Annotated in this window: 48 protein-coding genes and 1 tRNA gene (1 of these 49 only partly in view); 26 read left to right on the top strand and 23 right to left on the bottom strand. The window is 66.2% G+C overall.

Annotation, left to right across the window (positions count from 1 at the left end):
- Positions 1–210 precede the first annotated feature (210 nt).
- Together ACFSM0_RS08720 and ACFSM0_RS08715 are read left to right on the top strand one after the other, a co-directional pair.
- Complete coding sequence (locus ACFSM0_RS08720; protein ID WP_377389381.1) at positions 211–729, top strand: RrF2 family transcriptional regulator; 519 nt, start codon at positions 211–213, stop codon at positions 727–729.
- 279 nt (positions 730–1,008) lie between these two features.
- The gene (locus tag ACFSM0_RS08715; protein ID WP_377389379.1) at positions 1,009–1,161 is read left to right on the top strand and encodes a hypothetical protein; all 153 of its coding nucleotides are present in this window, start codon (positions 1,009–1,011) and stop codon (positions 1,159–1,161) included.
- A gap of 275 nt (positions 1,162–1,436) precedes the next feature.
- Here ACFSM0_RS08715 and ndk read toward each other — a convergent pair whose 3' ends face one another.
- Entirely contained in the window at positions 1,437–1,859 is a 423-nt protein-coding gene (gene ndk / locus ACFSM0_RS08710) for a nucleoside-diphosphate kinase (protein WP_097070160.1), read from the bottom strand.
- Between the two features lie 247 nt (positions 1,860–2,106).
- On the opposite strand from ndk, the gene ACFSM0_RS08705 reads away from it, so the two are divergent.
- From ACFSM0_RS08705 to ACFSM0_RS08680, 6 genes are all read left to right on the top strand, one after another.
- The gene (locus ACFSM0_RS08705) at positions 2,107–3,966 is read left to right on the top strand and encodes an ABC-F family ATP-binding cassette domain-containing protein (protein WP_377389375.1); all 1,860 of its coding nucleotides are present in this window, start codon (positions 2,107–2,109) and stop codon (positions 3,964–3,966) included.
- 58 nt (positions 3,967–4,024) lie between these two features.
- Positions 4,025–4,960, top strand: coding sequence for a nucleoside hydrolase (locus tag ACFSM0_RS08700; RefSeq protein WP_377389373.1), 936 nt, complete (start codon positions 4,025–4,027; stop codon positions 4,958–4,960).
- A 52-nt stretch (positions 4,961–5,012) separates the two neighbouring features.
- Positions 5,013–6,434 carry a protein adenylyltransferase SelO gene (locus tag ACFSM0_RS08695; RefSeq protein WP_377389371.1) on the top strand — a complete coding sequence of 474 codons (1,422 nt, stop codon included), beginning with the start codon at positions 5,013–5,015 and terminating at the stop codon, positions 6,432–6,434.
- Positions 6,435–6,499: 65 nt separating this feature from the next.
- Positions 6,500–7,402 (top strand): DMT family transporter, encoded by a 903-nt coding sequence (locus tag ACFSM0_RS08690; RefSeq protein WP_377389368.1) that lies wholly within the window; start codon positions 6,500–6,502, stop codon positions 7,400–7,402.
- Between the two features lie 126 nt (positions 7,403–7,528).
- Positions 7,529–8,803 (top strand): phosphopyruvate hydratase, encoded by a 1,275-nt coding sequence (eno, locus tag ACFSM0_RS08685; protein ID WP_377389366.1) that lies wholly within the window; start codon positions 7,529–7,531, stop codon positions 8,801–8,803.
- Between the two features lie 95 nt (positions 8,804–8,898).
- A complete protein-coding gene (locus ACFSM0_RS08680; protein ID WP_377389364.1) occupies positions 8,899–9,327 on the top strand; it encodes a cupin domain-containing protein in 429 nt (142 codons plus the stop codon).
- On the opposite strand, the gene ACFSM0_RS08675 is transcribed toward ACFSM0_RS08680, so the two are convergent.
- Together ACFSM0_RS08675 and ACFSM0_RS08670 are read right to left on the bottom strand one after the other, a co-directional pair.
- Positions 9,324–9,764, bottom strand: a complete 441-nt coding sequence (locus ACFSM0_RS08675) for a DUF4405 domain-containing protein (RefSeq protein WP_377389361.1) — start codon at positions 9,762–9,764, stop codon at positions 9,324–9,326. The two genes, ACFSM0_RS08680 and ACFSM0_RS08675, sit on opposite strands and share 4 nt — an antisense overlap.
- 68 nt (positions 9,765–9,832) lie before the next feature.
- Positions 9,833–10,963, bottom strand: coding sequence for an anhydro-N-acetylmuramic acid kinase (locus ACFSM0_RS08670; protein ID WP_377389358.1), 1,131 nt, complete (start codon positions 10,961–10,963; stop codon positions 9,833–9,835).
- 59 nt (positions 10,964–11,022) lie between these two features.
- Between ACFSM0_RS08670 and tyrS the strand changes: the two genes are divergently transcribed.
- Positions 11,023–12,273, top strand: coding sequence for a tyrosine--tRNA ligase (tyrS, locus tag ACFSM0_RS08665; RefSeq protein ID WP_377389355.1), 1,251 nt, complete (start codon positions 11,023–11,025; stop codon positions 12,271–12,273).
- Between the two features lie 172 nt (positions 12,274–12,445).
- Here tyrS and ACFSM0_RS08660 read toward each other — a convergent pair whose 3' ends face one another.
- Together ACFSM0_RS08660 and ACFSM0_RS08655 are read right to left on the bottom strand one after the other, a co-directional pair.
- Entirely contained in the window at positions 12,446–13,051 is a 606-nt protein-coding gene (locus tag ACFSM0_RS08660; protein WP_377389353.1) for a peptidylprolyl isomerase, read from the bottom strand.
- Positions 13,044–13,550 (bottom strand): peptidylprolyl isomerase, encoded by a 507-nt coding sequence (locus ACFSM0_RS08655; RefSeq protein ID WP_377389350.1) that lies wholly within the window; start codon positions 13,548–13,550, stop codon positions 13,044–13,046. Before ACFSM0_RS08655 ends, ACFSM0_RS08660 begins: the two co-directional genes overlap by 8 nt.
- A 181-nt stretch (positions 13,551–13,731) precedes the next feature.
- On the opposite strand from ACFSM0_RS08655, the gene ACFSM0_RS08650 reads away from it, so the two are divergent.
- Complete coding sequence (locus ACFSM0_RS08650; protein ID WP_377389348.1) at positions 13,732–14,922, top strand: phosphoglycerate kinase; 1,191 nt, start codon at positions 13,732–13,734, stop codon at positions 14,920–14,922.
- Positions 14,923–14,954: 32 nt separating this feature from the next.
- Here the strand turns inward: ACFSM0_RS08650 and ACFSM0_RS08645 are convergent, their stop codons facing one another.
- The gene (locus ACFSM0_RS08645) at positions 14,955–17,498 is read right to left on the bottom strand and encodes a Hint domain-containing protein (protein ID WP_377389346.1); all 2,544 of its coding nucleotides are present in this window, start codon (positions 17,496–17,498) and stop codon (positions 14,955–14,957) included.
- Positions 17,499–17,746: 248 nt separating this feature from the next.
- Here ACFSM0_RS08645 and ACFSM0_RS08640 point away from each other — a divergent pair, with 248 nt between their 5' ends.
- Positions 17,747–18,973 (top strand): glutathionylspermidine synthase family protein, encoded by a 1,227-nt coding sequence (locus ACFSM0_RS08640; RefSeq protein WP_377389343.1) that lies wholly within the window; start codon positions 17,747–17,749, stop codon positions 18,971–18,973.
- Positions 18,974–18,996: 23 nt separating this feature from the next.
- Positions 18,997–19,587, top strand: a complete 591-nt coding sequence (locus tag ACFSM0_RS08635) for a DUF1190 domain-containing protein (RefSeq protein ID WP_377389341.1) — start codon at positions 18,997–18,999, stop codon at positions 19,585–19,587.
- 346 nt (positions 19,588–19,933) lie between these two features.
- On the opposite strand, the gene ACFSM0_RS08630 is transcribed toward ACFSM0_RS08635, so the two are convergent.
- From ACFSM0_RS08630 to ACFSM0_RS08620, 3 genes are all read right to left on the bottom strand, one after another.
- Entirely contained in the window at positions 19,934–20,581 is a 648-nt protein-coding gene (locus tag ACFSM0_RS08630) for an HNH endonuclease (protein WP_377389339.1), read from the bottom strand.
- A gap of 194 nt (positions 20,582–20,775) precedes the next feature.
- Complete coding sequence (locus ACFSM0_RS08625) at positions 20,776–21,438, bottom strand: alpha/beta hydrolase (protein WP_377389336.1); 663 nt, start codon at positions 21,436–21,438, stop codon at positions 20,776–20,778.
- The gene (locus tag ACFSM0_RS08620) at positions 21,435–22,067 is read right to left on the bottom strand and encodes a DNA-3-methyladenine glycosylase family protein (protein WP_377389333.1); all 633 of its coding nucleotides are present in this window, start codon (positions 22,065–22,067) and stop codon (positions 21,435–21,437) included. The genes ACFSM0_RS08625 and ACFSM0_RS08620 overlap by 4 nt, the downstream gene beginning before the upstream one ends.
- Before the next feature lie 64 nt (positions 22,068–22,131).
- Here ACFSM0_RS08620 and ACFSM0_RS08615 point away from each other — a divergent pair, with 64 nt between their 5' ends.
- On the top strand, positions 22,132–23,370 hold the full coding sequence (locus ACFSM0_RS08615; protein WP_377389331.1) for an MFS transporter: 1,239 nt from the start codon (positions 22,132–22,134) through the stop codon (positions 23,368–23,370).
- Here ACFSM0_RS08615 and ACFSM0_RS08610 read toward each other — a convergent pair.
- The 6 genes from ACFSM0_RS08610 to ACFSM0_RS08585 form a co-directional block, all read right to left on the bottom strand.
- Complete coding sequence (locus ACFSM0_RS08610; protein ID WP_377389328.1) at positions 23,367–25,781, bottom strand: plasma-membrane proton-efflux P-type ATPase; 2,415 nt, start codon at positions 25,779–25,781, stop codon at positions 23,367–23,369. The two genes, ACFSM0_RS08615 and ACFSM0_RS08610, sit on opposite strands and share 4 nt — an antisense overlap.
- A 114-nt stretch (positions 25,782–25,895) precedes the next feature.
- Positions 25,896–27,512 carry a glucose-6-phosphate isomerase gene (gene pgi, locus ACFSM0_RS08605; protein WP_377389325.1) on the bottom strand — a complete coding sequence of 539 codons (1,617 nt, stop codon included), beginning with the start codon at positions 27,510–27,512 and terminating at the stop codon, positions 25,896–25,898.
- The gene (gene pgl / locus ACFSM0_RS08600) at positions 27,509–28,180 is read right to left on the bottom strand and encodes a 6-phosphogluconolactonase (RefSeq protein ID WP_377389321.1); all 672 of its coding nucleotides are present in this window, start codon (positions 28,178–28,180) and stop codon (positions 27,509–27,511) included. Before pgl ends, pgi begins: the two co-directional genes overlap by 4 nt.
- Entirely contained in the window at positions 28,177–29,652 is a 1,476-nt protein-coding gene (gene zwf / locus ACFSM0_RS08595) for a glucose-6-phosphate dehydrogenase (RefSeq protein WP_377389318.1), read from the bottom strand. The genes pgl and zwf overlap by 4 nt, the downstream gene beginning before the upstream one ends.
- Positions 29,653–29,817: 165 nt before the next feature.
- Entirely contained in the window at positions 29,818–30,378 is a 561-nt protein-coding gene (locus tag ACFSM0_RS08590; protein WP_377389316.1) for an RSP_2648 family PIN domain-containing protein, read from the bottom strand.
- On the bottom strand, positions 30,378–31,583 hold the full coding sequence (locus ACFSM0_RS08585; protein WP_377389314.1) for an RSP_2647 family RNA methyltransferase: 1,206 nt from the start codon (positions 31,581–31,583) through the stop codon (positions 30,378–30,380). Before ACFSM0_RS08585 ends, ACFSM0_RS08590 begins: the two co-directional genes overlap by 1 nt.
- A gap of 309 nt (positions 31,584–31,892) precedes the next feature.
- Between ACFSM0_RS08585 and edd the strand changes: the two genes are divergently transcribed.
- Together edd and eda are read left to right on the top strand one after the other, a co-directional pair.
- The gene (gene edd, locus ACFSM0_RS08580; RefSeq protein ID WP_377389311.1) at positions 31,893–33,725 is read left to right on the top strand and encodes a phosphogluconate dehydratase; all 1,833 of its coding nucleotides are present in this window, start codon (positions 31,893–31,895) and stop codon (positions 33,723–33,725) included.
- Positions 33,726–33,864: 139 nt separating this feature from the next.
- A complete protein-coding gene (eda, locus tag ACFSM0_RS08575) occupies positions 33,865–34,515 on the top strand; it encodes a bifunctional 4-hydroxy-2-oxoglutarate aldolase/2-dehydro-3-deoxy-phosphogluconate aldolase (protein ID WP_377389309.1) in 651 nt (216 codons plus the stop codon).
- A 4-nt stretch (positions 34,516–34,519) separates the two neighbouring features.
- On the opposite strand, the gene ACFSM0_RS08570 is transcribed toward eda, so the two are convergent.
- Both ACFSM0_RS08570 and ACFSM0_RS08565 read right to left on the bottom strand, forming a co-directional pair.
- Positions 34,520–34,789 (bottom strand): hypothetical protein, encoded by a 270-nt coding sequence (locus ACFSM0_RS08570; protein ID WP_377389307.1) that lies wholly within the window; start codon positions 34,787–34,789, stop codon positions 34,520–34,522.
- Complete coding sequence (locus ACFSM0_RS08565; protein WP_377389304.1) at positions 34,776–37,577, bottom strand: [protein-PII] uridylyltransferase family protein; 2,802 nt, start codon at positions 37,575–37,577, stop codon at positions 34,776–34,778. Before ACFSM0_RS08565 ends, ACFSM0_RS08570 begins: the two co-directional genes overlap by 14 nt.
- Positions 37,578–37,880: 303 nt before the next feature.
- On the opposite strand from ACFSM0_RS08565, the gene ACFSM0_RS08560 reads away from it, so the two are divergent.
- The 7 genes from ACFSM0_RS08560 (at position 37,881) to ACFSM0_RS08530 (ending at position 43,842) form a co-directional block, all read left to right on the top strand.
- Positions 37,881–39,374, top strand: a complete 1,494-nt coding sequence (locus ACFSM0_RS08560; protein ID WP_377389301.1) for an FGGY family carbohydrate kinase — start codon at positions 37,881–37,883, stop codon at positions 39,372–39,374.
- Positions 39,375–39,434: 60 nt separating this feature from the next.
- Positions 39,435–39,508, top strand: a tRNA-Gly gene (locus tag ACFSM0_RS08555).
- An 89-nt stretch (positions 39,509–39,597) separates the two neighbouring features.
- Positions 39,598–40,224 carry a paraquat-inducible protein A gene (locus ACFSM0_RS08550; RefSeq protein ID WP_377389298.1) on the top strand — a complete coding sequence of 209 codons (627 nt, stop codon included), beginning with the start codon at positions 39,598–39,600 and terminating at the stop codon, positions 40,222–40,224.
- A complete protein-coding gene (locus tag ACFSM0_RS08545; protein ID WP_377389296.1) occupies positions 40,191–40,829 on the top strand; it encodes a paraquat-inducible protein A in 639 nt (212 codons plus the stop codon). Before ACFSM0_RS08550 ends, ACFSM0_RS08545 begins: the two co-directional genes overlap by 34 nt.
- A 47-nt stretch (positions 40,830–40,876) precedes the next feature.
- Entirely contained in the window at positions 40,877–42,934 is a 2,058-nt protein-coding gene (locus tag ACFSM0_RS08540; protein WP_377389293.1) for a PqiB family protein, read from the top strand.
- 11 nt (positions 42,935–42,945) lie between these two features.
- The gene (locus ACFSM0_RS08535; protein ID WP_377389291.1) at positions 42,946–43,518 is read left to right on the top strand and encodes a PqiC family protein; all 573 of its coding nucleotides are present in this window, start codon (positions 42,946–42,948) and stop codon (positions 43,516–43,518) included.
- 90 nt (positions 43,519–43,608) lie between these two features.
- Positions 43,609–43,842 carry a hypothetical protein gene (locus tag ACFSM0_RS08530; protein ID WP_377389288.1) on the top strand — a complete coding sequence of 78 codons (234 nt, stop codon included), beginning with the start codon at positions 43,609–43,611 and terminating at the stop codon, positions 43,840–43,842.
- Here the strand turns inward: ACFSM0_RS08530 and ACFSM0_RS08525 are convergent.
- The 4 genes from ACFSM0_RS08525 to pepN form a co-directional block, all read right to left on the bottom strand.
- Positions 43,826–44,311 (bottom strand): YdcF family protein, encoded by a 486-nt coding sequence (locus ACFSM0_RS08525; protein ID WP_377389285.1) that lies wholly within the window; start codon positions 44,309–44,311, stop codon positions 43,826–43,828. The two genes, ACFSM0_RS08530 and ACFSM0_RS08525, sit on opposite strands and share 17 nt — an antisense overlap.
- Positions 44,308–45,270, bottom strand: a complete 963-nt coding sequence (locus ACFSM0_RS08520; protein WP_377389282.1) for a DUF808 domain-containing protein — start codon at positions 45,268–45,270, stop codon at positions 44,308–44,310. The genes ACFSM0_RS08525 and ACFSM0_RS08520 overlap by 4 nt, the downstream gene beginning before the upstream one ends.
- Positions 45,271–45,389: 119 nt before the next feature.
- Positions 45,390–46,907 carry an Asp-tRNA(Asn)/Glu-tRNA(Gln) amidotransferase subunit GatB gene (gene gatB / locus ACFSM0_RS08515; protein WP_377389280.1) on the bottom strand — a complete coding sequence of 506 codons (1,518 nt, stop codon included), beginning with the start codon at positions 46,905–46,907 and terminating at the stop codon, positions 45,390–45,392.
- 187 nt (positions 46,908–47,094) lie between these two features.
- Positions 47,095–49,641, bottom strand: a complete 2,547-nt coding sequence (gene pepN / locus ACFSM0_RS08510; RefSeq protein ID WP_377389278.1) for an aminopeptidase N — start codon at positions 49,639–49,641, stop codon at positions 47,095–47,097.
- Positions 49,642–49,796: 155 nt separating this feature from the next.
- Between pepN and ACFSM0_RS08505 the strand changes: the two genes are divergently transcribed.
- A complete protein-coding gene (locus ACFSM0_RS08505) occupies positions 49,797–51,968 on the top strand; it encodes a malate synthase G (RefSeq protein ID WP_377389275.1) in 2,172 nt (723 codons plus the stop codon).
- An 83-nt stretch (positions 51,969–52,051) separates the two neighbouring features.
- Here the strand turns inward: ACFSM0_RS08505 and ACFSM0_RS08500 are convergent, their stop codons facing one another.
- Complete coding sequence (locus ACFSM0_RS08500) at positions 52,052–52,684, bottom strand: hypothetical protein (RefSeq protein ID WP_377389272.1); 633 nt, start codon at positions 52,682–52,684, stop codon at positions 52,052–52,054.
- A 363-nt stretch (positions 52,685–53,047) separates the two neighbouring features.
- On the opposite strand from ACFSM0_RS08500, the gene ACFSM0_RS08495 reads away from it, so the two are divergent.
- Positions 53,048–54,025, top strand: a complete 978-nt coding sequence (locus ACFSM0_RS08495; RefSeq protein ID WP_377389270.1) for a pirin family protein — start codon at positions 53,048–53,050, stop codon at positions 54,023–54,025.
- Between the two features lie 42 nt (positions 54,026–54,067).
- Here ACFSM0_RS08495 and ACFSM0_RS08490 read toward each other — a convergent pair whose 3' ends face one another.
- A complete protein-coding gene (locus tag ACFSM0_RS08490; RefSeq protein ID WP_377389267.1) occupies positions 54,068–54,691 on the bottom strand; it encodes a J domain-containing protein in 624 nt (207 codons plus the stop codon).
- A 285-nt stretch (positions 54,692–54,976) separates the two neighbouring features.
- On the opposite strand from ACFSM0_RS08490, the gene ACFSM0_RS08485 reads away from it, so the two are divergent.
- Positions 54,977–56,083, top strand: a complete 1,107-nt coding sequence (locus ACFSM0_RS08485; protein ID WP_377389264.1) for a TRAP transporter substrate-binding protein — start codon at positions 54,977–54,979, stop codon at positions 56,081–56,083.
- 91 nt (positions 56,084–56,174) lie between these two features.
- On the top strand, positions 56,175–56,625 hold the 5' portion of the coding sequence (locus ACFSM0_RS08480; RefSeq protein WP_377389261.1) for an SDR family oxidoreductase. The gene runs 320 nt beyond the window's last position; the window shows 451 of its 771 coding nt (coding positions 1–451); its start codon is at positions 56,175–56,177; its stop codon lies off the right edge, out of view.

Here is a 56,625-nt window from a genome sequence, read left to right as displayed (position 1 = left end):
CGGACCGACGCAAGCAACAGCACAGCCGCTGCTTTGTCCGCGTTATAACATTGCGATTTCTGCATACAATAAAAGAAGCATCATTCAGACATATTGACGCAAGGACGCTGTTTCACTGTCAATCTGGCCTGACATGACATATGTCAAAATAGCATCTGAGACATGTCTTACCCCCGCCTCAGCCCACCCCATCGGGAAATCGGAGCCAGCATGCGACTGACGACTCGGACAAACCTGGCGATGCGCACCTTGATGTTCTGCGCCGTGAATGGCGACCGGATCGTGCGCAAACACGAGATCGCCGAAGCGTGCAACGCCTCGGAAAACCATCTCGCACAAGTGGTCAACACGCTCGCCCAACGCGGCTTTGTCGAGACCCAGCGCGGCCGCTCGGGGGGCCTGCGTCTTGCGCGCGACATGGATCAGATTGGCGTTGGCGAGGTGTTGCGCACGTTTGAGGCCTCGCTGCCCTTCGTCGAATGTTTCGATTGCGAGACCAATTCCTGCCCGCTCTCGGAGGCCTGCCGGTTCCGCGACGCGCTTGGCGCGGCGGTTGAGGCCTTCTATTCCGCGATGGACAAGCACACGCTTGGCGACATGGTGCGCGACAATGGCGCGCTTGAGCATTTGCTGCGGGTCGCGGGCGGGCCTCGGGTCGGGCTTTGCGGCAGCCCGGCGCGCAAACGCACCGGATCGGCCTCTGAGCATCCGGCCAATCTCGACGCCTGAGCCCGTCAACGCGCGCCCCGCCCGGACAGGTTGCGGCACGCGCGGGCGCGGCGCCCCCTCCCCCCAGCCATTGTCTGCGGTTTTATTTTCTGACCAAATTGCAATGGTTTGCGCTAACAATAGCTTCGCAACGTGGCTTTTGTGCCGGCCTCACGCGATGTCACGCGTCTGTCATTCATAGTGAATTGACCATGTGTCCAGTTCGGGCTAGCTGCGTCATAGTGTCGCCACAATCTCAGCGCCCCGTGACGGGGCATGGTGACAGGTATGAGGCAAAAAATGCAAGATGGTCTGCAGATGGGCATGAGCTCGACCCAGCGTCAGGACGGCGTTCAGGCGCAACAATCCAAACCCGCTTCGGTGCAGCAACAGGGCGCCAGCACGAAGCCCGTGCAAGCCGGGGTGAAAATCACGGACTGGGCCTCGATCTGAGCCCGTTTCACGGACCCGCTCCCTGCGGGTGTCCGGCGCGCTGTCAAACCAGCGCCGCAAAACGAATGTGAGCTGCACACCACCCAAATCTGGTGTGCAGAATGGCCCGTGCAAAAACGCAACGCAGAACGCAACGCAGGCGGCGGAAAGCCGAAACGCTTTTCCTTTGCGACACAACAAAAGGCCGCCCCGGAGCACCGCGGCGGCCTTTGTAATTGCCTTGTGGTCCGGCGTGCGCCGGAGAAAGGCTGGCGCGGCGCGCCAGCCCTGAGGCCTCAGCCCACCAGCTCGAGGCCGGAGAAGAAGTAGGCGATCTCGACCGCGGCGGTTTCCGGCGCATCCGAGCCATGCACCGAGTTTTCGCCCACGGAGAGCGCGAATTCCTTGCGGATGGTGCCGTCGGCGGCGTTCGCCGGGTTGGTGGCGCCCATCACTTCACGGTTCTTGGCAATGGCGCCTTCGCCTTCAAGCACCTGCACCACGACCGGCTCGGACGCCATGAATTCGCACAGCTCGCCGTAGAAGGGGCGCTCCTTGTGCACTTCGTAGAATTTGCCGGCTTGCTCGAGCGAGAGCTTGATGCGTTTTTGCGCAACGATGCGCAGGCCCGCTTCCTCGAATTTGGCATTGATCTTGCCAGTGAGGTTGCGACGAGTGGCATCGGGTTTGATGATCGACAGCGTGCGTTCGATGGCCATGAGGGAGAGCCTCTTTGGTTGGGGACCGGAAGCGCCCTGAGGGCCCGCCCACCGGTCGGGAAAGGTCTTGCGCCTGCTAGCATGGGGCAGAGGCGTTGAAAACCCCCGTGCGACTGCCGTTTTGGCCAGTCCGTGCGACAATTGCGCAAAGAAATGTGGCTATGGTCAATGAAACGGCCCGCTCCGCCGGGTCCGGCAGATCCACGCCGGCATTGACCTTGCGGCGCGCCTCGGGCACAGGCAGGGAATGCTCACGCTCGACGCCATCACCTATGCGATCGAGGGCCGCCCGCTTTTTGAGGCCGCCTCGGCGCGCATCCCCACCGGCCACAAGGTCGGCCTCGTCGGCGCGAACGGCGCCGGCAAGACCACGCTCTTTCGCCTGATCCGGGGCGAGCTTGCGCTCGAATCGGGCGAGATTTCGCTGCCTGTGCGCGCGCGCATCGGCGGCGTCGCGCAAGAGGTGCCCTCCTCCGCCACCAGCCTGATCGACACGGTGCTGGCCGCCGATACCGAGCGCGCGGAGCTTCTGGCCGAGGCCGAAACGGCGACTGACCCCGCCCGCATCGCCGAGGTGCAGACCCGGCTTGCCGATATCGACGCCTGGTCGGCGGAGGCGCGCGCCTCTGCCATTTTGCGCGGGCTTGGCTTTGATGCAGAGGCGCAGCGCCGCCCCTGCTCGGATTTTTCCGGCGGCTGGCGGATGCGGGTGGCGCTCGCGGGCGTGCTCTTTGCCCAGCCCGACCTGCTCTTGCTCGACGAGCCGACGAACTACCTCGACCTTGAGGGCGCGCTCTGGCTGGAGCAATATCTGGCCCGCTATCCGCACACCGTGATCATCATCTCCCACGACCGCGATCTGCTCAACCGTGCCGTGGGCTCGATTCTGCATCTGGAACACCGCAAACTCACGCTCTGGCAGGGGCCCTACGACCAGTTTGCCCGCCAGCGTGCGGCGGCGCGCGCGAACCTTGCCGCGGCGGCGAAAAAGCAAGAGGCGCGGCGCGCGCATCTGCAAAGCTTCGTGGATCGCTTCAAGGCCAAGGCCACCAAGGCCGCGCAGGCGCAGGCGCGGGTGAAGATGCTCGAAAAGATGGAGCCGATCACCGCCCCGGAAGAGGCGGCAAAACAGGTCTTCACCTTCCCGGTGCCCGAACAACTCTCGCCGCCGATCATCACGCTGGATGGCGCGGCGGTGGGCTATGGGGAAAAGCCCGTGCTGCGGCGGCTCAACCTGCGCATTGATCAAGATGACCGGATTGCGCTTCTGGGCCGCAACGGCGAGGGAAAATCGACGCTCTCAAAGCTGCTCGCCGGCAAGCTCGAAACCTGCGAGGGGCGGATTGCGCGGTCTTCCAAGCTGCGCATCGGCTATTTTGCGCAGCATCAGGTGGATGAGCTCGACCTTGGCGCCACGCCGCTTTTGCACCTGCAACGCCTGCGCCCCGAGGAACATCAAGCCAAGCTGCGCGCCCGGCTTGCCGGCTTTGGCCTGCTTGCCGATCAGGCGGAAACCGAGGTCGGCAAGCTCTCGGGCGGGCAGAAGGCGCGGCTCTCGCTGCTTCTGGCCACGCTCGATGCGCCGCATCTGCTCATTCTCGACGAACCGACAAACCACCTCGATATCGAGAGCCGCGAGGCGCTGGTGGAGGCGCTCACCGCCTATTCGGGCGCGGTGATCCTTGTCAGCCACGACATGCATCTGCTCTCGCTGGTCGCGGACCGGCTCTGGCTCGTGAAAGGCGGCGCCGTCGCCCCCTATGCCGCCGATCTTGAGGCTTACCGGGCAGAGCTTCTGGCGGGCGACCCCGAGGAAAGGGCCGCCGCAAAACCGGCACCGAAGGAAAAGCCCGCCCAGCCCTCACGCGAAAAGATCCTTGCCCTGCGGGCCGAGGCGCGCAAATGCGAGGAGCGCGTTGAAAAGCTCTCCGAGATGCTCGCCAAGCTCGATGAAAAGCTTGCAGATCCGGCGCTTTACGAGACGGAGCGGGCAACAGAGCGCAACAAGTGGCTCCTCAAGCATGCCGAGGCGCGCGAGGCGATGGGCCGCGCCGAAGAGCTGTGGATGGCGGCGCTCGAGGCGCTTGAAACAGCGATGGCAGGCTGAACCGAGTGGTCTGGACAAGCGCCCCCGCCTCGACCAAGGTAGCGCAAAGGAGCCGCCCATGACCCGCAAGATCATCATCGACACCGACCCCGGGCAGGATGACGCCGTCGCCCTGCTGCTCGCGCTCGCCAGCCCCGAGTTGGAGGTGTTGGGCCTCACCTGCGTGGCGGGGAATGTGCCGCTCGATCTGACCGCACGCAATGCGCGCGTGATCTGCGAGCTTGCCGGGCGCACCGAAATTCCGGTCTTTGCGGGCTGCGACCGGCCGATGGAACGCGCGCTCGTCACGGCCGAATATGTGCATGGCAAGACCGGGCTCGATGGCCTCGCCCTGCCCTTGCCGCGGATGAAGCTGCAAGAGCGCCACGCGGTCGACTTTCTGATTGAAACGCTGCGCGCCGAGCCGCCCGGCACGGTGACGCTCTGCCCGCTCGGGCCCCTCACCAATATCGCCACCGCCTTTGCCCGCGCCCCCGACATCAAGGAACGCGTGGCCGAGATCGTGCTGATGGGCGGTGGTTTCTTCGAGGGCGGCAATGTCACCCCGACCGCCGAGTTCAACATCTATGTCGATCCGCAGGCCGCCGATATTGTGCTGCGCTCGGGCGTCGCCGTGGTGATGATGCCGCTTGATGTCACGCACAAGGCGCTCACCACCCGCGCCCGCATCGAGGCCTTTCGCGCCCTCGGCACGCCGGTCGGCCATGCCGTGGCATGCTGGACCGATTTCTTCGAGCGGTTCGACATGGCGAAATACGGCTCGGACGGCGCGCCGCTCCATGACCCCTGCGTGATCGCCTATCTGCTTCAGCCCGACCTGTTCTCGGGGCGCCACATCAACGTGGCCGTCGAAACCCGGTCCGAGCTGACGATGGGGATGACGGTGGCGGATTGGTGGCGTGTGAGCCCGCGCAAGGCCAATGTCCTTTACATGCGCGATCTGGATGCCGCGGGCTTTTATGCCCTCCTGACCGAAAGGCTCGCCCGTCTCTAAGCTCTCCGCGGCGGGCCTTGACCGCCGCCCGTTTCACTCCAGATCCTTTCTTATGCCTCTTCCGTTTGACAATTCCTACGCCCGCCTGCCCGCGCGCTTCTTTGCCGCGCTGCCCCCCACCCCCGTGGCGCGCCCCGGTGCGATTGCGGTGAACCATGCGCTTGCCGCGCAGCTCGGGCTCGATGCTGATTGGCTCGCCGGGCCTGAGGGAACGGCGATGCTCGCGGGCAATCTTGTGCCCGAGGGGGCAGAGCCGATCGCACAGGCCTATGCCGGGCATCAGTTCGGCGGCTTCGTGCCGCAACTGGGCGATGGTCGGGCGATCTTGCTGGGCGAGCTTGTCCCCCCTGCCGGCACGCGGGCAGATCTGGTGCTGAAAGGGGCGGGCCGCACGCCCTTCTCGCGCGGGGGGGACGGGCGGGCCTGGCTTGGCCCGGTGCTGCGCGAATATGTGGTTTCCGAGGCGATGGCGGCCCTTGGCGTGCCCACGACGCGCGCGCTGGGCTGTGTTTTGACGGGCGAGACCGTCTACCGCGACGGCGTGCACAAGCCGGGCGCGGTGCTCGCGCGGGTCGCCTCAAGCCATATCCGGGTCGGCACATTTGAATATTTTGCCGCGCGCGCCGATGAAGAGGCGCTCGCAAAGCTTTGCGATCACACGATTTCGCGCCATTACCCCGAGGATGACACGGCGCTTGACCTGCTCGCCTCCGTCACTGCGGCGCAGGCGCGGCTGATCGCCGCCTGGATGTCGTTCGGGTTTATCCATGGGGTGATGAACACCGACAATTGCGCCCTTTCGGGCGAAACCATCGACTATGGCCCCTGCGCCTTCATGGATGCCTATCACCCGAAAAAGGTGTTTTCTTCCATCGACGCGCGGGGGCGCTACGGCTATGCCAACCAGCCGCAGATCGCGCTGTGGAACCTCGCGCAGCTCGGCTCGTGCCTGTTGCCGCTGATCGGCGCGGGCGAGCAGGCCGTATCCGAGGCGCAGACGGTGCTCGACGGTTTTGCCCCCGCCTATCAGGAGGCCTGGCTCGCCCGGATGGGCCGCAAGATCGGCCTGGCCGCAGCCACGCCCGAAGACCGCCCCCTGATCGAGGCGCTTTTGAACCGGATGGCAAGCGAGGGGGCGGATTTCACTCGCACCTTCCGCGGCCTGAGCACCGGCACCGCCGCGCAGGAATTCACCGATCCGCAGGCGTTCGAGACCTGGGCGCCCGAGTGGCGCGCGCGGATCGCGCGGGAGCACGACCCGGAGGCGGTGATGGCGGCGGCCAACCCGGTGCGCATTCCGCGCAACCACCGCATCGAAGAGATGATCGCCGCCGCTGTCGCGGGGGATTACGCGCCCTTCCACCGGCTTCATGCCGCGCTCGCCGCGCCCTTCACGCCCGTGGAGAGCTTCGCCGATCTTGAGGCCGCGCCGCGCCCCGAAGAGCGCGTGGCGCGCACCTTCTGCGGCACCTGAGGCGATTTTGTGGCGGATACAATCCGCCGCTTGCCCCGGCCCGTGCGCTCGGGCACATCGCCCGCATGGGACATGGTGTAGAAAATCTGCGCGGCAGTCTTTTGATGGTGGCGGCCATGGCCGGCTTTGCCCTCGAAGACATGTGCGTCAAGGCGCTCAGCCGGCATATGCCGGTGGGCGAAGTGCTGGCGCTGATGGGGCTCGGCGGCACGGTGATCTTTGCCGCGCTCGCGCTGCGCAATGGCGACCGGCTCTTCTCGCGCGACCTGCTGAACCCGGCCGTGATCGGGCGCAACTTCGGCGAGCTTGTCGGCACCCTTTCCTTCGTCTGCGCCATCGCCTTCACGCCGCTCGCCGAAGCCTCGGCGATCTTGCAAGCCACACCGCTCGCCGTAACGCTCGGCGCGGCGCTGTTTTTGGGCGAAACGGTGGGCTGGCGGCGCTGGTCGGCGATCCTTGTCGGCTTCATCGGTGTTCTGGTGGTGATCCGCCCCGGCACGGCGGGCTTTTCGGTGCTCTCGCTCTTTGCCGTGGTGGCGGTGATCGGCCTTGCCGCGCGCGACGTGATCACAAGGCGCGTGCCGCGCTCCATCACCTCGATGCAACTTGCCACCTACGGCTTTGCCACCTGCATTCCCGCAGGCGCCGCCCTGCTCGTGCTGCAAGGCCCGCCGGTGCCGCTGTCTCCGGGCGATCTCGCGCAGCTTGGCGCGGCGCTTGTGGTCGGCACGGCGGGCTATTACGCGCTCATCGCCGCGATGCGGATTGGCGAGGTGGCGGTGATTACCCCCTTCCGCTACACGCGGCTGATCTTTGCCGTGGCGATCGGCTGGACCGTCTTTGCCGAACACCCGGATCAATGGACCCTGATCGGCGGGCTGATCATCGTTGCCTCGGGGCTTTACACGCTTGCGCGCGAACGCGCCCGGGCCCGCACCGCCCGCGCCACCGCCGCCCCCCTCGGCTGAGCCAAAATATTCCCGCAAAGTCCGCCGCTAACAGCGCCGTTACCGCTATCATTACCCTTTTCGCAGCGGCAGCATCCGGCTATAGAGAGAACGATTTTTCAATCAACGCCCAATCGGAGCACAGCCATGAGCACGATCATCGACATCCACGCGCGTGAAATCCTCGACAGCCGCGGCAACCCGACCGTCGAGGTCGACGTGACCCTCGAAGACGGCACCATGGGCCGTGCCGCCGTGCCCTCGGGCGCCTCGACCGGTGCCCATGAGGCGGTGGAACGCCGCGATGGCGACAAATCGCGCTACATGGGCAAGGGCGTCCTTGAGGCGGTGATGGCCGTCAATGGCGAGCTGGCCGAGAACCTCGTGGGCGAAGATGTCACCGATCAGGAAGCCATCGACAAGCTGATGATCGAACTCGACGGCACGCCGAACAAAGGCCGCCTTGGCGCCAATGCCATCCTCGGCGTCTCGCTTGCCTGCGCCAAGGCCGCGGCCGATTTCACTGCGCAGCCGCTTTATCGCTACGTGGGCGGCACCTCGGCGCGCATCCTGCCGGTGCCGATGATGAACATCATCAACGGCGGCGAACATGCCGACAACCCGATCGACATTCAGGAATTCATGATCATGCCGGTTTCCGCGGGCAATATCCGCGATGCCGTGCGGATGGGCTCCGAGGTGTTCCACACGCTGAAAAAAGAGCTTTCCTCCGCGGGGCTTTCGACGGGCCTTGGCGATGAGGGCGGCTTTGCGCCGATGCTCGCCTCGACCCGCGACGCGCTCGACTTCATCCTGAAATCGATCGAAAAAGCGGGCTACAAGCCGGGTGAAGACATCTATCTGGCGATGGATTGCGCCTCGACTGAATATTACAAGGGCGGCAAATACGAGATGAAGGGCGAAGGCCTGAGCCTGACCTCCGAAGAAAACGTCGCCTACCTCGAAAAGCTCGTGGGCGACTATCCGATCATCTCGATCGAAGACGGCTGCGCCGAAGATGACTGGGCGGGCTGGAAACTGCTCACCGACACGCTCGGCGGCAAGGTGCAGCTCGTGGGTGACGACCTGTTCGTGACCAACCCCGAGCGGCTTGCGCGCGGCATCAAGGAAGGCGTCGCCAACTCGATGCTGGTGAAAGTGAACCAGATCGGCTCGCTCTCGGAAACGCTCAAGGCCGTCGATATGGCGCACCGCGCACGCTACACCAACGTGATGAGCCACCGCTCGGGCGAAACCGAGGATGCGACGATTGCCGATCTCGCCGTGGCCACCAACTGCGGCCAGATCAAGACCGGCTCGCTTGCCCGCTCCGACCGGCTCGCGAAATACAACCAGCTGATCCGCATTGAGGAAATGCTGGGTGAAACCGCCGAATACATGGGCCGCGGCATCCTGAAATAAGCCAGCGTCAAAGCCATGAGACCCCGCCGGGCCCCCGCCCGGCGGGGTTTTCTTTTGCCTGTGCGCCGCTACTGTGGCGCCAAACGGAGGATGCCATGAGCGACGCGGATCAGATCATCGACCGGCTGCGGCTGCAGCCCCATCCCGAGGGCGGCTGGTATCGGCAAACCTGGGTCGCCGAGGCCGCGCCCGGCACGCGGCCTGCGGGCACGGCGATCCTGTTTTTGCTCAAGGCGGGCGAGGCGAGCCACTGGCACCGCGTCGATGCCGCCGAGATCTGGCATTTTCACGCCGGAAGCCCGCTTGAGTTGCGCCTCAGCGCCACCGACGCCGGCCCCGCACAGGTGCTCCGCCTTGGGCCCGATGTGCTGGGCGGCGAGGTTGCGCAAGCCATCGTGCCGCCCTTCCACTGGCAGGCGGCGCGCACGCTTGGCGCCTGGAGCCTTGTTGGCTGCACCGTCTCTCCGGGCTTCCGCTTCGAAGGGTTCGAGCTGGCCGCGCCGGGGGTCGAGATTCCGGGCTAGGCCTGCCAGAAGCTGCGCTTGAAGAAATCCATCCCGTCGGCGAGCCAGCTTGCGGGCGGCAAATCGACGATGGCAAGGCCGATCAGCGCGGCAACGATGGCAAGCGCCAGCCCCAGCTCCCGGCGGTGGCACAGCGCATGCGCGCGCATCGACCAGACCAGATTGCGGATCACCGACCAGTGCAGCGCAATATGCCACCCCGCGGCAAACAGAAAGAATATCCCGAGCGTCAGGTGCAGGCGCTCCCATTGCACCCGGCTCAGGCCGATGAGCTGCCAGTGCAGGTTGAGCGCAATCCGGCCTGCGGGCGCAACCGCCACGGCGAGGCCGGAGATCACCAGACCAAGGAATGTGAACCCCGCCAGAAAAACCGCACTCGCGCGGCTCGAAAACGGCGGGCAAGGCTTTGTCAGAGCTTCGGAAGCAGGATCACGCATCGCATCCTCCATCGCTGTCCTGATGCGATAGTATAACGCAAACCCGATCCGGTTCCGTCGCTTCGGGCTCAGACCCCCTGCGGCACCGAGACGCGCCCGCCGCCGACCAGCGCCGAGACACCGGTGGTCGAGGGCCCGGTCGTCGGCAACCCGCGCGCCACCCGGACGGCCAGATGCGCGAAGGCCTGCGCTTCGAGCATGTCGCCGTCCAGCTCCAGCTCTTCGACCGGGGCCACCGCGCAGGGCAGGCGCTGCGCGAGTGCAGCCATCAGCGCGCGGTTGTGCCGCCCGCCGCCCGCCACAAACACCGCCCCCGGCGGGGATGGAAAATGCTCCCCCCCCCGCGCCACGGCGGCGGCGGCACAGGCCACCAGCGTGGCGAGCGCATCAGCCTCGGAGAGCGGGGCGACAAGCGCTTGCAAAAGGGCGTGAAACTCGTTTCGGTCGAGCGATTTGGGCGGCATGCGCATAAAGAACGGATGCGCGAGGAACCGCGCCACCGCCGCCGCATCCGCCTGACCAGACAGCGCAAGCGCCCCCCCCGCATCGGTTGCCTGCCCAAGGTGAAGGCGCATGTAATCATCGAGCGGGGCATTGGCGGGGCCGGTGTCAAAGGCCAGCACCGCGCCGGGCACCTCTGGCCCCGGTTCGCGCGGATCGACGTAGGTCACATTGCCAACGCCCCCGAGATTGAGAAAGGCAACCGGCTCTGCAAGCCCGGCCCATTTGGCGCAGGCAAAATGGAAATAGGGCACGAGCGGCGCGCCCTCTCCGCCCAGCTCCACATCCGAGGACCGGAAATCCCACACCACATCGCGCCCGAGCACCTCTGCCAAGACCACGCCATCGCCCGCCTGATGGGTGCGGCGCGGCCCCGCCAGCCCCTGCGGATCATGGGCGAGCGTTTGCCCATGAAAGCCGATCAGCGCGGCCTCCGGGCAGGCCTCCAGAAGTTCGGAGAGCAGTTCGGCATGCGCGGTCTCCACCACCTCGGCGGCAGCCTCCACCCCCGCCTCCCCCGGCCAGCGCCCGAAGGCCGCGCGGATCACGGCGCGTTCCTCAGCACTATAGGGGCGATAGGCGGACGGCCCGAACCCGAGGATCGTCTCGCCATCGGTGAGAAGGGCCGCCGCATCGACCCCGTCGAGCGAGGTGCCCGACATCGTGCCAAGCGCCCAGACCGGTTCCGCTTTCAACATGGCTTCCCCTTTGGTTTTCAGGCCGATATACGCATGGCCAAGCCAGAGGAACAAGCACGATGACCTATCACCCGAAATCGGAATTCCTGCGCATCATCATCGAGCGCGGCTTCCTTGCCGATTGCACAGACCTGCAAGAACTCGACGCGGCCCTCGCGAAGGGGATGGTGACGGCCTATATCGGCTATGACGCAACGGCGGCCTCGCTGCATGTGGGGCATTTGCTCAACATCATGCTGCTGCGCTGGTTCCAGAAAACCGGCAACAAGCCGATCACGCTTATGGGCGGTGGCACGACAAAGGTGGGCGATCCGAGCTTCCGCTCCGAAGAGCGCCCGCTGCTGACCCCCGAAAAGATCGACGAGAACATCGCCGGCATGCAGCGCGTGTTCGCGCGCTATCTCGACTATACCGATGCCGGCAATGGCGCGCTGATGCGCAACAATGCCGAATGGCTCGATGATCTCAATTACCTCGAGTTCCTGCGCGACATCGGGCGGCATTTCTCGGTCAACCGGATGCTGAGCTTTGAATCGGTGAAGTCGCGGCTCGACCGGGAGCAATCGCTGAGCTTCCTTGAATTCAACTACATGATCTTGCAAGCCTATGACTTCCTTGAGCTGAACCGCCGCTACGGCTGTTTGCTGCAGATGGGCGGCTCGGATCAATGGGGCAATATCGTCAACGGGATCGACCTCACGCGCCGCGTCTGCGACCAGGAGATCTTTGGCCTGACCACCCCGCTTCTGACCACCTCGGACGGCCGCAAGATGGGCAAATCCCAGGGCGGCGCGGTCTGGCTCAATGGCGAGATGCTCTCGCCCTATGAGTTCTGGCAATTCTGGCGCAACACCACCGATGCCGATGTGGGCCGGTTCCTCAAACTCTACACCGATCTGCCGGTGGAAGAATGCGAGCGGCTCGGCACGCTCGAAGGCTCCGAGATCAACGGCGCAAAGATCATCCTCGCCAATGCGGTGACAACGCTTTTGCACGGCGCCGAAGCCGCCGCCGCCGCCGAAGCGACCGCGCGCGAGGTGTTTGAAAAGGGCGGCGTGGGCGAGGATCTGCCGACGCTGAGCCTGCCCGCCGCAGAGCTGGCCGAGGGCATCAGCCTTGCACAACTCGTGGTGCGTTCGGGCCTTGCCAAAACCGGCAAGGACGGCAAGCGCCTGATCGCCGAAGGCGGGCTCAAGGTGAATGACGAACCCTGCACCGATGCCGGGCGGATGTTCTCCGCCACCGATCTGGCCCAGCCGGTCAAGCTCAGCGCGGGCAAGAAACGCCACGCGCTGGTGCAGATCGGCTGAGCGGAGAGAGGGGGCGCTGCCCCCTCTTGGCCTTCGGCCAATTCACCCCCGGGATATTTCCACAAAGTCGAAGGGCGCCCGTTTCGGAGCGCCCTTCTGGTTTCGACTTTGCGAAAATATCCCGGGGGGAGTCCGCTTGCGGACGGGGGGCAGCGCCCCCCTCTGTGCCCGGTTATTCGATGGTGGCGTGCACGATATAGTCCGGATCGGCAACGAGCCCGTTTTGCTGCGCCGCGCCTTTCTTGATCTGATCGACCACATCCATGCCCTCGACCACATGGCCAACGATCGTGTATTGGCCATCAAGGTGCGGCGCCGCGTCGAACATGATGAAAAACTGGCTGTTGGCCGAATTCGGATCGGCCGAGCGCGCCATCCCCACCATGCCACGGGTGAAGGAGCGGTTCGAAAACTCCGCCGGCAGATCGCCGTATTTCGACCCGCCCATCCCCGCCATCGACAGATCACCGCCACGCTTGCCAAACTGCACATCGCCCGTCTGCGCCATGAACCCCTCGATCACGCGGTGAAACACCACGTCATCATAGGCATGTTCATTGGCGAGCTGGGTGATCCGCTCGACATGCTGGGGCGCGACATCGGGCAAAAGGTCGATCACGACCTTGCCCGAGGTGGTGCCGCCGATCTCGAGCACGAGGTTCGGCCCCGGCCCGTCGGGCGCGGTGGTGCCGTCCTGCGCAAGGGCCACCGTCGCGAAACCGGTCGCAAAACCGGTCGCGGCGAGCGCCAGAACGGTTGCGCCCAAAAGCTTACGCATCGGCCGCCACCTTGACCGAGATCATCCGGTCCGGGTTCACCGGCGGCTCGCCGCGGGCGATCTTGTCAACAAATTCCATCCCCGAGATCACCCGCCCATAGACGGTGTATTGCCCGTTGAGGAAGTGGTTGTCCTTGAAATTGATGAAGAACTGGCTGTTGGCCGAATGCGGGTTCATCGAGCGCGCCGCGCCGAGCGTGCCACGGTCATGCGGCAGCTTGGAGAATTCGGCCTTGAGATCGGGGTATTTCGACCCGCCGGTGCCCGCACGGCCCGGGTTGTAGTCCTTTTCCATATTCGCGTTTTCGACATCGCCGGTCTGCGCCATGAACCCTTCGATCACGCGGTGGAAGGCGACATTGTCATAGGCGCCATCGCGCGCGAGTTGCTTCATCCGCTCGCAATGGAGCGGCGCGACATCGCTGAGCAGCTCGATCACCACGGGCCCATCCTTGAGGGTGATGATGATGGTGTTCTCGGGATCCTTGATATCGGCCATGGGGCTCTCCTGATTGGTCGAGGCCAATCTAGGGGCTCCCTGCGCAGGAGAAAAGGGCAAAGCGCCGCAAGGTTTTCACGAGGGGGTGCGGCAGGGGGCGTTGACGAGGCCCTCACATCGGGGCAATTTTGCGCGAGCCGCGGGAGGCGAGCCCGCCCGCGCCCAGATCAGGAGAATGCTTATGGCTTGGAAAACGCTCGACCAGATGGATCTTGCGGGCAAGGTCGTTTTGGTGCGCGTCGACATCAACGTGCCGGTGGAAAACGGCGTTGTGACCGACGCGACCCGGATCGTGAAGATCGTGCCGACGGTGAAGGACATTCTCGCCAAGGGGGGCAAGCCGGTGCTGCTGGCCCATTTCGGCCGCCCCAAGGGCAAGGTCGTGCCGGAGATGAGCCTCAAGCCGCTGGTGCCGGAGCTCGAAAAAGCGCTCGGCGTGACGGTGAAATTTGCCGATGACTGCATCGGCGGCCCGGCGAAAACCGCTGTTGCCGCGCTTGAGCCGGGCGAGGTTCTGCTTCTTGAGAACACCCGGTTCCATGCCGGCGAAGAAAAGAACGACCCGGAGCTGAGCGCTGCGCTGGCCGCGCTGGGCGAAGTGTATGTGAACGACGCCTTCTCGGCCGCGCACCGGGCGCACAGCTCGACCGAAGGCGTGGCGCATATCCTGCCCGCCGCTGCGGGGCGGCTGATGGAAGCCGAGCTGAAGGCGCTCGAGGCCGCGCTTGGCAATCCGGTGCGCCCGGTCTGTGCCGTGGTGGGCGGGGCGAAGGTCTCGACCAAGCTCGACCTTCTGGGCAACCTCGTGAGCAAGGTCGATCATCTGGTGATCGGCGGCGGCATGGCGAACACGTTCCTTGTCGCGCAGGGCATCGACGTGGGCAAATCCCTGGCCGAACGGGAGATGGCCGAGACCGCCCGCGAGATCTTGGAAAAGGCGCATGCCGCGGGCTGCGCGATCCATCTGCCGGTCGATGTGGTGGTGGCGCGCGAGTTCAAGGCGGGGGCTGAAAACGAGACCGTGGCCAAGGATGAGTGCCCCACCGATGCGATGATCCTCGATGCCGGGCCGAAATCGGTCGAAGAGATCGCCACCGTGTTCGAAGCCTCGAAAACGCTGATCTGGAACGGCCCGCTCGGTGCTTTCGAAATCGCGCCGTTCGATGCGGCGACCAATGCGGCGGCACAAAAGGCGGCGGAACTCACCAAGGATGGCAAGCTCGTCTCGGTGGCAGGCGGCGGCGATACCGTGGCGGCGCTCAACAAGGCCGGTGCGGCGGAAGACTTCAGCTATATCTCGACCGCGGGCGGCGCCTTCCTCGAATGGATGGAAGGCAAGGAACTGCCCGGCGTGGCGGTTCTGACGAAGTAATCCGACAGGCGGCGGGCCTCCGGGCCCGCCCCTCATTGCGCGCAGCAAAGCGCGCGGGTGGCTGCAGCCCAGCGCGCGCAGGCCGCGGCCGTGACCTCGCGGCGACGCAGCATCGGCCGGGCGCGCGGCGTGTAAACGCTCTCAACGCGCGCCGATCCCAGCACCGCCGGCGCAAGCGCCGGGCACGCGGTGAGCAGATCGCGCAAAGCCGCCGCGCCAAAGCTTGTCCCCCCGATCGGGCCGGGCCAGAAGCTCTCCGCCCACAGCCCCTCGGCGCCAATCAGCGCATGGCGTGCCAAAAGCACGTGAAAATAGCGCGCGCCAGCCACCCCCTCCACCTGCCGCACCCCGCCCCACCCCGACAGGAGCAGATGGCGCGCCCGCACCAGCCGCTCCCCGGCCTCGGTCAAGACCATCACCCCGTGCTGGCCCGAGACCCGCAACGGACGAGAATTGCCAAGCGCGCCCGCGCGGATCTCCACCGGGCGGGTGGCCGGATCTGCCGCGAGCCGCTTCGCCCCCACATGGCGTTGCCCGATCCATATAATCGCGCTTGGCCCGCCATCGCGCGTGATCACCCGATCCCCGGCCCGGAGCCGTTCGACCGGCACCGGCCCCGCCACTGTCTCGATCCGCGTGCCCGCAAGAAAGCATGGAATACCAATGGAGTGCAGCGCGAACTTGCCACTCACCTGAGAGACGCTGACGCCAAGCAAGGTCAGGCTCTCCCCGTTCGGAAACAGCAAGATCGCATTGCCCGTGCCATCACCCACGGTATCGGTGACGGTGACATCGCTCCAGTTCACCGGATCGCCAAGCGCATCGGTGAGGTGCGAGACATCGAGTTGATCGGTGGCATGGCCGGTGTCGGCCCCGGTCATGTCGAAATCGCTCACCGTGTCATGGCCGCTGCCATCGGCGAGTTCGAGCGTGTCGGCCCCGAGGCCCGTGGTCAGGCTGTCATTGTCCGCCCCCCCGATCAGCAGATCATTGCCCGCCCCCCCGTCAAGCGTGTCGGCACCAAGGCCGCCCGAGAGCGTGTCATCGCCCGCCTCGCCATGGATCGCGTCGGTGCCGGCATTGCCGTAAGCGATATCGTTGCCGTCACCGAGCCACATCGTCTCGGCGGCGCTGCCGCCAAAGACGGAATCATTGCCCGCGCCGGTCGCGTAGCTGGACACCGCCGTATTGTCCTGGCCCGCCGCGTCGATCCAGTCGCCGTATTGCGTGCCGGTGATCGCATCGACCCCGGTCGCGGTGCCAAGCTGGACGGGCGCCCCGGAGGTGCTCCACCAGCTGAAGGCGCCCGCCCCGCTATAAACCACATGGGCGCCCGTGCCTGTGGTGGCGAAAAATTCGACCGTATCGGTGCCGCTGTTACCGAGAATCAGCGTGCCCGGGCCATCGGTGTCATAGACCCGGAAAGTGTCGTCGCCCGTGCCGCCATAGAGCGAATCCGCCCCCCCGCCGCCGATGATCAGGTCATTGCCGGCGCCGGCGGTGATCCTGTCAGCCCCCGATCCGCCGTCGAGCGTATCGGCGCCCGACCCGCCGAAGATCACATCATTGCCCGCGCCGCCGCCAAGATAAACGCCTCCCCCGTCTGCCGTGGCATCGAGGGTATCGTTGAAAGAGGTGCCGCCGATCCCTTCGATCGAGGTGAAAATGCCACTGTCCGTGCCGGAGCTGAGGCTGTAGCTGCCCGCCCCCGTGCCGGAATAGGTGACGGTGACGGAATAGGTGGTGCCGCCGTAGTTGCTGAACCAGATCGAGTCGTGCTCGGTGCCACCGTCGATCGTGTCATGGTCATGGCCATTGGTGATGACGAATTGGTCCATCCCCGCGCCGCCGAACAGACAATCGTTGCCGGAACCCCCGGCGATCGTGTCATTGCCGTCCTCGCCATAAAGCGTGTCGGCGCCCGGCCCGCCAATCAGTTGATCGTTGCCCGCCCCGCCATACACAAGATCATTGCCGGTCTCGGACAGATAGGAGCCAAAGACGTCATTGCCGTCGCCCAGCACAACGGTGTCATTGCCCGCCCCGCCCATAACCGTATCGTTGCCCGCCCCGCCATAGAGCGAATCGTTCAGGCTGCCGCCGGTGATCGTGTTGTCGAGATCAGGGTCCGCGGTGGGGGTGTGGATCGTGGTATAGGTCGGCCATGTGCCGACGGTGGTGGCCTCATCATAGGCGCCGATCTGGAAGGTGACGCCGGGGGGCAGCTCACCATCCGAGATCAGACCGATCGGATAGCCATCCGTTGCCCCGGTCCACACATCCCAGACATGCACGGTCGAGCCATCGGGCAAGATGAAGGTGGCACGCCAGCCCACCCGCAAGGTGCCGCTGTAGATCTGCGCTCCCGAGGCCGTGCTGACGGTCCCGGTCTGGAGCGTGCTGTCGTAGCTGCTCCAGCGCGACCCTGCGAGCGTGGTATCATCGTCATTGATGCTGAATGTGATCGCATCGGTCGCGGCATCGAAATCGGAACGGATATGAAACGTCGCGCCGATCGCGGGAGCGGCACCGGTGTATTCCGAAATACTGTAGCCTTGAAAAGTATAAACTGTCATCGAGAGCACCGGAGCGCATTGCGAGATGTGCCTGTTTTAAGTGGAGGGAGCAAATAAAGGATTGACAGGCATCCGGCGACCGCTCGGGAGCCAAGCCCGCTTGAGCGCAGGGCCGGGCGTCGCCTTTCGGATGCCGCAACATCGGGCCGCTGAACGACCTTGCGGCCGAAGGTGGTTCACATCCGCGCGCCAGAGCCCCATATAGGCGGTGCCGCGCCGGTGCGCGCGGCGCCACAGGAGAAGACCGTTTGCACAAGATCGACCTGCCCGAGCGCCCCGACTGGCGCGCCAAGGCCGAGGCCCAAGGGTTCAGTTTCGCCGATATGCATGGCGAACCCTATTGGGATGAAAGTTCTGCCTATAGCTTCACGCTGCGCGAAATCGAAAATGCGATCGAAGACCCGGCCACGGCGCTGCACGGCCTCTGCCTTGAGGCGGTCGATCAGGTGCTCAAGAGCGAGGAATGGCTTGACCGGCTCGCGATCCCGCCCGAGCATCGCGATTACATCGCGCAAAGCTGGCAGGCGCACGAGCCCTCTCTCTATGGCCGGTTCGATCTGGCCTACGATGGCAATGGGCCTGCCAAGCTTCTGGAATACAACGCAGATACACCAACGTCGCTCTATGAAACGGCTGCCTTTCAGTGGCAATGGCTGGAAGATCAGATCGCGGCAGGCGTGCTGCCCGAGGGCTGCGACCAGTTCAACGGCCTGCATGAGGCGCTGGTCGAACGCTTTGGCGAGCTGTTCGAGCCCGGCACCGACCTGCATTTTGCCGCGGCGGCGGGCCAGCCCGAGGATTACGCCACGGTCGAAGCGCTGGGCTGGGCCGCGCGCGAGGCCGGGCTTGGCGCGCATTACACCGACCTTGAAAAAATCGCGCTGAGCACCGAGGGCCAGTTCCTCGACGATCAGGACCGGGTGATCGGCACGCTGTTCAAGCTTTACCCCTGGGAAGACCTGCTGCGCGACGATTTTGCCGCGCATCTGGCCGGCGCGGGCTGCCTGATGATCGAGCCTCCGTGGAAGGCGATCTTGTCCAACAAGGGCATTCTACCGGTGCTCTGGGAGATGTTCGAGGGGCATCCGAACCTGCTGCCCGCCTTTTTCGAAGCGGATGTCGCGCCCGCGCTGACCGGCACCGGCCCGGTTGCGCCCGCCGTCGCGGCGCGGTTCGAGCGGGCGGCGGAGGCTCTGCGCGCGGGCCATGTGACCAAGCCGCTGTTCTCGCGCGAGGGCGGATCGGTGACGATTCTCGCCGAGGGCGAGCGCCCCGAAGCCGCCAGCGACCGCAGCTATGATGCGCATGCCAAAATTGTGCAGGCCTATCACGCGCTGCCGCTGATGGGCGGCTTTCGTCCGGTGCTCGGCGCCTGGGTCGTGGGCGCGCGCTGCGTGGCGCTGGGCCTGCGCGAGGACCGGAGCCGGATCACGCAGGATCTCTCCCGCTTCAAACCTCATTTCATCCGCGACTGACCGCACCCGAACCGGAGCCCCCGATGTCGAAACGATCCGCTACCGTTGCCCTATTTCTCGTTGGTGCCGCCGCGTTCACGCTTGCGGGCTGCCGCGAGGAAAACGTTGACGCGCAAGCCTTCCCGGACCTGCAAAGCTGCCTGGATGCGGCGGGCACGGGGAGCCTGTTCTCCGCCGAGGATTGCCGCAAGGGCTTTGACGAGGCCGCCACGCTCAATGCCGAGACCGCCCCCCGCTATGACAGCCTCGCGGTTTGCGAGGAGCAATATGGCAAGGGCAATTGCGGCTCCGAGGCGCAGGCGGTGGAGGGCGGCTCGGGCAGCATCTTCATGCCGCTGCTGATGGGGTTCTTGCTCGGCAACATGCTGGGCGGCGCACGCGGGATTGGCGCGCAACCGCTGCACCGCACCGCCGATGGCCGCTTCACCACGCCGGGCGGCGGCACGAGCTATGCCAACAACACCGGGCGCGGCAAGATTGGCGCGGGCGCTTTCACCAAGGCGCCAACGACCATCGGCAAACCGCCGATGACCCGCGCCACCGTCGCCCAGCGCGGCGGCTTTGGCGCCAGCAACACCCGGAGCACGGGCGGCACGCGCAGCCTCGGCGGCTGAACCGAGCCGAAGACGCCTTGCGACGCCCGGATCGGGCACCGCCGGGGGGAAACCGGGCAAAAGCCGCCCCCCCGTCAGGCGTTTCGCGCGGCGCCCGCTCCTGAAAGCACCCGATATGCGCGGCTTGGCCTCATCGGCAGTCTCGTGCCCCCCTCGAATGCGCCCATCCAGCCCGGGGCGGGCACGATACCATCTTTCTCGATTTCATGTCTTCATCGCGTCTGCGCGCAGCTGTGGCAGGGATCTGCCTTTGATCGCGCTTGCGATGGCGGGCACTGCGCAGGCGCGTGGCGGGCAGACGCGGCGCGCGAAAAAGTGCGGCGCGGCTGAGAAGGGCAGCCCCGTCTCAGGCGTCGAGTTCGGCATCCCAGTAAAGAAAGTCGATCCAGCTCTCGTGCAAATGCCCCGGCGGGAAGCGCCGACCGATCTGATGCATATCCTCGGACGAGGGCTCGCGGGCGGGCTTGCGCAGCCGCAGCCCGGAGGCCTTGAGCGATTTGTTCGCCTTTTTCAGGTTGCAGGGCGCGCAGGCCGCCACGACATTTTCCCAGCTTGTCACGCCGCCTTTCGAGCGCGGCACCACATGGTCGAAAGTCAGATCCCCCTTTGCGCCGCAATACTGGCAGCAAAACCCGTCGCGCAGAAAAAGATTGAAGCGCGTGAAGGCCACGCGCTTCTGGGGTCGGACAAATTCTTTCAGCACCACGACAGAGGGAATGCGTATGCTTTGCCTTTGGCTGCGCACCACCTCGTCATATTCGGCGAGGATCGTGACCCGGTCGAGGCAGACCGCTTTCACCGCCTCCTGCCAGGGCCAGAGCGAGAGCGGATAGTAGCTCAAGGGGCGAAAATCGGCATTGAGCACCAAGGCCGGATGGCGGCGCAAGGCCGAGGGCTCGCGCACGAACTGGGTGCGAAAATCGGTCTTTTCGCCATGTTTATCGCTGGCGCCGTCACCAAGTCTGGCGCCCGGCTTGCCGCCATGATCGAGCATTCTCTGCCCTCCCGCCTGTCGCGCTCGCGGCCGGAAAGCGGAGAAGCCCCCGCTCCTGCCGATGCCTCAACTATATATGGCGTTTGCCACAGGGCAAGGCCCGCGATCTGCGGCGGCCCCGCCCGGGCACAGGCTTTGCATGTGTTTGCAACATGCGCATGACGTGCTGCCCGCTTTTCGGGCAGGCGCCAAGCTCATCCGGGCAAATGATCGGCGAGGAAGGAGAGCGCCACTCCGAGCCCTTGCGGCGAGATGCCGTGGCCGGTGCCCTCCATCACCTGCGCATCGGTGGGAAAGCCCGCGGCAAGCAGCGCATCGGTCGCCTTTTTCAGATCCGAGAAGGGCACGATCTGGTCGATGTTGCCATGCAAAAGCAGCACCGGCAGCTTTGAGACCGCCTCGCTTGCCAGCGCCTCGGGGTTCAGAAGCCGGCCCGAAAAGCCGACGATCCCGGCCACCGGTTCGGCGCGGCGCGGCAGCACATGCAGCGCCATCATCGTGCCTTGCGAAAAGCCCACCACGGCGAGCTGGGCGGGCGTGAGCCCCTCCTCCGCCAAGATCTTGTCGATCAGCGCATCAAGATCACGCGCGCTTTGTGCCAGCCCCGCGGCGGCATCCTCGGGCGAGGAGCCATCAAGCCACGGGATCGGAAACCACTGCCGCCCGAACGGGTTGGTGATGCATTCCTCGGGCGCATCGGGCGCCAGAAAGAGCGTGTCGGGCAAATGCGGCGCAAGCGGCTCGGCAAGGCCCAGCAGGTCATCGCCATCTGCGCCATAGCCGTGCAGGAACAGCACCGCCGATTTCACATGGCCCGAGCGCGGGCTCACCCGTCCAAGCTTCATCTCGCGTCTCATGGTGCCACCCCTTCCCGTGCCTTGATCGCCGCATAATAGGCCCAGATCGCCCGCGCGGCAACCGCCCGCCAAGGCGACCATTGCGCACTAAGCGTGCCAAATTCCTTGCGTTTTGGCCGCTCTGACAGGTCAAAGAGCAGCCGTGCGCCCTCGGCCAGCGCAAGGTCATCCACGGCAAAGACATCGGCCCGGCCAAGCGCGAAAATGAGATACATCTCCACCGTCCAGCGGCCAATGCCGGGCAGCGGCAAGAGCGTGTCGATCACCGCGGCATCGGGCAGGGCGCGGAGCGCGTCGAAATCCACGCCGGAGCGGGCCAGCGCCTGCAAATACCGCACCTTCTGGCGCGAGAGGCCGCAGGCGCGAAGGTCGTCCTCGCCCGCATCCGCCAAAGCCTCGGGCGCGCCATAGCCCGCGTCGAGAAGCTTGCCCCGGATCGAGCGGGCCGCCGCAACCGAGACCTGCTGGCCGAGGATCGCATCGCGCAACGCCTCGAACCCGTCTTCGCGGCGGCGCAAAGGCCATGGGCCGGTGAGATCGAGAACACGCGCAAAGGCGGGCTCGCGCGTGCAAAGCCACGCGGTGCCCTCGGCGATATCGTCTTCAGTGTGAATGATGCGTCCAACCATGGCGCCACCCTGCCCGCTTTGCACGCCGCTTGAAAGCCCTCAACACGCGCGCTAGGGCTTGAGCATGAAAGATACATCCGGCTTCCTTCCGCCTGAACCCGCCTCCCCCGCGGCGCGGCGCAACATCCTCGTGCTGGTCGCGGCACAGGCGCTTTTGGGCGCGCAGATGTCGATGATCTTCACCGTGGGGGGGCTTGCGGGCAAATCACTGACCCCCAACCCCTGCTGGGCCACCCTGCCCTTGTCTCTCATCGTGCTGGGCTCGGTGCTCAGCGCGCAGCCGATGTCGGAGTTCATGGCGGCCTTCGGGCGGCGCGCGGGCTTCCTGCTTGCCACCGCCGCGGGCGCGATCGGCGGTGCGATCTCGGCCTATGCGCTGTCGGAGGGCTCGTTTGCACTGTTCTGCCTCGGTGCGGTTTTCGCGGGGGTCTACATGTCGGCGCAGGGGTTCTACCGGTTTGCCGCGACCGACGGGCTGCCGGTGGCGCTGCAATCGAAGGCGATCTCCTGGGTGTTGGCGGGCGGGCTTGCCGCCGCGATCATCGGGCCGCAACTTGTCAAGCTCACCGCGCAGGCGATGGTGGTGCCCTTCCTCGCCACATATCTCGCCATCATCGGCATCAACGCGCTCGGGCCGCTCCTGTTCGCCTTTCTCAAAAGCCCCGCGCCGGGGCGGCGGGCGAAGGGGGCGCCGCAGGGCGGGCGCACGCGGCTTGAACTCCTCAAAGACCCGCAAATTGCCGTGGCGATGATTTGCGCCATGGTCTCCTATGCGCTGATGAACCTTGTGATGACCTCCACGCCGCTCGCGGTTGTCGGCTGCGGGCATCAGACGACCGATGCCGCCAATATCGTCTCTGCCCATGTGCTCGCGATGTATCTGCCCTCCTTCGTCACCGGCCATCTGATTGCGCGGTTCGGGCGGGAGGTGATTGTGGGCATCGGGCTCTTCATCCTTGCCGTTTCGGGGGCGGTGGCGCTCACCGGCGTCAACCTTGAACAGTTCTTCCTTGCGCTGATCCTGCTCGGGCTCGGCTGGAACTTCGGCTTTATCGGCTCAACCGCAATGCTCTCGGCAGCGCATAGCCCCGAAGAGCGCGGCCATGTGCAGGGGATGAACGATTTCATCGTCTTTGGCGGGGTGTTTCTTGCCTCGCTCTCCTCGGGCGGGCTGATGAACTGCTCGGCAGCCGGTGACCCTGTGGCGGGCTGGCAGGCGGTCAACATGGCGATGCTGCCGTTCCTGACGCTGGCCGGCGCGGCGCTGATCTGGCTCGCGCTGCGCCCGCGCGACACGCGCTAGCCGCGCGCCGGGGTCAGGCGGCGCAGGCCCATGGCAAGCGCCCCCTCCACCGGCACCCACGCAAGGCAATAGGCCCAGACCCAGAGCGCCGCCTCCCAGCCAATCGGCGCCACGAAGAGGCCGTAGACGGCGATCAGCGTGCCCAGAACCTGCGTCGCCTCGGTGGTGGCGAAGAGCTTGAGCGAGGGCCAGGGGCGCGACCAGAACCAGCCCTGCGCGCGGGAGACATAAAGCGTCATATGCCCCGAGACGAGCAGCTTGAGGAAAATGAGCGTCTGGATCTCCGCGCGCGGCAGATGCAGATGGCTGTCGACGAACCAGAACAACAGGAACGTCTCGATCACCCCCATCACGCCCAGCCCCCCCGCAATGCGCAACACGCGGCGCATATCCCAGCGCACCGGGCGGGGGGAGACGGCCACATTGTCATAGGCGATCATCATGATCGGCAGGTCGTTCAGGATCGCGAGCAGCACGATCATGATCGCGGTGACGGGGTAAAAATCATAGGCGAGGATCACGAGTGTCATGAACAAAAGCACCCGGATCGTTTCCGCCACGCGGAAGGTGGCGTAGCTCGTCATCCGCGCGAAGATGCGGCGCGATTCCTCCAGCGCGGTGGTGATGATCGACAGGCCCTTGTCCGTCAGCACAAGATCCGCGGCGGCGCGGGCGGCATCGGTCGCGCCGCTGACCGCAATGCCCGCATCGGCGCGCTTGAGGGCGGGGGCATCGTTCACCCCGTCGCCGGTCATCGCGACGATGGCGCCGCCCTTTTGCAGCGCCTCGACAATGCGGAACTTGTGCTCGGGCAGCACGCGGGCAAAGCCGTCGGCCTTGCGCACGGCACGCGCAACCGCCGCATCATCGCCCGCGAGCAGATCGCCCGCCGGGAGGATCTGGCTGCCAAGGCCAAGCTTGCCGGCGATCTGGCGGGCAATCGCCTCGTGATCGCCGGTGACGATCTTCACATCCACCCCCATCCGCTCGGTCTCGGCAATGGTGGCGGCGGCATCGGGGCGCGGCGGGTCGATGATCGGCAAGAGCCCCAGAAAGCGCCAGCGCCCGCCCGCTTCGGCGCGCGCCGCGCCAAGGGCGCGGAACCCTGCGGCGGCAAGGTCTTCCACCTGTTGCTCAACGCCTGCCCGCAGCGCGGGCTCCGGGGCGACGAGATCCAGGATCACCTGCGGCGCGCCCTTGACGACAGAGAAAGCCCCCGCCGGGCTGCTCACCTCGGCCTCGGTGCGCTTGCGCACCGGATCGAAGGGGGTGAAGCGGGTGACCTGTGCGCCCTGTTTTGGCAAGCCATCCGCCGCACGCAAAACCGCCGTGTCGAGCGCATCGGGCGCCTCGGCATTGCACGCGAGCGCTGCCGCCTGCAACAACTCGCCTGCCGTCACGCCGGGCGCGGGCTGCGGTTTTTCGACCGTGAGGCTGTTGAGCGTCAGCGTGCCGGTTTTGTCGGAGCAGAGCACATCGACGCCCGCAAGCTCCTCGATCGCGACAAGGCGCGAGACAATGGCGCCGCGTTTGGCGAGCCGCTCGGCCCCCACCGCCATGGTGACAGAGAGCACCGTGGGCAGCGCCACCGGGATCGCGGCAACGGTGAGGATGAGCGCGAACTGCACCGTTTCAAGGAAAGGATCGTGGCGCCAGATCGAGACAGCAAGGATCACCACAACCAGACCCAGCGCCGAGACGATCAGAAAATTGCCGATCCTGAGCACCGCTTGCTGGAAGTGCGAGGGCCCCGCCCCTTTCTCGACCAGGGCTGCGGTCTTGCCAAAATAGCTGTGCATGCCGGTGGCGGTGACGCAGCCGGTCATCTCGCCCATCTTCACCACCGCGCCCGATTGCGCGAGATCTCCGACCACTTTCTCGACCGGGAGCGACTCGCCGGTGAGCGCGGATTCGTCAAGCGAAAGGTAATCCCCCGCAACAAGCTCCATATCGGCGGGCACGATCTGCCCGATCGAGAGCCGCACGATATCGCCGGGCACGAGTGCAGAAGCCGCGATCTGCTGCCATTGCCCCGCGCGCTTCACCCGCGCGGTGGGCGCAAGCCGCCCTTTCAGCGCGGCAATGGCGGAGCTTGCCTTGTTCTCCTCAAAAAAGCCCACCGCGGCATTGACCAGAAGCATCGTGGTGATCACCGCCACATCGGACCAGTCGCGCAAGATCAGCGAGAGCACCGCGGCCAGCTCGATCAGCCAGGGGATCGGGCCCCAGAAATAGCCCGCGATCCGCGCAAGCAAGGATTTCTCGGCGCTCTCGATCGTGTTCGGGCCAAAATGGGCAAGGCGGGCCGCGGCCTCGACCGCCGAAAGACCCGTCGCCGGATCGGTCGGCGGCAGGTCTGCGGTTTTCGGATCGGGGCGGATATGGGCGGGGCGGCTTGGTGCGGCGGTCATCGCGGGCTCCCTTCGGGCAGCGCGGCTTTCGCCGCGATGCAGGGATTACACGCCCCTCACTGCCGGGGCGCAAGCCGCGGCTGCCCTCCGTCACGCCATTGTGCGCCGCCCGCGTCAGAGCCCGCGCAGCTCGCGAATCCGTTCCGCCAGCGCCCGGGTCGAGCCATCCTTGGCCGCCCCATCCGCCTTGCCCTCCAGCACCGGAGCGAGCGCCAGCGCCAGCTCCTTGCCCAGCTCCACCCCCCATTGGTCGAAGCTGTTGATGCCAAGGATCACGCCCTCGACAAACACGCGGTGCTCATAAAGCGCAATCAACCCGCCCAGCGTTTCCGGCGTGAGCTGATCGAAGAGAAGCGTGGTCGAGGGGCGGTTGCCGGGAAAGACGCGGTGGCGCGCCTGCCGCTCCAGCTCTGCCCCCTCAAGCCCCTTCTTGCGCATGATCGCCGTCGCCTCTTCAAGCGCGCGACCGCGCAAAAGCGCTTCCGACTGCGCAAGGCAATTGGCGACGAGAAGAAGGTGCTGGTGCTCAAGATCAGGCTCCAGCCCGCGCGCGGTGACGATGAACTCGCAAGGCACGACGCGGGTGCCCTGATGGATGAGCTGGTAAAAGGCATGCTGGCCATTGGTGCCGGGCTCGCCCCAGACCACCGGGCCCGAATGGTAGGGCAGATCGGCGCCATCCATGCTCACGCGCTTGCCATTGCTCTCCATCTCAAGCTGTTGCAGGTAAGCCGGAAGCCGCGCAAGCCGTTGTTCATAGGGCAAAACCGCGCGCGTGGCATGGCCGAGCACCTGATTGTGCCACAGCCCCACCAGCGCAAGCAACACCGGCAGGTTCGCGCTGAAGGGCGCGCTGAGGAAATGCGCATCCATCGCCGCGGCCCCGGCCTGAAAGCGGGCAAACGCCTCCGGGCCAATGCCGATCATCAGGCTCAGCCCGATCGGCGACCAGACGGAATAGCGCCCGCCGACCCAGTCCTCAAAACCGAACACCCGCTCGGGCGGAATGCCGAAAGCGGCGGTCTTGTCGACGGCGGAAGAGATCGCGGCAAATTGCGTGGCCGGGTTTTTCACCACGTCCGCCATCCAGACCCGCGCGGTCTCGGCATTGGTCATCGTTTCGATGGTGGTGAAGGTTTTCGAGGCCACAATCACCAGCGTCGTTTCCGGGTTCAGCGGGGCCAGCGTGTCGTGGATATGGGCGCCATCGACATTCGAGACAAAATGGAGCTGCGGCCCGTTGGCAAAAGCGGTGCAGGCAAGTGCGGCCATCGCCGGGCCGAGATCCGAGCCGCCAATACCGATATTGACGACATCGGTGATCGCGCCGCCCTGCCCGCGATAACGCCCCTCGCGCAGCGCATTGGCAAATTCGGCCATCCGCGCGAGCGTGGCGCGCAGCGGCGGCATCACATCGTGACCATCGACAAGGATCGACTCGGCGGGGCTGCGCCACGCGGTATGCAGCACGGCGCGGTTCTCGGTCTCGTTGATCTTCTGGCCCGAGAACATCGCCGCGCGCCGCTCTGCCACGCCCGCCTGATCGGCCAGCGCGAGCAACAGCCCCATGCCCGCAGCGTCGATATTCGTTTTTGAGTAGTCAAAGAGAAACGGCCCCGCCTCGGCGGCAAAATCGCGCGCGCGCTCGGGGTCAGCGGCGAAAAGATCGAGGATATGCCGGTCCTTGACGGTCTCGGCATGGGCAAGCAGCGGAGCAAAACGGTTCATCATGGGGCCCAATGGATCGTTGCATGTGAAAGGACGGTCCGCACCGGGGCCTCGATCTCGGGAAGCGTCCCGGCGCGTTCAAGTGCTGTCCGCTTTTGTGCCCCGGTGATCAGCAAATGGCAATGCATCGCTTCGCGCAACACCGGCGCCGAAAGGGTGATGCGCGGCTCGCCCGCGGCCGCAGCGCGCATTGCCAGCACCGGGGGCGCATCATTGGCCAGCGCCTCTTCGAGCCGATCGGCGCCGGGGAAGAGGGAGGCGGTGTGCATGTCCTCGCCCATGCCGAGCAACACCACAGTAAGCGGCAGAACCTCTTGAACCGCTTCAGAAATCTCTGCCATCCGATCCTCCGGGCGGGGCGCGGGAAGATAGAGCGGCACGAGCGTCGCCGCCGCCGCGCGGCCCTTGAGCAGATGGCGGCGCAGCAGCGCCGTGTTCGAGCGCGGCGAGGTTTCATCAACCCAGCGCTCGTCATTGAGGAGCACATTGACGCGCCCCCAATCGAGCTCCAGTTCGGAGAGCAGCTCGAACACCGGCGCCGGCGTGGTTCCCCCCGGCACACACAGCGTCACCCGCTCGGCGCGCTCAAGCGCACGGCGCAACTGGCTTGCGATCTGGTCGGCGAGCGCGATCATCATCAGCTCGCGGTCGGGGTAGTCCACGAGGTTCATTCGCGAATCTCCCGCCAGCGCCGCCCGTCGCGGTGCATCAGCATCAGCGCATCCTCCGGCCCCGAGGAGCCCGCATCATAGGGACGGGGCTTGTCGCCGCGCGCCTCCCATCCGGCGATGATCGGATCTGTCCAGGCCCAGGCCGCCTCCACCTCATCGCCGCGCATGAACAGCGTCTGGTTGCCCCGGATCACATCCATGATCAGCCGCTCATAGGCATCGGGAATATCGGCCCCCTCCTCGCCCAGCGCCTCGGCAAAAGACATGTCGAGCGGCACCTGCACAAGCCGCATGCCGCCCGGCCCCGGCTCCTTGATCATCACCTTGAGGTTCATCCCCTCATCGGGCTGCAGCCGGATCACCAGCACATTCTCGCGCCAGCTCGACTCGTCTTCGTCAAAGATCGAATGCGGCGGCGCCTTGAAGGTGATGGCAATCTCCGAAGCCCGCCCCCGCAGCCGCTTGCCGGTGCGCAGGTAAAACGGCGTGCCCTGCCAGCGCCAGTTCGCCACCTGCACCTTGAGCGCGATATAGCTCTCGGTGCGGCTCTCGGGGTTTTCGCTGTCTTCAAGGTAGCCGGGCTGCGCGGCGCGCGCCGCCGAGGCCTTCACCCCCGCATATTGTCCGCGCACGATATCGGCCGCAGGAATGGGCTGCAACGCACGGATAACCTTGACTTTTTCATCCCGCACCGCATCCGGGTCGAAGTGATAGGGCGGCTCCATCGCAATCAGGCACAGAAGCTGCATCAGGTGGTTTTGCACCATGTCGCGCATCGCACCGGATTTGTCATAATAGGCGCCGCGCCCGCCCACGCCGACGGTCTCGGCCACGGTGATCTGCACGTGGTCGATGTATTGCGCATTCCAGAGCGGCTCGAACAGGATGTTGGCAAAGCGCACCGCCATCAGGTTTTGCACCGTCTCCTTGCCGAGGTAATGGTCGATCCGGTAGATCTGGCTTTCCTCGAAATGCGCGGCCAGCGTGGCATTGAGCGCCTTGGCCGAGGCGAGATCGCGCCCGAAGGGCTTTTCCACCACGATCCGGGCGTCATCGCGTGCAATGTCATGCGCCTTGAGGCGCTCGGCCAGCGGGCCAAAAAGCATCGGCGCCACCGAGAAATAGAAGGCATTCACCCGGCCGGGGGTGATCTTGTCGCGCAAAGCGTCCCACCCGGCCTCGCCGGTCGCATCGACGGAGACATAATCGAGGCAATCGAGGAAGGCCGCGATATTGCCCGGATCACGCTTGGCCGCATCGACGAATTCTTCGATCGCGGCGCGCACCTGCGTGCGAAACCCCTCGGCATCCATCTCCGAACGCGCGGCGCCGATGATGCGCGCGCCTTGCGGCATCTGGCCGGATATGAAGCGGCGGTAGAGGCCGGGCAGGATCTTGCGCTGGGCAAGATCGCCCGTTGCGCCAAAGATCACGAGATCGAACAGGTCCACCGGAATAACACGCGACACCATGGGGCTGGCTCCGATTCTAGGCACGACTGGCCCCTCCTCACGGTTGGCGCCAGCTGTTAGCGGTAACAACACCCAAGTTTTACCGTGGCGCTCGGCGCAAGTCTAGCCCGGCCCGGGGCGATCTCAAAGCGCTTTGACGCATGGTCAAGCGGCAGTGATGCGCGCTCAAAGGGCCTCGATCGCCTTGGCGAGCCGGTAAAGGCGCGCGCGTTTGAGAAGCGCACGGAGTGGCTGCGGCTGGCCGGAGAGCCTTTCGGCCTGCGCCCGCACCGTTTCCACCGCCCGCACCACCGCCTCGGGCGCATCGGCCAGAAGGGCGAGCAGGAAGGCATCGACATCGAGCCGGGCGAGCCCCTCGGCGGCGAGCGTGGCGCGCGGGAAATCGGCGCGGTTTTGCGTCACGATCGCATCGGCGCCCCCCGCGATGGCGGCGGCAAGCACATGGATGTCGTTCTCGTCGGGCAGGTGGAGGCGTGCCTCAAGCCCGGCGCGCACCGGCACGACAGCGCGTGGAAAGCGCGCCTTGAGGCGCGCGATTTCACCGCGCGCAACCGCCTCATCCCCCGCCGAAAGCCGCGCCGCGGCGCGCGCCCATTCCTCCAAGATCCGCTCGGACCAGAGCGGCACATAGAGCCCCGCCTCCGCGCAGCCGATCAGGATCTCGCGCATCACCGTGGGGTAGAGCACGCAGGCGTCAAGAAGCGCCTTTCGCGGGGCGGCACGCATCAATCGAGCCGGAAGAAGAGCGATTTCAGATAGCCCGATTCGGCGAGTTGCGGCAGCATCGGGTGATCCGCCCCGGCAAAACCGGTGTGCAAAAGCTGCGCGCGCCGCCCGCCGCGGCCCAAGCCCCGCGCGGAAGCATTGCGGAACTGGGTGAGGTCCGCCGCATGCGAGCAGGAGCAAAGCACGATATAGCCCCCCGGCGCGACGAGCGGCGCGGCGAGCCGGGCCACACGCTCATAGGCGCGCAGCCCCGCCTCCAGCGCGGGCTTGGCGGGCGCAAAAGCGGGCGGATCGCAGATCACGAGGTCGAATTGCGCGCCCTCGGCCCCCAGCGCCTCAAGGGTCGCGAAGGCATCGCCCTGACGGGTGGCAAACCGCGCGCCCTGCCCCATCGCCTCGGCGCCCTGTTGCGCCAGATCGAGGGCTGCGGCGGAGGCATCGACCGCAAGCGCGTGCTCTGCGCCGCCCGCAAGGCACGCCAGCGCGAACCCGCCGACATGGGAGAAGACATCGAGCACGCGCGCGCCTTTGGCCAGCCGCGCGGCAAAGGCATGGTTGGGGCGCTGATCATAGAACAGCCCGGTCTTCTGGCCGCCCATCAGATCGGCCATATAGGTCGCGCCATTCATCGAAACCGGAACCGGCGCCTCGATCTTGCCGTGCAGAACAAGGGTTTCCTCGGGCAGCCCCTCCAGACCACGGGCGCGGCCCGAACCGTTCTTGATCACCGTTTCCACGCCGGTGACAGCACTCAGCGCCGCGGCGATCTCGGCGATCATCGTCTCCGCCCAGGCGGCGTTGGGCTGCACCACGGCCACCGCGCCGAACCGGTCGATGATCACCCCGGGCAGGCCATCGGCCTCGGCATGGACGAGCCGGTAAAACGGCGCCTCAAAGAGCCGTTCGCGCAGCTCCAGCGCACGGGTGAGCCGCGCCGCGATCCAGCCCCGGTCGATCACCGCCTCGGCATCCCGGTCGAGCACCCGCGCGATGATTTTGGAATTCGGGTTCACCGTCACGGTGGCCAGCGGGCGGCGCTCAGCATCCTCCAGCGTGGCGATCACGCCGGGCACAAGCGCTTGCGTGCGCCGGTCGGTGACCAGCTCATCGGCATAGACCCAGGGAAAGCCATGGCGGATCGCGCGCGCCTCCGCCTTCGGGCGCAGCCGCACCACGGGACGGGTCTTTGCTTCAACATCGGACATGATCGGGCCTATCGCAAAAGGGGCGTTGCCGCCTCCTCTAGCCCGAGTTGCGCCGCGGCGAAAGCCCGCTGGCACAGGCACGGGCAAATCGCGCTGGACCTTGCCCGGCATTGGGCGCATCACGGACGCAAGGTCAGGGACGCCTCCGGGCTTGATTGGTTAGCGCTAACGACCTAAGTTGATCTGAAGCCGGTGCAGAACCGGCGCGATGTGCGCTCCGATGTCCTGCCCTGTTTCGCGCGCCGCTCCCGGCGCGCCAAAACCATGCCGGTCGGGCCCGCCCGGCCGTTCAGCCTGCCGGAGACTGCGATGACAAACCCCGCCCCGCCCCGCCTGCCGCCGCTCGATGCCACGATTGCGCGGGTGACCGAGCGGATCCGCGCCCGCTCCGGGCCGCGGCGGGAAGATTATCTTGCCCGGATTCGCGCCGCCGCCCATGCGGGCCCGGCGCGCGCGCATCTCAGTTGCGGCAATCAGGCCCATGCCTATGCGGCGATGGGGGCGGACAAGAGCGATCTTGCCGCGGCGCGGGCGCCCAACATTGGCATCGTCACCGCCTATAATGACATGCTCTCGGCCCATGCGCCCTATGGCGCCTACCCGGACCAGATCAAGGAAGCGCTGCGCGCCGTGGGCGCCACGGCGCAGGTCGCGGGCGGCGTGCCCGCGATGTGCGATGGCGTCACCCAGGGCCAGCCCGGCATGGAGTTGAGCCTCTTTTCGCGCGATGTGATCGCGCTCGCGGCGGGCGTGGCGCTGAGCCACAACACCTTTGATGCCGCGCTCTACCTTGGTGTGTGTGACAAGATCGTGCCGGGGCTGATCATGGCGGCGGCGACCTTCGGGCATATTCCGGCGGTGTTCCTGCCTGCCGGGCCGATGCCCAGCGGCATCCCGAATGACGAGAAAGCCAAGGTGCGCCAGCAATATGCCACCGGCGAAGTGGGGCGCGACCGGCTGATGCAGGCGGAGATGGCCTCCTACCATGCGCCGGGCACCTGCACCTTTTACGGCACCGCGAACACCAACCAGATGCTGATGGAATTCATGGGGCTGCACCTGCCGGGCGCGAGTTTCGTGAGCCCCGGCACCGATCTGCGCAGCGCGCTCACCGTGGCGGGTGCGCGCCGCGCCGCCGAGATCACCCGGCTCGGCAATGACTTCCGCGCGGCGGGCGAAATTCTGGACGAGCGCGCTTTTGTCAACGGGCTTGTCGGGCTGATGGCGACGGGCGGTTCGACCAATCTTGTGCTGCATCTGCCAGCAATGGCGCGCGCGGCGGGGATCGAGCTGGACCTTGAAGACTTTGACGAGATCTCGGGCGTGGTGCCGCTGATGGCAAAGGTTTACCCGAACGGGCTCGCCGATGTGAATGCCTTCCACGCTGCGGGGGGGCTGCAATTCCTGCTTCGGCATCTGCTCGGCGCGGGGCTCTTGCATGGCGATGCGCAAACGGTCTGGGGCAGCGGTCTTTCAAGCTATACCCAGGAGCCCAAGCTGATCGAGGGCGCGCTCACCTGGGTCGAGGGGCCGGAAACGAGCCTCAATGACAAGATCCTGCGCCCCGCCGCCACGCCCTTCGCCCCCACGGGCGGGCTCAAACAGCTTGAGGGCAACCTTGGCCGCGGCGTGATCAAGGTCTCTGCCGTTGCCCCCGAGCGCCATGTGATCGAGGCGCCCGCACGGATCTTCCACGATCAGGAGGCGGTGAAAGAGGCGTTCAAGCGCGGCGAATTCACCACCGATACGGTTGTGGTGGTGCGCTTTCAGGGGCCGCAGGCAAATGGCATGCCGGAACTGCACTCCCTCACCCCCACGCTGTCGGTGCTGCAAGAGCGCGGCCTCAAGGTGGCGCTGGTCACCGATGGCCGGATGTCGGGCGCCTCGGGCAAGGTGCCTGCGGCGATCCATGTCTCGCCCGAGGCCAATGCCGAAGGGCCGCTTGCGCGGCTTATGGATGGCGACATCGTCCGGCTTGATGCCGTGGCGGGGCGGCTTGACTGCCTCACCGAGGGCTTTGCGAGCCGCGCGCCGGTCAAGGCGGATCTGAGCGGCAATGCCGAAGGGCTCGGACGCGAGCTTTTTGCCGCGTTCCGCCGCAATGTGGGCGCCGCGCCCGAGGGCGCCTCGGTCGTGGTGTAAGGGCCGCCCAAGCGGGGCAATGCGCCCTCTTTCGCCCGCCGACGTTTTACGTCTTTATGACAGCAAATGCCGTGCCGTCCGGCCCGGCCCCCTCGATCGTGCCTTCCGGGGCCGATACCATCTCTGACAGGAGGCTCAGATGACCCCCGCCGACCAATCCGCGACTGCCCGCGAAATTTGCGCCATGGCGCCGATCGTGCCCGTGATCGTGGTCAATGACACGGCCCATGCCGAACCGCTTGCCCGCGCGCTGGTGGCGGGCGGGCTTCGCGCGCTGGAGGTGACGCTGCGCACCCCCTGTGCGCTCGACGCAATCCGCGCCATGGTCGATGTCGAGGGCGGCGTTGTCGGGGCGGGCACGCTGATCACCCCCGCCGATGTGAAGGCGGCAAAAGCCGCGGGGGCGAAATTCGGCGTCGCGCCCGGCTTTTCCGAAAAGCTCGTGAAGGCCTGCGAAGATGAGGGCCTGCCGCTTTTGCCCGGCGCCGTCACCGCCTCGGAGATCATGCAGGCGCTCGAATGGGGCTATGACATGCTGAAGTTCTTCCCCGCCGCCAATGCCGGCGGCCCGGCCGCGCTGAAAGCCCTTGGCGGGCCGCTGCCGCAGGTGAGCTTTTGCCCGACGGGCGGGGTCAGCCTGCAAAATGCCCGCGATTACCTGAGCTTGCCGAATGTGCTTTGTGCGGGCGGCTCGTGGGTTGCGCCCGCGGGCATGATGAATGCGGGCAACTGGACCGGGATCGAGGCGCTTGCCGCCGAAGCCGCGGCGCTTTCCCGCGCGAAGGCCTGAGCCCTCAGGCAGAGACCCGTCCGGCGCGGCCCCCGCGCCGGCTCGGCGCTTCGGTCGCGCGCGTCAGCCCCTCGGCAAGCACGAGGCTCATCGGATGCGCCGGATCGGTGCTGTAGTGCTCCATCGCAAAGCGCATCGCCGCGCGCTGATCGGTGCCCGCACCGAGGCTCAGCGCCCAGTCGAGAAAGATCGAGCGGCATTCGGCATCCGAAATCCCCTCGATCCGGTAGCTTTCGCGGATCAGCCCCTTCGGGTCGGCCTCACGCAGATCCATCTGTCTCACCCTTTGCTTGCAGCGCCGCCTCAACGATCTGCGCCACCTCGGATGTGGTGCGCAACAGCCGTTCGGCAAGCGCCTCGAAACTTTCTTCGCCCGCCTCGCGCAACAAAAACGCCCGCCCGCCCTCGCCCAGCGCTTCCAGATCGAGCGGGCCCTCGGTCAAAAGCCGCCCCCCCGCCTGCAGCCGCCACAAGAACCGATAGGCCGAGGCGAGCACCTCTCCCTCTGCCTTGCTGACATAACCCTTGCGAGGGCCGATGCGGAGTTGCGCCTCGACCCGGCGGGCCGGATCGCCGGCGCGCAGCGCAAAGCTTTGCGCCAGAAGCTCCAGATCCTGCAACCGGCCGGGGCCGATCTTCGCCTCCCAGCAGCCATCGGGCGCCTTTGCGGCAAAGATCCGCGCCCGCATCTCGGCGAGATCGGGCATCACCCGGGCCTCTGCGCCCTTGGCCGCAAGCACCGTGCGGCGCACCTCCTCGACATCGGCGCCGAGGGTTGTCTCCCCCGCCAGCACCCGCGCCCGCGTGAGCGCCAGATGCTCCCAGGTCCAGGCCTCTTCCATCTGATAGGACCGGAAGCTCTCAAGCGAGACCGCGACCGGCCCCTGCCGCCCCGAGGGGCGCAGCCGCATGTCGACCTCATAAAGCCGCCCCTCCGGCATCGGCGCGCTCAGCGCGGTGATGAACGCCTGCGTGAGGCGCGCAAAATAGGGCCGCGTCGCCAAAGGCTTGGGGCCATCGGAATGCTCCGCGCCCTGCGCATCATAGATCATGATCAGATCAAGATCGGAGGCGGCGTTGAGCCGCTCGGCGCCAAGGCTGCCCATGCCAAGCACCACCGCGCCGCGCCCCGGCGGCGGGCCGTGCTTGCGGGCGAATTCCGCCACCACCTCGGGCCAGACCGCCGCCACCGCCGCCCCGGCAATATCGGCATACTGGCGCGCAGCCTCTGCCGCATCGGCAAGCCCGCGCAGATGGTGCACGCCCGCGCGAAACCGCATTTCCTTGGCCCAACGCCTTGCTGCGTCGAGCTTTTTTTCGTAATCCGCCTGCGCCATGAGGGCCTCGCGCAGGCTCTTTTCCAGCGCGTCACGGCCCGGCCAAGCCGCGAAGAAAGAGCCCCCCAGCACCGCATCGAGCACGCCCGCATTGCGGCTCAGATGCGCGGCAAGGCCCGGCGCAGTGGCGCAAATATCAACGATCAACTCGATCAGCTGCGGGTTCGCCTCAAAGAGCGAGAAGAGCTGCACCCCCGCGGGCAGACGGGCCAGAAAGCCGTCGAACTGGCGCAGCGCCTCCTCGGGGTTGGCGGCGCGCTGCATCCGGCGCAGGATCTCGGGCTCGATGCGGCGAAAGATCGTGCAGGCGCGCTCCGAGCGCAGCGCCGGATAGGCGCGCCAGCCCTCGACAAGCGCCTGCGCCGCCTCGCTCAGATCCGGGCGGGCGCCGTCTTCCGGCCCCGGCGCGAAAAAGGCGCCGGTCAGCGCCTCGACCTCTTCGAGCCGCGCCTTCAGGCGCGCGCTCCATGCCGCCAGATCGCTCTCCCCCATCAGATAGGCGATGCGCCGCAACCCCTCTTCCGTGGTGGGCAGGATCTGGGTCTGGGCATCGTTGACCATCTGGATGCGGTGCTCGATCTCGCGGTGGTCGCGGTAATGATCGGAGAGCGCGCGCGCCACATCGACCGGCACCCAACCCTTGACGGCCAGTTTCGCGAGCCCGCCCACGGTGGTGCGGTCCCGCAGATCCTTGTCACGCCCGCCCGCAATAAGCTGCCGGGTCTGGGTGAAAAACTCGATCTCGCGGATGCCGCCGGCGCCCAGCTTGAGATTGTGGCCGGGCACGTCGATGCGCCCGCCAAGGCGCTTGTGCGCGCGGATCCGCAGCCGCATGTCATGGGCATCCTCGATCGCCGCAAAGTCGAGATGGCGGCGCCAGACGAAGGGCGTCAGCGTTGCCAAAAAGCGCGCCCCCGCCGCGAGATCGCCGCCGCAGGGGCGCGCCTTGATATAGGCCGCACGCTCCCATGTGCGGCCCTCCGCCTCGTAATATTGCTCTGCCGCGCCCATCGACATGCAGACCGGCGTGACCGAGGCATCCGGGCGCAGCCGCAGATCGGTGCGAAACACATAGCCCTCGGCGGTGTTGTCGGAGATCAGCGCCGTCATCTTGCGGGTGACGCGGATGAAAGTCGCGCGCGCCTCGGCGCGGTCCTCCGGCGCGAACTGGGTTTCGTCAAAAAGGCAGATCAGGTCGATGTCGGAGGAATAGTTGAGCTCCCCCGCCCCCATCTTGCCCATCGCCAGCGCCACCATGCCGCCTGCCCGCGCGGCATCCTCGGGGCCCTTGCCGGGCAGTTTGCCGCGGCGGATCTCCTCGCCCACAAGCGCGCGCAGTGAAAGCGTCACGGCGGTATCGGCGAGCATGGTGAGCGCCCATGTCACCCGCTCAAGCCCCCAGACACCGCCCAGATCACACAGCGCGGCCAGCACCGCAACCCGGCGCTTGGCGCGGCGCAACTCCCCCCCGAGCTGGTCGAGCGGGACCGTGTCGAGCCGGGCGATCTCTGTGCCGAGGAGCAAAAGCGAATCGTCGTCCAGCGCCCGATGCAGCCACGCCGCCTCACGCTCGAGCAGCCCCGCCAGATAGGGCGAGGAGCCCGCCGTCCCGGCGATCAGCGCGCGCAGCTCGGGCGGAAAATCCCCATAGCGCGCGGCCACATCGGCGCCACGCGCGGGGTCAAGGGCAAGAGGGTGCCGGGTCACGCCGGAAACAATACTCATGGCGCCACATTAGCCCGCCTTTGCAGCCCGTCAATCGTCGGTTGACAGGCGGCGCCCGCGCCCGCGCGTCAGCCCGAGAGCGGCCCCCGCAAGGGCCCGGATTTCAGCCCGAAACCGGGGGCTTGCGCCTTGACGGCAGGGCGCGCGAGTGCTCAGGTGGCGGGCACTGGAGTATCACCCGGTGGATCCCGGCGCGGCCGCGCACCGGCCCGCCCGCCTTCCCCGACCGGCGCCCGTCCGGCCCGGAAGCCCGGCCGGACCAGCGCCGCCCGGGCGATCCGCCCCCTGCCGAAGGCCGTCCCGATGACCAAGCTCCCCCCCTCCGAGCGCATGATCCTTGCGATCGACGAGGGCACCACCAATTCCAAGGCCGTGCTCTTTGACGCTGCGGGGCGGGTGCGCGCAAGCGGCGCGGGGCCGGTGCCGATCCGCCACCCCGCGCCGGGCTGGGTGGAGCAAGATGCGCAGGCGATCTGGGCGGCAACGCTTGAGGCGATATCCGCCTGCGTGGCCGGGGCGCCCGGCGCCGAGATCGCCGCGATCGGGATCTCCAACCAGCGCGAATCGATCCTGATCTGGGACCGTGCCACGGGGGCGCCGCTCGGCCCCGTCGTCACCTGGCAATGCCGCCGCTCCGCCGCCGCCTGCGCGGCGCTGCGCGCGGCCGGGCACGAGGCCGAGGTGATTGCCCGCACCGGCCTGCCGCTCGATCCGATGTTCCCCGCCACCAAGCTCGCCTGGCTTCTGGAGACCCATGCACAAGGCCGCGCGGCAGACACGATCTGCGCAGGCACCGTCGATGCCTGGCTGATCTGGCAGCTCACCGGCGGCGCGGTGCATGCGACCGATGCCTCGAACGCGTCGCGCACTCAGCTTTTCAACCTCGCCGAGGGGCGCTGGGACGAGACGCTTTGCGCACTTTTCGGCATCGCCCCGGCAGTGCTGCCCAAAGTGCACGACAGCGCCCATGTCTTTGGCGTGACCAAGGGCGTTGCGGGCCTGCCCGACGGCATTCCCGTTGCCGCGGCGATCGGCGACAGCCATGCCGCGCTCTTCGGCCACGGCGCCACCCGGCCCGGCGACGGCAAGGTGACCTTCGGCACCGGCTCCTCGATCATGACCACCGTGCCCGCCTTTGTCGCCCCTCCGAAGGGGCTCACCACCACCATCGCCTGGAAGATCGGCGGGCGCATCACCTATGCCTTCGAGGGCAATATCCTCGTTTCCGCCTCGATCCTGCCCTGGACGGCGGATCTGCTCGGGCTTGGCGCGGTCGATGACCTCGTGGCCCTTGCCGAAACCGTGGACAGCGCGCTCGGTGTTGCGCTTGTGCCCGCGCATGTGGGGCTTGGGGCGCCGCATTGGGATGCCACGGCGCGCGGGCTGATCTCGGGGCTGAGCTTCGGGTCGGGCCGTGCCCATGTGGCGCGCGCCGCGCTCGACAGCCTCGCGTTTCAGGTCGCCGATGTGTTCGAGATCGTGCGCGCGGGCTCCGATCACCCGATCGGGCGGCTCTTCGTCGATGGCGGGCCGAGCCGGAACCGCAAGCTGATGGCGCGCGTGGCCGATATTCTCGACCAGCCGGTGACAACCTCGGAAAGCACCGATGCCTCGGCGCGGGGCGCGGCCTATCTGGCGGGGCTGGCGATCGGCTTCTGGCCCGATGCCGAGACGGTGGCCGGGCTTGAGCCGCATGATCCGCCGCTGATCCCGACGATGCCGCAAGATACCCGCGCGGAACTCAGCGCGCATTGGAAAGATGCCCTGGCGCGCACGCTCCTGCCCACCGCGATCTGAGCCCCCGAGCGCCCCCGCCTCTTGCATGGCGCGCCCGCGCCATGTATCAGGGCGGCCAGCGCGGGTGTTGTGTAATGGTAAGACCCTAGCCTTCCAAGCTAGAGATACGGGTTCGATTCCCGTCACCCGCTCCAGCCCTCGCTCCGATTTCAGGCTTTTCGCGGCCCTTCCGCCTCGCTACCATGGCCCCATGTCCTCGCCCGCCCTGCCCCCGGATGCGCCAGTGGATCTGCCGCCGCTTGATGCGTTGATCGCCTGCCCCGCCTGTGATCTGCTGATCGCCCGCGCCCCGCTTGAGGAAGGGGTCCGGCAAAGCTGCCCGCGCTGTCATCACCTGCTCTATGCGCCGCGCGCGCGCACCGTGGCGCAGGTGATCGCGCTCTCGCTCACCGTGGCGATCTTGATGATCGGCGCGGTGTTCTTTCCGTTTCTGGAAATCTCGGCGGGCGGCATCAGCCATGAAAGCTCGGTCTTTGATGCCGCCATGGCCTTTTCCGAAGGCATCTTGCTGCCGCTCTCCTTTGCGGTGATGGCGCTGATCGTGGTGCTGCCGCTTTTGCGGGTCGCGCTTTTGATCTATACGCTCTGGCCGCTCGCGCAGGGGCGCCCGGCATGGCCGCAGGCGCGCCGCGCGTTCCGGCTGGCAGAGGCGATCCAGCCCTGGTCGATGGCGGAAATCTTCGTCGTCGGCGCGGTGGTGGCGCTTGTGAAGATCGCCGGGCTCGCCACCGTGAGCCTTGGCCCCGCGTTCTGGGCCTTTGGCCTCATGGTCGCGGTGGTCACCTTGCAAAACAACCTGCTCAATGACTGGACGATATGGACCGTGATCGACAGCCCCGAAGAGCGCTGACCGCCCGCGCCGCGGGGCTTGTGGGCTGCCGCGCCTGCGGTTGCGTCTCGCCTGCGGGGACCACGCATTGCCGCCGCTGCGGCGCGCGGCTCGATCCGGGCGGCACGCTCGGGCTGCAGCGTGTCTGGGCCTGGATGGGCGCGGGGCTGATCTGTTACATCCCCGCCAATCTCTACCCGATGCTGCGCACCGCCACCGTGGGAAGCGCGCCCGCCGAAAACACCATCCTCGGCGGCGTGGTCGATCTTGTCCATTATGGCGAATGGGCAATCGCGCTGATCGTCTTTTCCGCCTCGGTGCTGGTGCCGATCGGCAAATTCATCGCCATCGCGGTGCTGGCGCTGAGCCTGCGCTCGCATGCGACGCTGTCAAGCCACCGCCGGCACCGGTTGCTGGAGATCATGGAGTTCATCGGACGCTGGTCGATGGTTGACGTTTTCGTGGTCGCCATCCTCTCCTCTCTGGTGCAACTCGGCTTTGTCGTGCAAATTCACCCCGGGCCCGCCGCGGCCCTCTTTGCCCTCTCGGTCGCCTTCACCATGCTGGCGGCGCAAAGCTTCGACCCCAGGCTGATCTGGGAGAAAGACCAAGGCCCGCAGGCATGAGCGACGAGTCCGATCTTCCCCTCACCCCGGCCCGCCCGGATCAAACCGTGTCTGCACCGGGACTGTTGAGCCGGATCTCCGTGGTCTGGGTGGTGCCGCTGGTGGCGCTTGTGGTCTCGCTGGGCGTGGCGTGGAAAACCTTTCACGACCGCGGCGTGCCGATCCAGATCAGCTTCACCGATGCCGCGGGGCTGGTGCCGGGCCAATCGGTGCTCAAATACCGTCAGGTGGTGGTGGGGAAGGTCGAAAAAGTGAGGTTCACCCCCGATCTCACCGCGACCCTCGTCACCGTGCGGATCGACAAGGACATGGCGCCCTATATCGACAAGGATGCGCGTTTCTGGGTGGTGCAGCCGCAGATCGGCTTCAACGGCATTTCCGGGCTCGACACGGTGCTCTCGGGCGTCTTCATCGAGGGGCTGTGGGACAAGAATTTTTCCGGCCCCGCGCCCGCGGTCATCACCGGGCTTGAGCGCGAGCCGCTGGGCGCGCCGCCCGGCTCGGGCAGCTGGGTGCGGCTGACCGCGCCCGATGGCGGCTCGCTGATCGAGGGGGCGCCCGTGCTTTACCGCGGCATCACGGTGGGGCAGTTGCGCGATCTGCGCGTGAACGAAACGGGCGACGGCGTGGTGATCGACGCCTTCATCAAGGCGCCCTATGACAAGCGCCTCACCACCTCGAGCCTGTTCTGGAACACCTCGGGTTTTTCCGTCTCGCTCGGCCCCTCGGGGGTAAAGCTCAATGTGCGCAGCCTCTCCTCGCTCATTCAGGGCGGCGTCGAGTTCGATACGCCGGTTTCGGGCGGTCAGCCGGTCAGCCGCGGCCAGGCCTTCAGTGTTTTCGACGACGAGACCACGGCGCGCGACTCGATCTTTTCAGACACGACCGAGGCGCGGGTGGCCCTTTCGATCTATCTTGACGGTTCGGTGCGGGGCCTGAAAACCGGCGATCCGGTCAACCTGCGCGGCGTGAAAGTGGGCGAGATCACCAATATCGGCATCGCCAATGTGCCCTCGCCCGACGGCGGCGCGAGCGTGATGCAGCGGGTCGATTTTGCGGTTACGCCCGAGCGGCTCGGCCTCGCCCCCGGAGCGGACCGCGCCGATGTGCTGGCCTTCCTGTCCGACGAGGTGGCCCAAAAGAACCTGCGCGCGCGGGTCGCGAGCGCAGGCCTTTTGGGCGGCTCGCTCGTGGTCGAGCTGGTCGCGGTCGAAAAGGCGCCGCCCGCGCTTTTGGAAACCGAGGTGCAGCCGAACCCGGTGATCCCCTCGACCGCGCCCGAAATCTCTGATTTCACCGCCTCTGCCGAGGGGGTGATTGCGCGGCTCAATGCGCTTCCGATCGAGAAGTTGATGGATTCGGGGATCTCTTTGCTCGACACCACGACAAAGCTGATCGGTCAGGATGATACGCAAAACGCCCCCGGCGCGCTGCTCGCGCTGATCGAGGATGCGCGCGGCGTGATCGGCGCGCCCGATCTGCAGGCCGCGCCCGGGGCGCTGCGCGGCGCGCTGGAAGAGACGCAAAGGTTCATGGCGGATCTGAACCGGCAGGGCACCGTGGCGAGCGTCGGCGCGGCGATGGACCGGGCCAGTGCCGCCTCGGATGCGGTGACAGAGAGCGTGGCGGGGGTGCCAAAGCTTGTCGACACGCTCACCGGGCTGGGCGAAAAGGCGAATGCGCTGCCCCTGAACGAGATCACCCGGAACGCCGCCGATCTGACCGCGACGCTGAACCGGCTCGCGGGCTCGGACGACATGGCGCGGCTTCCTGCGGCGCTCACACGCTCGCTTGATGCGCTGAGCGTGATGCTGAAAGACCTGCAGGAGGGGGGCACCACAGAAAACATCAACCAGACGCTTGGCTCGGCGCGCAAGGCCGCCGATGCCGTGGCCGAGGCCAGCGCGCGCCTGCCCGAGTTGAGCAAAAAGCTCGAAGAGGTGATGCGCGATCTTGACGGGGTGCTGGCAAGCTATGGCGCGCGCTCCGAGTTCAACACCGAAACCGTGGCGGCGCTGCGCCAGTTGCGCGCCACCGCCGCCTCGTTCGATACGCTCGTGCGGATGCTGCAACGCAATCCGCAATCGCTCATTCTCGGCCGATAGGAGATCATCCGATGCGCCCCCACCCCTCGTTGATCCGCAAGGCGCTCCCGCTCGTGCTTTGTGCCACGCTCACGGCCTGCAGCGGCGATGATGCGCTCTACCTGATCGAGCCGCCCGCCCCCGCCGAGCATCTGCCCAACCGGCTGGGCCGGGTCGAGCTGCGCGAGGTGGTGCTGCCGCAATATGCGACCGCGCCAGAGGTGACCGCGCAGGAGCCCGGCGGCGCGCTGCGCGCCAAAACCGACGCGCTCTGGGCCGATGCGCCCGGCGCTGCGATCACCCGCGTGCTGGCAAGCCAGATCTCGCAAATCAGCGGGGCGACCGCCGTGGCCGAGCCCTGGCCGCTGAGCGCCCCCCCCGACCGGCGGCTGGAGGTGCGGGTGGCACAGATCCTTGCCGGGGCAGACGGGCTCTTTCATCTGACCGGGCAATATTTCGTCGCCCCGGTCATGGGCGCGGGGCAGGATGTGGCCCGCACCTTCGCGATCACCGTGCCGCTGGCCAACAGTGATCCGGCCACCGTGGCGGCGGCGCAGGCCCAAGCCCTGCAACAGCTCGCCGCGCAGATCGCCGCGCTCAAATAACCCCGCCGCCTCAGATCTCTTCGCGCTTGGGTCTGCCGGCCCCCCGGCCCAGGCTCACCGCGGAGCGCATCTGAGGAGGAAGAGCGGCAGGTGCTGCGCCAAGACCGGGCGAATTTCCACACCTTCGGCATCGCCCAGCGCGGCGATGAATGGTATCCGCTGTTCAGCGATGCCAAGACCCGTGCGCTGATGGAGCAGATGGTGAGGAACGGCACGATGGAGCCCGCCGCCGCGCGCGACATCATGGCCGGGGGCGCCTGCGTTTTTGTGCAGATCTTCCAGGCGCCGCGCGGCGATTTTCTGCGCGTCAGCGTGTCGCGCTGAAACGGCCGTAGCGCAGCCGATACCAGAGCCGCGCCAGCGCCTCACGCAGCGCAAGCTTGAGGCGCTGGCGCGGCGCAAGCTCCGGCGCTGGCGGGCAGGAGAGCACCACCGCCAGCCCGAGCTGCCGCGCGGCCAAAGCCGCGCGCGCCGCATGATACGCGTCGGTCACCACCACGCGCCGGGCGCCGGGCACAAGCGCCGCCGAAAAGGTGAGGTTTTCGCGCGTCGTGCGCGCGCGCGGCTCCAGCGTCAGCGCCACCTCGGGCACCCCCGCGGCCCGGCAGAGCTGCGCCATCACCGCGGCCTCGCTCGGCGCGCCGTCAAAAGCGGCCCCGCTCAGCACGAGGTGCGACACCTCCCCCGCCCGATAAAGCGCAATCGCATGGCGCGTGCGGCGCACCACCGCCGCAGAGGGCGTGCCATCGGGCGCGATCCGCGCCCCAAGAACAATGGCAACCGGTGCGCTCATGCGCGCTGGAACCGGCGCCGCAGCGGCCGCACGATGCCGTTGAAAAGCCCCACCAGCCCCGCGCCAAGCCCCCCCGCCACGAGGCCATCGCACAGCGCCGTTACCGCCCATGAGAGCGCCTCGGCCACCGCTTCGGGCGCGCGCGCCGCCACCGCCTCGGCGAGGTGATGGATCGCCGCATAGGGCGCCCCGAGCCCGAGTTCTGCCGCGCCATGGGTGAGGATCGAGCCGCCAACCCAGAGCATCGCCGCGGTGCCCACGACCATGAGCAGTTTCAGAAACCCCGGCATCACCCCCACAAGGCCCCGCCCCAGCGCGCGGGTGAGGCGCAGCCGCCCTTTGCGCGCGAAAAAGAGGCCGATGTCATCGGCCTTCACGATCAGCGCCACCCCGCCATAGACAATCGCCGTGATGCCGATGCCGACGAGCGCGAGCGCAAGCGCCTGGGTCCAGACCGAACCGCCCGCAGGCAAAGCCGCAAGCGCGATGGTCATGATTTCCGCCGAGAGGATGAAATCCGTCTTCACCGCGCCCGAGACTTTTGCTTCCTCCAGATGCGCGGGATCGGTGGCGGGCTCGGGCGCATCTGCGGCGCTGCCGTGGCCGGGGCGCAAAGCGTGGAGCACTTTTTCGGCGCCCTCAAAGCTGAGATAGGCCCCCCCGAGCATCAGCAACGGCGTGATCGCGCCGGGCGCGAAGGCCGAAAGGATCAGGGCCGCGGGCAGGAGGAACACGAGCTTGTTGCGGATCGAGCCGAGCGCGATCTTGCCCACGATGGGAAGCTCGCGCGCCGCGGCAAAGCCATGCACATATTTGGGCGTCACCGCGGCATCATCAATCACCGCACCCGCGGCCTTCGCACCGGCCTTGGCCGCCTGTCCCGCCACATCATCGACCGAGGCGGCGGCAATCTTGGCAATGCCCGCCACGTCATCCAGAAGCGCAAGAAGACCGCTCATTTAATGCTCCGCTGTGTCCGGGCCAAGGTAAGGATGCGGGCGCGCAGCAACAAGGGCTGCCCTGCCGTTTCCCGACCCGCCTGCCCTTAAAGGAAAAGGCGCCCCGCGGGGCGCCTTACTCAAAGACCGAGTTTTTGCGCGACGATGTCGTTGACCGCCTTCGGGTTGGCCTTGCCGCCCGAGGCCTTGATCACCTGCCCCACAAACCAGCCGGCCAGCTTTGGATTGGCCTTTGCCTTTTCCACCTGATCGGGGTTGGCCGCAATCACCGCATCCACCGCAGCTTCAATCGCGCCGGTATCGGTGACCTGGATCATGCCGCGCGCTTCCACGATCTGTTCGGGCTCGCCCCCTTCGGTGAAGACGATCTCGAACAGATCCTTGCCGATCTTGCCCGAGATCTTGTCGGATTTGATCAGCCGGATGATCGCGCCAAGTTGCGCCGGGGCGACCGGGCTTTGCCCGATCTCGAGCCCGTCCTTTTTCAGCCGCCCGAACAGCTCGTTGATCACCCAGTTCGCGGCGAGCTTGCCATCTTCGGCGACCGCAACCACGGCCTCAAAGTAATCGGCATTCTCGACCTCGGCAGTGAGCACCGCGGCATCATATTCGCTCAAGCCCAGATCCTTGACAAAACGGGCCTTTTTCTCGTCGGGCAGTTCCGGCATCGCGGCGCCGATGTCATCGACCCAAGCCTGCTCGATCTCGAGCGGCAGCAGATCCGGGCAGGGGAAATAGCGGTAGTCATGCGCCTCTTCTTTCGAGCGCATGCTCCGCGTCTCGCCCTTGTCAGGGTCGTAAAGGCGGGTTTCCTGCACGATGCTGCCGCCATCTTCCAAAATGGCGATCTGGCGGCGCGCCTCATAGTCGATAGCGGCCTGAATGAACCGCATCGAGTTCATGTTCTTGATTTCGCAGCGCGTGCCCAGATGCGAGAAATCCTGCGTTTGCTGATATTTCTCATATTGGCCGGGGCGGCAGACCGACACGTTCACATCGGCGCGCAGGTTGCCGTTTTGCATGTTGCCATCGCAGGTGCCGATATAGCGCAGGATCTGGCGCAGCTTGGCCACATAGGCCGCCGCCTCCTCCGGGCCGCGAATGTCGGGGCGCGAAACGATCTCCATCAGCGCCACCCCGGTGCGGTTGAGATCGACAAAGGACATGTTCGGATCCATGTCATGGATCGACTTGCCCGCATCCTGCTCAAGGTGGATGCGCTCGATGCGCACCTTGCGCGCCACGCCCGGCCCCATGTCGACGATGATCTCGCCCTCGCCCACAATCGGGTGATAAAGCTGCGAGATCTGGTAGCCCTGCGGCAGGTCGGGGTAAAAGTAGTTCTTGCGGTCAAAGGCCGAGCGCAGGTTGATCCCCGCTTTCAGCGCCAGCCCGGTGCGCACCGCTTGGGCCACGCAAAATTCGTTGATCACCGGCAGCATGCCGGGCATCGCGGCATCCACAAAGGCAACGTGCGAATTCGGCTCGGCGCCAAAAGTGGTCGAGGCGCCCGAGAAAAGCTTGGCGTTCGAGGCCACCTGCGCATGCACCTCCATGCCGATGACAAGCTCCCAGTCGCTTTTCGCACCGGCAATGACTTTCGGCTCGGGGGCGGTAAAGGCAAGGTGATCGAGCATTGCATGTTCCCTATCTGGCTTGAGCCCTTCTAGGACAGGAGCAGGCGCGGGGCAAGATGCGGGCACGCCCTGAAAAGATCGCGTGGGGGCGCTGCCCCCACACCCCCGGGATATTTATGGCAAGATGAAAGGGCGGGGTTCATCTTGCTTCAAATATCCCGGGGTCCGGGGCAGCGCCCCGGCGCTTTCAGCCCGCGAGCCGCCCGACCATCTCGGCCAAATCGCGGCTGAGGCCCGGGGTGGCGGCAATCCGTTCGAGCGCGGCTTTTGCATGGGCCTGCCGGGCCGCATCATAGCGCCGCCAGGTTTCAAAAGCGGTCGACATCCGCGCCGCGGTCTGCGGGTTGAGCGGATCGAGCCGGATCAGCCAGTCGGCATAAAGCGCATAGCCCGCCCCGTCGGCGCGGTGAAAGCCCGCGTGGTTGGCGGCAAACCCGCCCAGCAGGCTGCGGAAGCGGTTCGGGTTCTTCCACTCGAACCCCGGATCGGCGGCAAGCCGCGCCACCAGCCCGGCTGCCGCCTCGGGCGGCGTCAACACGGCCTGCACCGAGCGCCATTTGTCCATCACGAGCGGCTCGGCACCCCAGCGCGCGGCAAAGCGCGCGAGCGCCGCCGCCGCCCCGCCCTCGGCCACGAGAACCGAGAGCGCGCCGAGGCTCTCGGTCATGTTTTGCGCCGCATCGAAGAGCGCCTGCGCGCGCGCGCCGCCATCGCGGGTGGCGAGGAAGGCGAGCGTTGCCAGACGCAGGCTGCGTTTTCCGGCCGGGCCCGCATCGGGGCTGTAGGGTCCGAGCACCGCCGCCCCCTCATAGGCCGCAACAAACGCCGCCTCATGTTTTTGGGCGAGCGTTTCCATCAGCGTGCGGCGTGCGGCATGGATTGCATCGGGGTCTGCGGCCACGCCTTTCGAGGCGATCGCCGCAGCGATCTCATCCTCGCCCGGCAGCCGCAGGCACGCGGCGCGGAAGCCCGGATCGGCGCCCTCATCCGCGAGCATCTGCCCCACGGCCTCAAGGTAATCGGGCGCGGGCGCGCCGCCTTCCGCCATCGCCATCAGCGTCTCGCGCGCAAGGCTGCGCCCGGCCTCCCAGCGGTTGAACGGATCGGTGTCATGGGCGAGCAGGAAGGCCTGTTCGGCGGGGGGGGTGGCGCGCTCAAGCAGCACCGGCGCCGAGAACCCGCGCAGGATCGAGGGCACCGGGCGCGCCGGAAGCCCCTCGAAGGCAAAGCTCTGCCGCGCCTGTGTCATCTCCAGCATTTCGGTGGGGCGCAGCTCGTCGCCATTGGGGCCAAGCAGCCCCACCGCAATCGGAATATGCCGCGGAGGCTTTTCCGCCTCGCCCGGGGTCGGGGGCGTTTCCTGTTCAAACTCAAGCGTATAGGTGCTGTCTTCAAAGCGCTCGGCCACCCGCAGCCGCGGCGTGCCCGCCTGCATATACCAAAGCTTGAACTGGCTCAGATCGCGCCCCGAGGCATCCTCGAACACCGTGATCCAGTCCTCGATCGTGCAGGCCTGCCCGTCATGGCGCTCGAAATAGAGATCAAGCGCCGCGCGGTAGCCCTCCGGGCCCAGAAGCCGCGCCAGCATGCCCACCACCTCGGCGCCCTTCTCGTAAACAGTGGTGGTGTAAAAGTTGTTGATTTCCTTGTAGCTTGAGGGCCGCGGCGGGTGTGCCAAGGGGCCGGCATCCTCGCGGAACTGGCGCGCGCGCAGCGCTGCCACATCGTCGATACGCTTCAAGGCGCCCAGCCGCACATCGCGGGTGAAGCTCTGGTCGCGGTAGACCGTCAGCCCCTCTTTCAGGCACAGCTGGAACCAGTCGCGGCAGGTGATCCGGTTGCCGGTCCAGTTGTGGAAATACTCATGCGCGATCACCGCCTCGATGCGCTCGTAATCGGTGTCGGTCGCGGTTTCGGGCGAGGCCAGAACCAGCTTCGAGTTGAAGATGTTCAGCCCCTTGTTCTCCATCGCCCCCATGTTGAAATCGTCAACCGCGACGATGTTGAAGAGATCGAGGTCGTATTCGCGCCCGTAGGCCTCTTCGTCCCATTTCATCGCGCGCTGCAGCGAGGCCAGCGCAAAATCGCAGCGGGTCTCGTCGCCCGGGCGCACCCAGATATTGAGATCGACCCGGCGCCCCGAGGCGGTGGTGAACTGCCCCGACGTGGCGCGCAGATCGCCCGCGACGAGCGCGAAGAGATAGGCGGGCTTCGGCCAGGGGTCATCCCATTCGGCAAAGCCCGGCCCCTGCGCCACCGGGTTGCCGTTTGACAAAAGCACCGGCAGGTCGCTCTCGATGCGGACATGGAAGCGCGCCATCACATCGGGGCGGTCGGGGTAGAAGGTGATCTTGCGGAACCCCTCCGCCTCGCATTGCGTGCAATACATGCCGTTCGACATGTAAAGCCCCTCGAGAGCGGTGTTTTTTGCGGGCGCGATCACAACTTCGGTCGCCAGCACAAACGGGCCTTCGGGGAGGTGCTCTGCCGGGATCGTGAGCCCGGTCCTGGTGAGCGCATAGGCCTCGGGCGCAAGCGGCACACCGCCGAGCGAGATCTCGCGCAAGGTCAGCTCCTCGCCATCAAGATGCAGATCGGCGCGCCCCGCCCGCGGCGCGAGCTTCAGCTCCGCGCGCACCACCGTTGCCTCCGGCGCCAATCGGAAGGTCATGGAAATATGTTCGATCTCAAAAGGATAGGGTTTGTAGTCGGAAAGAAGCGTCACGCCGTCCATATCATCCTCGCGCTCATGTTGCCCTCAAGCTAGGTGCGCATCGCCCCCTCGGCAAGATGCCCTCCTGCCACCGCGGGACGCAGACCCGGTTTCGCTTTTCGCTGGACAGAGGCGGTTGGAAGCACAAGATACCGCCCCAGAACAGGGAGGGCAGTATGACAAACCGCGTTGAGCGCGAAGGCTTGCAGGTGGCCGAAGAGCTGGCCGCTTTCCTGGAGACCGAAGCTCTGCCCGCAAGCGGCGTTGCGCCGGGGCAGTTCTGGGCCGGGCTTTCTGCGCTGATCCACGATTTCGGGCCGAAGAACCGCGCGCTTCTGGACAAGCGCGAGGCGCTCGGCGCGCGGATTGACGACTGGCATCTGCATCACCGCGGCCAAGGCCATGACGCCAGCGCCTATCGCGCGTTTTTGAGCGAGATCGGCTATCTTGTGCCCGAGGGGCCTGATTTCACCATCGAGACGCGCGGCACCGACCCGGAGATTGCCTGCGTCTGCGGCCCGCAGCTTGTCGTGCCGATCACCAATGCGCGTTATGCGCTCAATGCCGCGAATGCGCGCTGGGGCAGCCTTTACGATGCGCTTTACGGCACCGATGCACTGGGCGCGGCGCCAAAATCGCCGGGCTATGACCCCGCGCGCGGCGCCAAGGTGATCGCCTGGGCGAAAAAGTTCCTCGACGACGCCTGTCCGCTGGTTGCGGGCTCCTGGGCGGGGGCCTCGAAGCTGCGCCTTCACGATGGCGGGCTCTTTGCCGAGGTGGCAGGCGAGGAAACCGGGCTCGCAAGCCCCGCGCAATGTGCAGGCTTTCGCGGCGCGCCCGAGGCGCCCACGGAAATTCTGCTCAAGCACAATGGCTTGCATATCATTTTGAAGATTGACCCCGCGCACCGGATCGGCGCATCGGACCCCGCAGGCATTGCCGATATGGTGCTGGAATCGGCCGTCTCCTCGATCATGGATTGTGAGGATTCCGTTGCCACTGTCGATGCCGAGGACAAGACCCTTGCCTATCGCAACTGGCTCGGGCTGATGCAGGGCACGCTGACCGAAACGGTCACCAAGGGCGATAAAACCTTCACCCGCGCGCTCGCCCCCGACCTCAGCTTCACCGCCCCCGATGGCGGCACGCTCACCCTCAAGGGCCGCGCGCTGATGCTGGTGCGCAACGTCGGCCATCTGATGTCCACCCCGGCGGTGCGCTGCCGCGACGGGCGCGAGGTCTGCGAGGGGCTTCTTGATGCCATGGTCACCACGCTCTGCGCGCTCCATGATCTGAAAAAGACCGAAGGGCCGCGCAATTCCGAGACCGGCGCGATTTACGTGGTGAAGCCGAAGATGCACGGCCCCGAAGAGGTGGCCTTTGCCGATGCCGTCTTCACCCATGTTGAAGAGGTGCTGGGCCTGCCGCAATATACCGTCAAGCTTGGCATCATGGATGAGGAGCGGCGCACCTCGGTCAATCTCAAGGAGTGCATCCGCGCCGCCAGGCACCGGGTTGCCTTCATCAACACGGGCTTTCTCGACCGCACCGGCGACGAGATCCACACCTCGATGGAAGCCGGGCCGATGCTGCGCAAGGGCGAGATGAAATCGCAGCCCTGGATTGCGGCTTACGAGGACCGCAATGTCGATATTGGCCTCAAATGCGGGCTCGCCGGGCGCGCCCAGATCGGCAAGGGCATGTGGGCCGCGCCTGACAACATGGCCGAGATGCTGAGCCAGAAGATCGCGCATCCGATGGCCGGGGCAAATTGCGCCTGGGTGCCCTCGCCCACTGCGGCGACACTGCACGCCACACATTACCACCGCATCGACGTGAAGGCGCGCCAGCGCGAGATTGCGGCCTTGGCCCGGCCCGAACGGCTTGACGACCTGCTCACGATCCCGCTTGCCGCCGGGCGCAACTATTCCGAGGCCGAGATCGCCGCAGAGATCGAGAACAACGCCCAGGGCATTCTGGGCTATGTGGTGCGCTGGGTCGATCAGGGGATCGGCTGCTCCAAGGTGCCCGACATTCATGATGTCGGCCTGATGGAAGACCGCGCCACGTTGCGCATCAGCGCGCAGGCGCTCGCAAACTGGCTCCATCATGGGGTGGTGAGCGAGGGCCGGGTGATGGAGGCGCTGCGCAAGATGGCGAAGGTGGTGGACCGGCAAAACGCCCATGACCCCGCCTACCGCCCGATGGCGCCCAATTTTGACGGGCTCGCCTTTCAGGCCGCCTGCGATCTGGTGTTTCTCGCCCATATCCAGTCTTCGGGCTATACCGAGCCGGTGCTGCACCAGCGCCGCGCGCAGGTCAAAAAGGAAGCGCACCCCACCGCTTGATGGCTGAGGCGGCGCCAGTGGCGCTGCCTTCTGCTTTTGAGCCGCGCACCGCCTCCCCCGGCGCAGCAAACCTGCGCCGGGCCTTATGGGGCCTGAATCTCCTTGTAACCGGGTTTTCTGATCGCCTTTTCAAGAGCGGCGAAATCGCCCGATAGGTTCAACACCTCCGAAAATTCGGCCAAGAAGATCTTTGGTGTCAGCACCGCAGCATCCATGTTGATCAAAAGCGCGGGCGCGTTTTGCAACTTTTGCAACGCCTTTATTGCCTCCATATAGGCTCTGGAAATATGGATCGCGTCAAAAACACCCCCCGTAAAGCGCTTTTCCCGTGTGAGCACGGAGCGTGCAACCCCGAGCGGATTTCGGACGCAAATCACGAAAACAGGGTTTCGCAACACCGTCGAAAGCTCTGAAATATGTTCGCACGCCAAGGGAGCCTTGAAGCCCCAGCGGGCGTGATCGCGGTTTCTGGCCGCGACAAGATCCGTGAACGCGGCAGACCGCGCAAGGGTTCGTCCGAGAAATCTCCTCGGCGGGATCACACGTGCAAACGCCCTGTCTTCATAATTGCGCGGGCCCAGATCCTTGCCGATAAAATACCCCATCTCGTAAAGGAGATAAGCGACGACAGAGGTCGCTCCGCGCGCGGCACCGCAGACCACAAGCGTTTCTTTGCCAATGCGCTCCTTGAGGCGCTCCATGTTGATCGCAAACATGGTTCTCAACATCAAATGCGCGTCTTGATCTGAATGCTCCAATATACCCCCCTCGCAACTAAATGAACTCCGTGATCGTGCCTCGATTCTGTCTGTTTGCAGGCGTGTCTTTAAAAGATGCGCGCTTCAAAAAATTGGGCAACAGGTTTTCACGCGCGGCACGGTGGTTTCAAGGATCTTGCGGCGATGGCGGCCTGCCCCGCCGCTTCGGGCGCTGAGCGATCATCCCGTCGTCTCCCGAGCGCTTGCGCCGGGCGGCGCTGCGCGCCGATGCACAGAACCCGCGCAAAAGTGACTTGTCTCGCGCCGGGCGCCCTCGGCACTTCGCCCTATATGTCAGGGGCCCAGAGACAGGAGACAGAGATGAGCTGGAACCCGACACAATCTCATGACGCCCCCGGCCTGGGCGCGGTCGAAACGCTGATCATCCCGCGCGCCCGTGATCTCGGCGGGTTCGAGGTGCGGCGTGCCCTGCCTGCCCCGGCCCGGCAGATGGTCGGGCCTTTCATCTTTTTTGATCAGGTCGGCCCGGCGGAATTTCTCACCGGCGGGGGCATCGACATCCGGCCCCATCCGCATATCGGGCTGGCCACCGTGACCTATCTTTACAAGGGCGCCTTCCAGCACCGCGACAGCACCGGCGCCGACCGCATCGTGCATCCGGGGGCGGTGAACTGGATGATTGCGGGCAATGGCGTGACCCATTCCGAACGCACCAGCCTTGAGATGCGGACCCGCCCCGGCTCGCTTTTCGGCATTCAGACCTGGGTGGCGCTGCCCGAGGCCGAGGAGGAGCGCGCCGCCAGCTTTGAGCATCATGGCAAGGAGGCGCTGCCCGTTCTGGAGGCGGAAGGCAAACAGGTGCGGCTGATCCTTGGTCAGGCCTGGGGCGAGACCTCGCCCGTCAAGACCTTCTCCGAGACGTTTTATGCCGATGCCGTGCTGGCGGCCGGGGCGGCGCTGCCGCTTCCCGACGGGCACGAGGATCGCGGCGTCTATGTGGTCGAGGGGGCGGTGACGATTGCGGGGCAAACCTTCGAGTCCGGGCGGATGATGGTGTTCCGTCCGGGGGACCGCATCAGCCTGACCGCCGGCGCGGCAGGCGCGCGCCTGATGGTGCTTGGCGGCGCCACGATGAACGGGCCGCGCTATATTTCGTGGAACTTCGTGGCCTCCTCGCGCGAGAAGATCGAGGCGGCAAAAGAGGCCTGGGCGCAGGGGGACTGGGCACATGGCCGCTTTCAGCTCCCGCCCGGGGATGACGCCGAATACATCCCGCTCCCCGAGGTGGCCCCCACGTCTCCAGAGGGCAAACCCCCAGCGGGCAAACCCGCGCCGTGAGCGGCCCCGCCCCGGCGCGCGCCGCAAGGCCGCAGCCGCCGCCTATTTGAAGTTTCGGCTGTCCTTGATCTGATCCCAGGCCCAGACGACCTGTTGCAACAGCTCTTCTTGCGAGCGGTCGCCGCCGTTCATGTCCGGGTGGAGCACCTTGATCAGCGCCTTGTAGCTGGCGCGGATCTCGGTCTTTGTCATCGTGTCCTTCGCCTCAAGGATCTCCAGCGCGCGCCGCTCGGTCGGCGGCAGCTTGCGCCCGATCGTGGCCCGGCCCGGGTTCTGGGTGGCGTTCTGGCCAAGCAATTCCATCGGATCGGTGATGCCGTGGCGCGCCCAGCCCATTTCTTCCTTGGTGCGGCCAAAGGGCTTGGTCGGGCGTTCCCAGACATTCGCACTGTCAAGGAATTGCTGGAATTCCTCTTCGCTCTGGCCCTGAAAATAGTTCCACTTCAGGTTGTATTCGCGCACATGGTCCTTGCAGAACCAAAAATAGTCATCGAGCACTTTCGGGCTCTTGGGCGCACGATACTGGCCCGGCTCATTGCACTCCGGGTGATCGCATTTGCGCGTCGAGGTCTCGAACGCCCCAGACATGCCGCGCTTGCCCTTGGTGCGGCGCTGCTTGTCGGCAGCGGCGGAAATGTTGAAGCCGAAAGGGTCGGTCTTGCTCATGGGGCCTCGCGCATTCTCATCCTCGGCGCTGCTTCTGACGGCAACTGACCGACTCGGGGGGGAGAGGATAGTGCATTTGCCGCGAAGGCCAAGAGGCAAACGTGCCCGAACGGTCTTTGCCCGGCTGCGCCCTGCCGCATCGGCACAAGCCCGCCGCGGCACGGCTGCGAAATATTTTGTTTACAGCCCGCATGGGTCAGTTAACCTGCCCGCATCCGGGGGGGAGGCCGGTTCGCCGGACCCCGGGGGAAACGTCGCACACCAGACGACTGGGAGGAAATTCATATGGATCGTCGCACTTTCATCCGGAAGGGCGCGCTCGGCACTGTTGCCGCCGCCGCCGGAACCGCTCTTGCCGCCCCCGCCATCGCGCAGGAGAGCCCGACCGTCACCTGGCGGCTGACCTCGTCTTTTCCGAAATCGCTCGACACGATTTACGGCGCCGCGGAGACGATGGCGAATTACGTGCGCGGGATGACGGATGGCAAGTTCAACATTCAGGTCTTTGCCGGAGGCGAGATCGTGCCGGGCCTGCAGGCGATGGATGCCGTCTCCTCTGCCACGGTCGAGGCCTGCCACACCTGTTCTTACTACTACTGGGGCAAGGACCCGACCTTTGCCTTTGGCACCGCCGTGCCCTTCGGGCTCAACATGCGGATGCAAAACGCATGGTTCTACTATGGCGGCGGCATCGAGTTGCTGAACGAGTTCTACGCGGGTTACAACGTCACGGCACTGCCCTGCGGCAACACCGGCGCCCAGATGGGCGGCTGGTTCCGCAAGGAAATCAACACGCTTGAAGACCTCAAAGGGGTCAAGATGCGGATCGGCGGCTTTGGCGGCAAGGTGCTTGAACGGCTTGGCGGGGTGCCGCAGCAGATCGCGGGCGGCGACATCTATCCCGCGCTGGAAAAAGGCACGATCGACGCGACCGAATGGGTCGGCCCCTATGACGATGAAAAGCTCGGCTTCTACAAGGTGGCGCCCTATTACTACTACCCCGGCTGGTGGGAAGGCGGCGCCTGTCTGCATGCGATGTTCAACGTCGATGCCTATAACGCGCTGCCCGAGCCCTACAAGGTGGCGCTGACCGCGGCCTGTCAGGCGGCCAACCAGGATGCGATGGCAAGCTATGACTGGAAGAACCCGGCGGCGCTGCAATCGCTGATGGCCAACGGCACGCAACTGCGCCCGTTCAGCCAGGAAGTGCTCGACGGCTGCTTTGCCGCGGCGAACGAAGTCTATGCCGAGTTCGACGCCTCGAACGCCGCCTTCAAGAAGATCCATGACAGCCAATGGGCGTTCCGCAAGGACGCCTACCTGTGGATGCAGCTCTCCGAGTATAACTACGACACGTTCATGATGATCCAGCAGCGCAACGGCAAGCTCTGAGCCGGCCCTGCCCGATTGCCCCCGGAGACACCTCCGGGGGCTTTTCCTTGCCCGCCCCGCCCCCTAGATATGAGAAAACAAGGGGGGACAGATGCCCGGCATCCTGATTACCGGTGGCGCCAAACGGATCGGCGCGGCAATGGCGCGCGGCTTTGCGGGGGCTGGCTTTCGCGTGATGCTGCATTACCGCGCCTCGGCAGCGGAAGCGGAAGCGCTCGCGGCAGAATTGAACCAGGAGCACGAGATTTGCCGCATCGTGCAGGCAGACCTCGAAGACCCCGCGGCGGTGCAGGCGGTGTTCGACGCGGCGCAGGCCTGGCTTGGCCGGGTCGACGTGCTGCTCAACAACGCCTCGAACTTCATGAATGACGATGTCTTCACTCTCGACGGCGCCACGATGGACGCGCATTTTGCGGTCAACCTGAAAGCGCCGGTGGCGCTTGCCGCTCGGCTTGCCGCGCAGGACATGGCCGGCGCGGACGGGCTTGTGATCAACATGCTCGACAACAAGGTTCTGGCGCTGAACCCGGATTTCTTTTCCT

Origin of the sequence: Rhodobacter lacus, assembly GCF_042683065.1 — a bacterium.
Classification (GTDB): Bacteria; Pseudomonadota; Alphaproteobacteria; order Rhodobacterales; family Rhodobacteraceae; genus Rhodobacter; species Rhodobacter lacus.
This window is presented reverse-complemented; position numbering and strand designations above follow the sequence as displayed.

Excerpts from the sequence above, each read along its gene's own strand:
- ACFSM0_RS08675 (WP_377389361.1), bottom strand. The coding sequence starts at position 9,764 with ATGCGTGATCCTGCTTCCGAAGCTCTGACAAAGCCTTGCCCGCCGTTT.
- ACFSM0_RS08610 (WP_377389328.1), bottom strand. The coding sequence starts at position 25,781 with ATGACCGCCGCACCAAGCCGCCCCGCCCATATCCGCCCCGATCCGAAA.
- ACFSM0_RS08630 (WP_377389339.1), bottom strand. The coding sequence starts at position 20,581 with ATGCTCGATCATGGCGGCAAGCCGGGCGCCAGACTTGGTGACGGCGCC.
- eda (WP_377389309.1), top strand. The coding sequence starts at position 33,865 with ATGACCCCCGCCGACCAATCCGCGACTGCCCGCGAAATTTGCGCCATG.
- ACFSM0_RS08720 (WP_377389381.1), top strand. The coding sequence starts at position 211 with ATGCGACTGACGACTCGGACAAACCTGGCGATGCGCACCTTGATGTTC.
- ndk (WP_097070160.1), bottom strand. The coding sequence starts at position 1,859 with ATGGCCATCGAACGCACGCTGTCGATCATCAAACCCGATGCCACTCGT.
- pgl (WP_377389321.1), bottom strand. The coding sequence starts at position 28,180 with ATGAACCTCGTGGACTACCCCGACCGCGAGCTGATGATGATCGCGCTC.
- ACFSM0_RS08620 (WP_377389333.1), bottom strand. The coding sequence starts at position 22,067 with ATGGTTGGACGCATCATTCACACTGAAGACGATATCGCCGAGGGCACC.
- ACFSM0_RS08645 (WP_377389346.1), bottom strand. The coding sequence starts at position 17,498 with ATGACAGTTTATACTTTTCAAGGCTACAGTATTTCGGAATACACCGGT.
- ACFSM0_RS08705 (WP_377389375.1), top strand. The coding sequence starts at position 2,107 with ATGCTCACGCTCGACGCCATCACCTATGCGATCGAGGGCCGCCCGCTT.
- eno (WP_377389366.1), top strand. The coding sequence starts at position 7,529 with ATGAGCACGATCATCGACATCCACGCGCGTGAAATCCTCGACAGCCGC.
- ACFSM0_RS08590 (WP_377389316.1), bottom strand. The coding sequence starts at position 30,378 with ATGCGTGCCGCCCCGCGAAAGGCGCTTCTTGACGCCTGCGTGCTCTAC.
- ACFSM0_RS08715 (WP_377389379.1), top strand. The coding sequence starts at position 1,009 with ATGCAAGATGGTCTGCAGATGGGCATGAGCTCGACCCAGCGTCAGGAC.
- ACFSM0_RS08565 (WP_377389304.1), bottom strand. The coding sequence starts at position 37,577 with ATGAGTATTGTTTCCGGCGTGACCCGGCACCCTCTTGCCCTTGACCCC.
- ACFSM0_RS08650 (WP_377389348.1), top strand. The coding sequence starts at position 13,732 with ATGGCTTGGAAAACGCTCGACCAGATGGATCTTGCGGGCAAGGTCGTT.
- ACFSM0_RS08670 (WP_377389358.1), bottom strand. The coding sequence starts at position 10,963 with ATGTTGAAAGCGGAACCGGTCTGGGCGCTTGGCACGATGTCGGGCACC.
- tyrS (WP_377389355.1), top strand. The coding sequence starts at position 11,023 with ATGACCTATCACCCGAAATCGGAATTCCTGCGCATCATCATCGAGCGC.
- ACFSM0_RS08660 (WP_377389353.1), bottom strand. The coding sequence starts at position 13,051 with ATGCGTAAGCTTTTGGGCGCAACCGTTCTGGCGCTCGCCGCGACCGGT.
- ACFSM0_RS08490 (WP_377389267.1), bottom strand. The coding sequence starts at position 54,691 with ATGAGCAAGACCGACCCTTTCGGCTTCAACATTTCCGCCGCTGCCGAC.
- ACFSM0_RS08690 (WP_377389368.1), top strand. The coding sequence starts at position 6,500 with ATGGGACATGGTGTAGAAAATCTGCGCGGCAGTCTTTTGATGGTGGCG.
- ACFSM0_RS08505 (WP_377389275.1), top strand. The coding sequence starts at position 49,797 with ATGACAAACCGCGTTGAGCGCGAAGGCTTGCAGGTGGCCGAAGAGCTG.
- edd (WP_377389311.1), top strand. The coding sequence starts at position 31,893 with ATGACAAACCCCGCCCCGCCCCGCCTGCCGCCGCTCGATGCCACGATT.
- ACFSM0_RS08570 (WP_377389307.1), bottom strand. The coding sequence starts at position 34,789 with ATGGATCTGCGTGAGGCCGACCCGAAGGGGCTGATCCGCGAAAGCTAC.
- ACFSM0_RS08680 (WP_377389364.1), top strand. The coding sequence starts at position 8,899 with ATGAGCGACGCGGATCAGATCATCGACCGGCTGCGGCTGCAGCCCCAT.
- ACFSM0_RS08525 (WP_377389285.1), bottom strand. The coding sequence starts at position 44,311 with ATGAGCGCACCGGTTGCCATTGTTCTTGGGGCGCGGATCGCGCCCGAT.
- ACFSM0_RS08520 (WP_377389282.1), bottom strand. The coding sequence starts at position 45,270 with ATGAGCGGTCTTCTTGCGCTTCTGGATGACGTGGCGGGCATTGCCAAG.
- ACFSM0_RS08615 (WP_377389331.1), top strand. The coding sequence starts at position 22,132 with ATGAAAGATACATCCGGCTTCCTTCCGCCTGAACCCGCCTCCCCCGCG.
- gatB (WP_377389280.1), bottom strand. The coding sequence starts at position 46,907 with ATGCTCGATCACCTTGCCTTTACCGCCCCCGAGCCGAAAGTCATTGCC.
- ACFSM0_RS08700 (WP_377389373.1), top strand. The coding sequence starts at position 4,025 with ATGACCCGCAAGATCATCATCGACACCGACCCCGGGCAGGATGACGCC.
- ACFSM0_RS08535 (WP_377389291.1), top strand. The coding sequence starts at position 42,946 with ATGCGCCCCCACCCCTCGTTGATCCGCAAGGCGCTCCCGCTCGTGCTT.
- pgi (WP_377389325.1), bottom strand. The coding sequence starts at position 27,512 with ATGATGAACCGTTTTGCTCCGCTGCTTGCCCATGCCGAGACCGTCAAG.
- ACFSM0_RS08560 (WP_377389301.1), top strand. The coding sequence starts at position 37,881 with ATGACCAAGCTCCCCCCCTCCGAGCGCATGATCCTTGCGATCGACGAG.
- ACFSM0_RS08655 (WP_377389350.1), bottom strand. The coding sequence starts at position 13,550 with ATGGCCGATATCAAGGATCCCGAGAACACCATCATCATCACCCTCAAG.
- ACFSM0_RS08485 (WP_377389264.1), top strand. The coding sequence starts at position 54,977 with ATGGATCGTCGCACTTTCATCCGGAAGGGCGCGCTCGGCACTGTTGCC.
- ACFSM0_RS08495 (WP_377389270.1), top strand. The coding sequence starts at position 53,048 with ATGAGCTGGAACCCGACACAATCTCATGACGCCCCCGGCCTGGGCGCG.
- ACFSM0_RS08695 (WP_377389371.1), top strand. The coding sequence starts at position 5,013 with ATGCCTCTTCCGTTTGACAATTCCTACGCCCGCCTGCCCGCGCGCTTC.
- ACFSM0_RS08545 (WP_377389296.1), top strand. The coding sequence starts at position 40,191 with ATGGACCGTGATCGACAGCCCCGAAGAGCGCTGACCGCCCGCGCCGCG.
- zwf (WP_377389318.1), bottom strand. The coding sequence starts at position 29,652 with ATGGTGTCGCGTGTTATTCCGGTGGACCTGTTCGATCTCGTGATCTTT.
- ACFSM0_RS08500 (WP_377389272.1), bottom strand. The coding sequence starts at position 52,684 with ATGTTTGCGATCAACATGGAGCGCCTCAAGGAGCGCATTGGCAAAGAA.
- ACFSM0_RS08635 (WP_377389341.1), top strand. The coding sequence starts at position 18,997 with ATGTCGAAACGATCCGCTACCGTTGCCCTATTTCTCGTTGGTGCCGCC.
- ACFSM0_RS08585 (WP_377389314.1), bottom strand. The coding sequence starts at position 31,583 with ATGTCCGATGTTGAAGCAAAGACCCGTCCCGTGGTGCGGCTGCGCCCG.
- pepN (WP_377389278.1), bottom strand. The coding sequence starts at position 49,641 with ATGGACGGCGTGACGCTTCTTTCCGACTACAAACCCTATCCTTTTGAG.
- ACFSM0_RS08625 (WP_377389336.1), bottom strand. The coding sequence starts at position 21,438 with ATGAGACGCGAGATGAAGCTTGGACGGGTGAGCCCGCGCTCGGGCCAT.